Raw genomic sequence first — 40,407 nt, forward strand, 5'->3', positions numbered from 1 at the left:
GGCCGCTGATGCGGCCGCGCGATTGGCTTCGAGGCTGGCGGTGTTGGCTTCGACACGCTTTTCGTTGAGCGGGTAGAACACCAACAGGACGGCGGCAAGGGCCATCGGGACCGTCGGTAGCCAGCTCATCATCAGCACGATGCCCGACAGGGTTCGCTCGGACGGTTCGGTGTTGGCCTCGAATGCGAAGTAGGCCAGTGTCCAGCCGGCAACGGCACCGCCGATGGTCCAGCCGAACTTGAACCCGAAGCTGGCCGCGGAATAGACCAGGCCGGTGGGGCGGTGGCCGTGCTTGAGTTCGATCTCGTCGGCGACGTCGGCGAGCATGGCGTTTTTCAGGACGAACAGCGGTCCGGAGAACAGGCCGACGAGCGTCTGCAGAATCAGCGCGGCGAGGATGGCGTCTCGTCCCAGCGGGTAGTGCAGCGCGCCGATGAGCGCGCTGAACGCCAGCATGCCGACGAAGACGATGCGTTTGCCGAAGCGGGCGGAGAGCGGGGCCATGAGGGGCGTGCCGATGAGGCAGCCGACCGAGCCAAGCGCGAGGTAGATACCGGCGATGGATCCTTCGGAGAGGTCGAGGCCGAAGAAGTCGATGCTTTCGCCGCGTACGCCGAGGTAGTACTTGACGTAGTACACGGCCGACGCGCCGCGGATCGAGATAAACAGGCACATCATCATGAACACGCCGAGCAGGATCAGCCACGCCTTGGACGTGACCATGTGCTCGGCCTGGGTGAGGAGGGGCACCGGCGAGGCGCGTTTTTCTTCGACGACGCGTTCACGCATCACGAAGAACGCGAAGATCAGCGCGACCACCGCGATCCCGGAGTAGAGGAAGGTCGTGTACTGGAAGCCCGCTTGCTTGGCGGCGAGCACCTGGTCGTCGGTCATGCCCGTGTCGACGCCGCCGAGGGTTTCGACGAGTTTCAGCGTGAAGAGCTGCGCGAAGAGCGAGGCGACGAACGCGCCGAACATGTTCCACGACGCTAGCGAGGTGCGGACGATGGAATCGTTGGAGCTTACGCCGATCATCGCGCTGAGCGGGATGCCGACGGCGGTGTAGGTCAGGCCGAGGATGGAGTAGGTGACGTAGGCGTAAATGAGCTTGCCGGTATCGCCCAGCGGCGGGGTGGTGAAGGCGAGCACCCCCATGATTCCGAAAGGCACCGATGCCCAAAGCAACCACGGGCGGTATCGGCCCCAACGAGTCCGTGTCTTGTCGGCGAGAATGCCGACGATCGGGTCGTTGATCGCGTCCCAGAGCCGGGTGATCAGGAACATCGTGCCCGCTTGCTTCGCGCTGATTCCGAACACGTCGGTGTAGAAAAACAGCTGCAGCATCATGAAGAGCTGCCAGTAGGTGTTGATCGACAGTGCGGATACGGCATAGCCGGACCGCTCCATGAGCGGGGGCTTGGCGCTAAGCAGGGTTGAGGAGGGCTGGGACATGCGAGAAAGCTCGGTCAGAAATCAGCGCCGGACGCGCTCGTGTGGGAAGTGACTGGCGGCGGTTATCCACGCTCGCCGAACCAGCGTTGCTGCCGGTAGCGTTCGAGCACATCGGCGTAGGCGGGATCATCGGCGAGATTGTGCCAGTCGTGCGGGTCGGCCTTGCGGTCGTACAACTCTTCGTCGCCGTTGGCGTAGCGGATGTAACGGAAGTCCTCATCGATGATCGCTTCGTTCTCGACCGGCTCGTGGAACACACGGGCAACGCCGTCCCAGGGCTGATCCGGGTCATCGAAAAGCGGCGTGATGTCCCGGCCTTCGAGGCCCTCACGCTCGGGCAGATCGGCCATTGCGACGAGCGTGGGGTACAGGTCGATCAGGCTGACCGTGCGGTGGCTGACGCCCGGCTCAATGCCCGGCCCGATTACGATGAATGGCACACGCGTCGAGCGTTCCCAGAAGCTGAACTTGGTCCAGGCACCCTTCTCGCCGAGCTGGAAGCCGTGATCGCTGGTGACGATGAGATAGGTGTGATCCCGCGCCGGCGAGTTTTCGTAGGCGTCGAGGATCTGGCCGAAACAGGCGTCGGCGTACGTGGTCGAAGCGCGGTATGCCTCGACCGCATCATCCCACATGTTTTCGCGAACCAGCGACCGGTGCAGGTCCGTTTTGTTGGCCCACTTGAGTGCCGTCGGCGGCAAATCATCCGTGTCGTTTTCAAGATAGCCGGCGAGCGATTCGGTCGGCGTGTCGGGCAGGTCGTAGAGGTCGAAGTACTTTTGTGACGCGACGAACGGAACGTGCGGACGGAAGATGCCGCAGGCGAGGAACATCGGCTTGTCGGCGTGGGGTGATTCAAGGTGCTCGGCGATACGCGTGGCGTTCTTCCAGTCGCCGGTCTCGACGTCCTCGAAGTCCATGGCCTTCCACCAGAACGACTTGCCCCACCATGTGCGGACTTGACCCTTGTGCCAGTTGTTGGGCCGCGGCTGGGGCCAAGGCGTGCCGTGCCTGATTTGGGCGTATTGATCCCACGACGCCCGGCGGTCGAGGAAGCGGTTCTGATTGCTGTTGGGTCGCCAGCCGTGATGGAAGATCTTGCCCGCGCCCACGGTGTGGTAGCCGTTTTCTCGGAAATGTTGAGGCAGTGTCACCGCATCACGCAGATGCGGAACCTCCCGGAAGTAGGTGTTGTTGTCCTGAATACCGGTGGTCGGCGGAAGTTGGCCAAGCAGGAAACTGGTCCGCGAAGGGTTGCAGACCGGTGCGTTGGTGTGTGCATTGGTGAAAACCAGACCCATCTCCGCTAGGCGGTCGAAGTTGGGTGTCTCCACGTCGGCACCAGAAAAGCCCAAGTCGTGGTTTAGATCGTCGACAACGACGAGTACGACATTGGGGCGGATCGTGATCGGCTCCACGGGCTCGGCCAGGGCAGGGGCCGTGCCGCTCAATAGCAAGGCGGTGGCGAAGACGATCCTGCGGGCGAGACGGCAGAGCGAACGTGAATGATGCAGGGCATACTTCATGACGGGTTTGGTCCGGGGGTTACGCGAGAGGAGTCGACGTCAGTCCACCTTTTCAAGGCTGACATCGTCGAGGTAGTACGAGGTGGTTTTGTCGTTGATGCGGAAGCTGATATTGCCGACGGTGACGGTATCGTCGAACGGGATGTCGAACTCGGCTTCCACCTTGTTCCACTGCCCCGAGCCGACGTGGACCGGGTCGGACGAGTAGACGTTGCGACCGCCGGCGGTGGCGACGATCAGGTGGATGTTCGACCGGCCGGTCCCCTGCTCGAGGCGGACCCAGCCGGTCACGCGGTACTTGCCCGGGCCGTTGATGTTGAACACGTCGGGCACGCGCTGGGTGAAGCTATGCCAGCGCTGCTGGCGTTCGATGAGCTTGCCGGCCATCGCCCCGGAACGCTTTACGTCCGTCGAAGGCACGACCCGCACCCGCCCGCCGTCGCCGGTGTACCAGCCCTCGGCCCCCAACTCGAAGTCGGCGTTGTGCACCTCCCGCAGGATGTACGGCACCTCCTGCGGTCGATGCACCAACTCGTCCTCGCGGGGGTGTGAGAAGTACACGCCATCGGCCGGCGGCTGCTCGATCTGCAGCCGGAACGCGGCGGGCAACTTAGCACCGTCTCGAACGCGGATCACACCGTCTTCCAGCACCACTGGCCGCGCCTGTTGCGTCGACTCAAAAAACTGGTTCACGCCCAGGATCCCTATGCCCTCGACCTGCGTGCCGAGGTGGATCACCGCGTCGGCGTCGCGGATCACGCCCAGGATCTCGCCGGTGTATGGGTTCACGGCGGCGAGGGATTGCTCGTCGGCCACGGCGGTGGGACTCAGGTACACGCGGTTGTCGTAGTCCCAGAGCCGGTCCTCTACCGGCGTGACGTGCGAGTTTTCCCAGCCGGCGACAATGCGGATGAGCTTGAGGTCGTTGCTATAGGTGTGCGGGTTGCGGCGGAACTCCCGGGCGAACGTGCCGTAAGAGAAGAAGTTGCTGCCCCGCGTGGCGCACTCGCCGAAGATCACCAGCTGTACCGGAAAGCTGGGGTTCTTGGGGAACGCGTCGGCGGTGACGTTGCCCAGCAGGTTCAGCGGCCAGCCGTCGTCGGCCAGCTCTTTCTGGCTGAGGAATTCGAGCGTGGGCTTCTCGCCGACCATCGCGTCGCCGCGGATGCCGCCCAAAAGGTCGGACGTCACCGACGGGTGCCGGATGTCGGCGATGTGCTGGCCCCAATCCGACCACAGCGCCGCGGGCTCGTGCACGATCTTGATGTCGCGGTCGGGGAACTCGGCTTCGAGTTCGTTGTGCAGCCGGCCGAGGAAGTGGTACCACCCCTCCTGCAACGTGGCGTAGTCGTACGCCATGCCCGGCCGAGCCACCGCAGTGCGCTCCGTGTCCGGCGTGCCGGGCAGCTTGCGGTTCGACGACCAGTTGAACTCGTTCCAGATGTCGGGCACGTCGAAGGCCACGCCCTTGAATAGGTAGTTCTGCTCCGGCCGCTCCTGGGCCCGCACGTGCGCGACGATCGTCGCGACGTGGTCGTCGATCACCGCGTCCTGCTGGTAGTCCGGGCACGGCTCCCAGCGGTTGGGCACGCCGTCGCCCCAGGTCTGCAGCTGCGCCAGGTTGTGCGGGAACGGCCGGTCGGTGTTCGCCCAGGACTTGGTCGCCTCGAACTTGTCCTTGTAGGCTTCATAGACCCGCGGCGCCGCCTGCTCGAGCGCCCGGAACTCTCGCTCGTCGATCGCCCGCGGCAGCATCGGGTGCCGGCCCGTGATGTAGGGTGCCGCTTCCTTGGCCGCCGCCAACTCGGCGTCGCTGAACGCGCCGTCGACCAGGTGCTGGATGTGTTTGTGCGGGTCGTTGTAGTAGAAGAACAGGTCGGCCCGGTGTGGGCCTTCGTAGGTGTCGTGCTTCTGGCCGTGGTAGGCGTAGCGGTACCCCAGCCCGCGGGCCAGCCGAAGCTGCGGCCCCGGCTCGTCCTGCGGCCCGTCCCAGCCGATGCCGTGGATGTTCAGCCACCCCATCGGCCGTTCATCGGGTTGGGCCATCGCCGGGCATGTCACAGTCAAGGCCAAGCCCACCCCAAGCGCAAGACACTTGAGGCGGGCAACGGTGGCGTGTCGGTAGTGTGTGAGCATCGTTCTCGTTTCGTATTGGTCGCGTTGTTTTGGCGGCACTTCAGTCGATCTTGTCGAACGTCACGTCGTCGAGGAAGTAGGGCATCGTCGGGTGATCGATGCGGAAGCCGACACTCGCGGCGCCGGCGGTGCCGGTGAAGTTGATGTCCAACTCGGCCGAGACTTTGACCCACTCGCCGGGTTTGAGCCGGACGGGCGACGAGGAGAACGTGTTGGTGCCCTCGGCAGCGGTGCGGACCATGACGTGAATCGAACTGTCAACCTCGAAGTCCGAGCCTGCAGACTGCCGGACATAGCCGGTGATGCGGTAGGTGCCCGGGCCGTGGATGTTCAGCACGTCCGGGATACGTTGCGTGAAGCTGTGCCAGGCTTTGGTGCGTGCGATCAGCTTGCCCGAGAGTTCGCCGCTGCGGACGACATCGCTCTCGGCAACGACGCGGACGTCGCGGCCGTCGCCGGTGTACCAGCCTTCGGGGCCGAGCTCGAAGTCCGTGTTGTGTACTTCGCGGAGGATGTAGGGGACTTTCTGCGGCCGATGGACAAGCGCCTCGTGCTCGGGGTGGGAGAAGTACACGCCATCGGCGGCGGCCTGGTCGAGTTGCAGACGGAAGCCGAGCGGCAGCTTGACGCCGGGTTTGGGCTTGATCAGGCCGTCTTCGATCACGACCGGCGGTTCACCATCGACCGGCTCGAAGAATGCGTTGACACCACGCAGGTTGCCGGTCGGAGACACGCCGTCGGCCAGCTTGATCGCGGCGTCAGCCGAGCGGAGCGTGCCTTGGATCTCGCCGGTGTATGGGTTGACGGCGGCGAGGGATTGCTCGTCGGCGACGGCGGTGGGGCTGAGGTAGACGCGGTTTTCATAGTCCCACAGCCGAGCGTCTACGGGTGTGGCGTTCGAGTTCTCCCAGCCGGCGACGATGCGGAGCAGGTTGAGGTCGACGCCGTAGGTGTGCGGCAAACGCTCGAACTCCCGGGCGAACGTGCCGTAGGCGAAGAAGTTGCTGCCCCGTGCCGCGCACTCCCCGAAGACGACGAGTTGGAGCGTGAAGCTGGGGTTCTTCGGGAAAAGGTCGCCGGTGACGTTGCCCAGCAGGCTCACCGGCCAGCCGTCTTCGGCAAGTTCTTGCTGCGTGAGGAACTCGAGCGTCGGCTTTTCGCCGACCATCGCGTCACCACGGATGCCGTCCATCATCTCCTCGGTGACCGACTCGTAAGGGATGTCGGCGATGTATTGGCCCCAGTCCGCCCAGATCGCGGCGGGCTCGTGAACGATCTTGGTGTCGCGCTGCGGGAACTCGTCTTCGAGCGCATCGTGCAGGCGGTCGAGGAAGTGGTACCAACCTTCCTGCAACGTGGCGTAGTCGTACTCGACGCCGGGACGCGCGACTGCGGTGCGGGCTTCGTCGGGTGTGCCGGGCAGGCCACGGTGCGATGCCCAGTTGAACTCCTTCCAAATCTCCGGCACGTCGAAGACCACGCCCTTGAACAGGTAAGCGTCGGCGGGGCGTTCCTGAGCCTTGACGTGGGCGACGATGGCCGCGACGTGTTCGTCGATCACCTCGTCACGCTGGTAGTCCGGGCAGGGTTCCCAGCGGGTCGCGTCGCGGTCGCCCCAAATCTGCAGTTGCGCGAGGTTGTGGGGGAATGGCTGATCGGTGTTGGCCCAGGACTTGGTGGCTTCAAGCTTGTTCTTGTACGCCTCGTAGACCCGGGGGGCTGCTTTGGCCAGACGCTCGAACTCGGGCTCGTCGATCGCCCGAGGAATCATGGGGTGTAGCCGCATCGTGTACGGCGCCACTTCACGGGCAGCGGCCAACTCTTCCTCCGTGAAATCGTCCTCGACCGACGTTTGAATCTGTTTGTGCGGGTCGTTGTAATAGAAAAACAGGTCCGCGCGGTGTGGGCCTTCGTAGTGATCGTACTTCTCGCCGTGGTAGTTGTAGCGGTAGCCCAAGCCGCGGGCGAGGCGGAGGATCGGGCCTGGGTCGTCGTCCGGGCCGTCCCAGCCGACGCCATGGATGTTGAGCCAGGCGTTGGGGAGTGGATCCGGCGTCTCCGCGTCGGCTTGTCCGGTGACAGCAACAGCAAGAACGGCAGCGGCGACAAGGCCGGGCTTAAGTCGTGAAAATGGCATCGGTGGGTAGGGTTGGAACAGCTGCTGTTGGCGTGGAGGCGCAGCTCGACGCCATTTGGCACATCATGCACAAATGTTTGTGTTAGTCAAATTCGCTGATTTTCGGATGTGGCGATCGGGTAGCCATTGTGTATGCTTCCGCGCATGTGGAACCACAATCCTCGCTTCACGCACCGGCTGATCGGTGCGCTTCTTGCGTGCTCTCTCCTCGCAGTCGGCTCTCGCGTCGCCGAAGCAGGTACGTCGATCGGCAGCCCGTTCTCGGATCACATGGTGATACAGGCGGAGTTGCCCGTGCGGGTCTGGGGCGGGGACACGGCCGGCACGGAGGTGATCGTGACCTTCGCCGGTCACGAAGCGATCACAACGGCCGATGCCGACGGGTACTGGGAGGTCGAACTGCCCGCCGTCTCGGAAGTCGGGCCTTATGAGTTGGTCGTCGCCGGCTCGGACACCATCACGCTCACCGATGTCGTCGCCGGCGATGTGTGGCTTTGCTCGGGCCAATCGAACATGGCCTGGCCTGTGAAAAACAGCGACAGCGCCCGTTGGGCCGTCCGCGAGAAGGCCAACCCGAACATCCGTTTCCTCACGATGCCCAACAACTCGGTCGACGCACCGGCCGACGAGGTCGACGTGTCGTGGGAGCTCGCCGGGCCGGACACCGTGAAAGACTTCTCGGCGGTGGGGCACTTCTTTGGCCGGCGCTTGCACATGGAAACGGGCCGACCGATCGGGCTGATCGACGCCTCATGGGGAGGTTCCAAGATTCGAGCCTGGGTGCCCGAGGATTCGCTGCGCGGCCATCGTTTGCACGAGGTGCTCGCCCAACGCAGCGACGAACAGGTTGCCGACTTCGAGCGACGCCTGGCCGATTACCGCGCCAACGGTCAGAAGGGCCAGCGCCCACGCCCCAACGGCGGTGGACCTCAGCACAAGCTCTCGCACCTCTACAACGGGATGATTCACCCGCTGGGCAATCTCCCCATTCGTGGCGTCCTGTGGTACCAGGGCGAGTCCGACGCGTGGATGCCCGATGACTATGCCACGCTCTTCGACATGCTCGTCGCCGCGTGGCGGGATCAGTTCGGCGACGACGAGTTGCCGGTCTACTTCGTGCAACTGCCCAACTTCGACAACGGCAACGAAGACACTTGGCGTCGGTTCCGCGAAATGCAACGTCTCTACGTCGCCCGACCCGACGATGGCATCGACATGGTCGTGACCATCGACGTGGGTGACTCCAAGGACATCCACCCACGAAAGAAGAAGAAAGTCGGCGAACGCTTGGCTTTTCTCGCGTTGCGTGACGTGTACGGCCAGGACATCCAGGCAGGCAGCCCGTTGCCGGTCTCGGCCACGGTCGAGTCCGACGGGGCGGTTCGCGTGACGTTCGAGAATGTCGGTGACGGGCTCAAGGTTCGCGGCAACAAGGACATTCTCGCATTCGTTCTTGTCGACGATACCGGGAAGGGCCACATCGCCACCGCCGAGATCGCCGGCCCCGACACCGTCCTCGTTCGCGCCGAGGGTGTCGAGGCGCCCACCATCGTCCGCTACGCCTATCGCCCGGATCCGAAGGTGAACTTGGTCAATGCCGCCGACGAACCGGTCACGCCGTTCTCGATCGAGTTGGGCGAGTAACACGATGAACCAACAACGTGCCACGCTGTTCCCCGAGGGCCGATTGTCGCTCGGGGCCAACTACTGGGCCAGTCACGCCGGGACCGCGATGTGGTCGGACTGGCGCGAGCAGGTCGTCCGCGAGGATCTGCGCAAACTCGCGGCCGCAGGGATGGACGTGCTGCGTGTCTTCCCGCTCTGGCCGGACTTTCAGCCGATCCATCGTTTGTTCAAGCAAAACAACGTACCGGTCGGGTTCTCGTTTGCCGACGGCGTGCCGTTGCCCAATCGCGACGGGATCGACGAGGTCATGGTCGAGCGATTCCGCGCGCTGTGCCGGATCGCCGCCGAGTGCGAGATCAAGTTGGTCGTGGGCTTGGTGACGGGCTGGATGAGCGGCCGGTTGTTCGTGCCGCCCGGGCTCGTTGGGTTGGACCCGATCACCGACACGATCTCGGTGCGTTGGCAAGTGCGGCTCGCGCGAGGGTTGGTCGAGCGCCTCATCGACGAGCCGGGCATTGCCGCGTGGGACCTGGGCAACGAGTGCAACGAGATGGGCGCGGCCCGCAGTCGTGACGAGGCCTACGCCTGGACCGCCGCCGTGGCCGGTGCGATCCGGTCGGCCGATCCGGGGCGTCCGTTGGTCAGCGGCATGCACTCGCTCAAGGTCGCCGAGCCTGACGTTTGGCGTATTCAGGACCAGGGCGAGCTGACGGACGTGCTCACGACACACCCGTATCCGTTCTGGGTGCCGCACGTTGGGAACAACCCGACCGACACGGCCGGCCCGATCCTCCATGCCGCGGCCGAGACGACGCTGTACGCCGACCTTTCGGGCAAGCCCGCGTTCGCCGAGGAGATCGGCAGCATGGGCCCGACCGTGCTCGACGACGACCGCTCGGCCGACTTCTTCCGGGCGAGCACCTTCACGCTCTGGGCCCATGGCGGGCGGGCGTCGTTGTGGTGGTGTGCGTTCGATCAGGAGGCGCTCGTTCATCCGCCGTACGAGTGGGTGGCCGTCGAGCGTCGGCTCGGCATGGTCCGCCGCGACGGTTCGTCGAAGCCGGTGCTCGACGCGCTCGGCCAGGTTCGCATCAAGGTCGACGACATCCTCACGCGCCACGGCATCGACGCACTTCCGCCGCGCGTCGTCGACGCGGCGGTGCTGCTCACACCCGGCCAGGACAACTGGGCCGCGGCGTTCGGAGCGTTCGTGCTGGCCAAGCAGTCCGGGCTGGACGTGCGGTTCATGCACGCCGGGGCGGCGCTCCCGGAGGGACCGGAAGTGCTCCCCGATCCGGTCGAGGTGCCTGCTCTGATCGTGCCGTCAGTTGCCGGGCTGATGGCGATCACGGCGAGCTTGGCCGCGAAACTTCACGCCTACGTCGAGGCGGGCGGGCGGCTGTTGGTCACGCTCGACGATGCCCACGTGCCGGACCTCGACACGCTCTTCGGCCTGCACCTGCACCGCCGCTATCCGCGAACCGACGCGCAACCGTTGGCGAGTGACGTGCGGCTCGACCTTTCGGTGGAGTCCGCCGAGGTACATGCTGCCGAGCCTGACGGAAATCCGGTGCTGACGAGCAACCGTGTCGGGCGGGGCGAGGCATGGTTCCTGACCTGGCCGGCCGAGAAGCATCTCGCGACCACGCCGGACGGCATCGACGCCGGGTTGCCGTTCTACCAGCAGTTCGCCAACGGTCGGCAAACGCAAAAGCGTGCCTCGTGCATTTCGCTCGGCGTTCACATGACCGAGCACATCCTCGACGCGTCGCGTCGGTTGTTGCTGTTGGTGAACGTCACCCATGCGGCGGTCGAAGCCGGAATCATGCCGACGGACGGCTGGACGTCATCGGCGTCGTCGGTGACCGTGCCGCCGTTCGGGGTGGCCGATGCGTTGCTGACAGCCGCGCGGGCGTCGTCGGCGTGATCAGTCGGTGAATCGGCGGATGACGACCGCGTCGTTCTGGCCACCGAAGCCGAAGCCGGTGCTCATGGCGACGGGAACGTCGGCGGCACGGGCCTCGTTGGGCACGTAGTCGAGGTCGCACTCGGGATCGTCGGCGTCGAGGTTGGCCGTGGGCGGGAGCTTGCCGTCGCGCATCGCCAGGACACAGGTGATCAACTCGACCGCGCCGGCGGCGGCGATGAGGTGGCCCATCATGCTCTTGATGCTGCTGACCGGGATGTTGTACGCGTCGTCGCCGAAGACTTGCTTGATCGCACGGGTTTCGTTGCCGTCGTTCTCGCGGGTGCCGGTGCCATGGGCATTGATGTAGCGGACGTCGGTCGGCCGGAGGTCCGCGTCGGTGAGGGCCTCGCGCATGGCGATGACCGCGCCGGTGCCGTCGGGGTGCTGGTCGGTGATGCGGTAGGCGTCGGCGGTGCTGCCGTAGCCGACGACCTCGGCGAGGATCGTCGCGCCACGGGCCTGGGCGTGCTCGAGGGTTTCGAGAATGACCACGCCCGCGCCTTCGCCCAGCACGAAGCCGCCCCGGTCGGCGGAGAACGGTCGGCTCGCGGCCGGCGGGTTTTCGTTCTTCTCCGAGAGGGCGGTCAGCCGATTGAAGCCGGTCACGCCCAGCGGGTGGATCATGGAGTGAGCACCGCCCGAGATCATCACGTCGGCGTCTCCGCGGCGCAGGATTTCGGTCGCCTCGCCGATCGCTTGGGTCGAGGCGGCACAGGCAGTGAGGCAGTTGAACGCCGGACCGGACGCGCCGGTGAGCTTGGCCAGGTGTGCCAGCGGCAGGTTCGGTTCCTGCTCGATCTCGCGCATGGCGCTCATGGCCACAAACGCGACGTCGGCCCACTTGGCCATGTCGAGTTCCCGGGCTTCGGTGTCGTACCCGGTGAGCACGGCTGTCGAATAGGGGCCGAAATCGAGCGACCCTTCGCCGCTGGCGAAGTACATGCCCACGCGGTCGTTGTTCAGGTCGCCGTTAAAATTGGCTTGCGTCCACGCCTGCTTGCATGCGGCCAGTGCAAACCGCGTGTTTCGCCCGGCACCGGCGTGCTCGGCATGTTCGGGCAGATGGTCCGCGAGGTCGAAGTTCTTCACTTCGGCCGAGATCTGCGTCGGGAACGTGTCGGCTTCGAAGAGTGTCGTGCGCGCGATCCCCGACCCGCCCGAGAGCAACTGATGCCAGACACTCTCCAGATCGTGCCCGAGCGGCGTGATCCAGCCCATTCCGGTAATGACGACGCGATGCATGAGTTTCGAGGTTAGGGAGGATCGTTATGCCTTGCGGAACACCAGTGCCGCGTTCTGCCCGCCGAGGCTGGCGACGCTGGTGAGCGCGATCTTGGCGTCCATCGGGCGGGCGTCGTTGGACGTGTTCAGGCCGGCGCGGTCGCAGTTGATCGCGGGCGGGGCGGTTTGGTGGTGGAGCGCGAGAACGGCGGTGGCGGCGTCCTGGCCGCTACCGGCGGCGAGGGCGCCGGTTTGCCCTTTGATCGGACAAAACGCCGGCTTGCCGAGATCATCGCTGAACGCACGGCGGAGACCCGCCAACTCCGACGCGTCAGCCGGTGCGTAGCCGACACCGTGCGGAACGATCACGTCCACGTCGCCCGGGGCGGCTTCGGCTTCACGCAGCGCGTTGGCCACCGCGTTGCCGTACGCCCGTCCCTCCGGATCGGCGTCAACCAAGCCGGTCGCGTCCTGGCTCGCGCCGAAGCCGACGACTTCGGCGTAGATCGTCGCGCCACGCGTTTTGGCCGCTTCGAGTTCTTCAAGGATCAGCAAGCCACCGCCCTCGCCGTGGACACTGCCTTTGGCGTCCTGGGCGAACGGGCGCACGGCGTTGGCCGGATCATCGTTGCTCTCGGCGTTGAGCCGGCCGAGCAGGGTGTGTCGGGTCGTGCCCATCGGATTGACCTTCGACTCGGCACCGCCGCAGATGCAAACGTCCGCGTCGCCGCGTTGGATCGTGCGATATGCCTCGCCGATGGCGAGATGGCTGCTCGCGTCCGCGCAGGTGATCGTGTTGCTCGGCCCCATCAGCCCGTGGATGATCGTCACGTGGCACGCCAGCATGTTCGGCAGGTACTTGAGCAGCCAGAGCGGCGTGAGCTTGGTCATGCCGTCGGCGCCCCACTTGCTCAGGTCGAGCTTGTTCGGGTCGGCATCGGATCGGGCGGTGTCCATTGCGACCGCGAGTTCCTCGAGGTCGGCATTGATCAGGCCCGCGCCGATGTTGCAGCCGAAGCGTTCGGGGTTGATGGTGGGGTTGTCCGTGACGCCGCTGGTTTCGAGTCCCGCCGAACGCACCGCATCGTCGGCCGCGACCACGGCCAACTCGATGTCCCGCGCCATGACCTTCGCGGCCTTGCGGTAGTGTTTGGGCACGTACTGGTTGACCTTGAACGGCGGCGTCGTCGCGGCGAGCTGGCACGGAAAGCCGGAGGCATCGAAACGCTCATTCTTCGTGACGGCGATCGTGCCAGCGGTGAGGGCGGCCCAAAAGTCGCCAGCCCCAAGCCCGAGCGGCGAAGCCACACCAACCCCTGTCACCGCCACGCGTCGTTCGTTCGATGAAACAGCCATGCGGGCAGAGTCTATGGCGATCCCGGGGATCGTACACTGAGGCTGTTACCTTTGCTCGACGGCAGCGAGATAGTTGGTGCGTATCGGGCCATTGACTTTCTTCACCGAACCGACGGTTCTGCCGTGAGTGACTTGGCCAAACATGCCCGCTCGCGTCAGCGGCTCGCTGGGACCCTCGGCGGGTTATGATGGGCTCATGGCCAACGGTGAGATCGAGCGGCGGGTTTGGTTGACGTTTCCGGATCAGGCGGCGGTGGAGCGGCCGTTGATTTGGCGGATGAGCCGGGAGTTCTCCGACGTGGTTTTCGACATCCGCCAAGCGAGCGTGCAGGCACACATCGGCATCATGGCGATGCTGCTCAAGGGAGAGACGCAGCGCGTTGCCGGGGCGATCGAGTTTCTTCGGAGCGAAGGCGTGCAGGTTGACCCGATCGAGAAGACGGTGATCGAGGGGTAGGGGAAGGCGCTAGGCGCTGGTGGCTAGTCGCTAGCGCCTGTCAGCGATGTGCGTGGCAAGCCCTAGCGCCTAGTTCCTAACCCCTAGCGTCTACTCCGCTCCCCCCGCGATCGCGGGGACGATGCTGACTTCGTCGCTGTCCTTCACGGGTGTTTTGAGATCGTCCATGAAGCGGATGTCCTCGTCGTTGACGTAGATGTTGACGAAGCGGTTGAGCTGGCCTTCGGACTCGGCGGTGGGAACTTGCTTGAAGAGTCGGGTTTCGATGCCCGAGGCGTTGGAAGTGAGTGTGGTCAACACTTCGCCAACGGTGGTGCCGTTGATTTCGATGACATCGGCACCATCGGTGTACTGGCGCAGCGGAGAGGGGATGCGAACTTTGGGCATGGATCGGTGGGTTGATTACTTGAGTTGGAGGCCGCCGCCCTGGTTCATGGCAACGATCTCTTCGGCGACGATGCGTAGCTCTTCGTCGAGCTGAAACCGGTGAGGGACGAACTTGATGGCCCGGGCACCGTCGTCCCACTCGAGGCCGGTGAACACGCGGGGTCCTTTATGGCCGGCGGCATCGGCCATCATTTCGGCGACGGCCCGAACCTGTGCCGGCGGTGCGTCGATCGCCCAGCTACGCGCGTTGCTGATGATCTTGTCGACGACCGGTTTGGGATTGTGTCCCGCCTCGGCACGCTGGTAGGCATCCTGAAGCGCGGCCTGAATGGACTGCGGGCCGACCGGCAGCCGCTCGCGCAGGGCGTTGCGATAGCCGAAGATGACGTGATTGCCCGAAGTGCGTGTCTTGAGTTCCTGCTGCCATTGCGAGCGGATCCGTGGTAACTGGTTTTGCCTGGCACCCTGAAGGGCTTGCTGGAGACGCATCTGATCCTGCATTTCCATGCCCGGTTGGGGCTCGGGCAAGGGGGCGTTGTAGTACGCCTGCACCGCCGACGGGACGAGCTCGTCGGGGATGGTGTCGAGGCTCGCGACGAGTTCCCATTTGATATAGGCGTCGACCGACGGCTCGGTGTGAATCCGCTCGTTGAGCGCGAGCACGACGATCTCGGGGGTGAGGTGCCTGTCGTACTTCTTGCCGCTTGTCTTGAAGAAGTTGGCCCGTTCCGGTCCGAGTTCACCGGCGGTGCGGGCCTTGATGTAACGCTCCTGCAACTCGCCGACCGCTTCCTGAATCGCAGCCTTGGCCTCGTCGTCAATCGCGGGCGTCGCGGATGCGGCACCAGCGGACAGGGCAAGCATCAACATGACGGTTAGGACGTGTAAGCGCATGGTTCGGTATCTCCTCGGCTCGCCGACATCTTACACCCTCACACGGCCGTGAGAGCCTCTTGGGCGTTGGACACGCGGGCCGCGGTTTGGTTCAGCGAGTCGGGGCCGCCGTGCTCATCGACGTAAGCGTCAAAGGCGTCGAGCTTGGCTTCGATGGAGGCGGGGCGGTCGAGCTTGTCGGCGACGGCTTCGATGGTTTTGAGCCCGTTGCCGGTGACGCAGACGACGATGGACTCGTCCTTGTCGATGGTGCCGTTCTGGATGAGCTTGACGGCGGCGGCGAGGGTGGTGCCGCCGGCGGGTTCGGTGAAGATGCCTTCGGTCCGGCCCAGGAGTTTGATCGCGTCGACGATCTCGGCATCGGTCGCGTCCATGCCGGCGCCGCCGGAGTCTTTCACGGCGTGGTAGACGTAGTAGCCGTCGGCGGGGTTGCCGATGGCGATGGACTTGGCGAGCGTATGGGGCTTCTGCGGCTTGATGATGTCGTTGCCGGCGCGGAGCGAGGTGACGACCGGGTTGCAGCCGGCGGCTTGGGCCGAGTAAAACTTCGCGCCGCCTTCGGGGACGTCGACGAGGCCAAGCTTTTCGAGTTCGGCGTAGGCCTTGTGAACTTTGGGCAGGATCGTGCCGCCGGCGGTGGGGAGGATGGTGTGCTGCGGGAGCCGCCAGCCGAGCTGCTCGGCGATCTCGAAGCCGTGCGTCTTAGCGCCTTCGGTGTAGAACGGGCGCAGGTTGACGTTGACGATCGCCCAGCCGTATTTGTCGGCGATCTCGGTGCAAAGGCGGTTGACGTCGTCGTAGTTGCCCTTGATCGGCACGACCTTGGGACCGAAGACCAGCGACGCGACGACCTTCCCCTGCTCCAGGTCGTGGGGGATCATGACGTAGCAGTTAAGCCCGGCCTGGGCGGCGTGGGACGCGACGGAGTTGGCGAGGTTGCCGGTGGACGCGCAGCCGACGGTGTCGAAGCCGAACTCGACGGCCTTGGTGATCGCCACCGACACGACGCGCTCCTTGTACGAGTACGTCGGGTAGTTGCAGGAGTCGTCCTTGATGTACAACTCACGGCAGCCCAGCTCGGCCGCGAGACGGTCGGCCCGCTTGAGCGGTGTGAAACCCGAGTGGATGCCGCAACGCGGCTCGCCCTCGACCGGCAACAGCTGGCGATACCGCCAAAGCGACTGCGGCCCGGATTCGATGCTCTCGCGCGTGACCTGGCCACGCATTGCGTCGTAGTCGTACTCGACTTCGTAGGGGCCGAAGCATTGCGTGCAGACGTGAACGGGCGCGGCGGGGATCTGGTGACCGCACTCGCGGCACTTGAGACCTTTGACGAAGTGGGAGGGCGCTTGGCTCATGGCGTTTGATACGCCGCGGCGGTGCGAACGATCCGGATAAAAGAAAACCCTCGTCTTGTCGGACAAGGGGGTCGTTGGGCAAGGTCGGTCGAGCCGGGGCGGCTCGATCGTTTGCTCTGCGTCCCTTATCCACCCTGCTGGCCTCCCAGCAGGCGGGGCTTGGCACCCTTCCGGTCACGCGGTGCGTGGTCGGTGGTTGCCGTGGTTTCGACGGGCCCGCGCCCTCCACCACTCTCGATAAGTTCGCGCCGAAGCGGCTTGGTTGTGAGTACACGATAGCCGGGCCGGCGTTTCGATCAAGAAATCGGCGTCGAGGCGTGATTGGCCGCACTTTTGCAGATTCGCGGGCACCGTGACTCTGTTATCTTCACCACCCATGCAGCCCGTCGCCCCTGGCACGAAACGCCCACGCCTGCTGATCGCAGACGATGCCGTCGCGACACGCAACGGGCTGGCCGAGCTGATGCGGCGGCGGGGGTATCGCTCCCTCCAGGCCGCCAACGGCTCCGAGGCGATCGAGCTGCTCAAGCAAGAGTCGGTCGACGGTCTGGTGCTCGATCTGCAGATGCCAGGAACCGATGGGTTCGCTGTGTTGGACTACGTTGCCGAACATCGGCGCGGCCTACCGGTGGTGCTGCTCAGTGGATTGGCCGCCGACGAGATCCAAGACCGCATGGCCAACCTTGCCAGCCCCAACCTGCCGCCGCTGTTTCTCAAGCCCGTCGACGCCGATCAAATGCTCGACGTGATGGAGTTGCTGCTCAGCGGCGAGCTACCGACCGACCCGTCGGCGGTTTGAGACCGGCCTACGATCACCCCGTCACGGAGGTGTGGCAGAGTGGTTGAATGCAGCGGTCTTGAAAACCGCCGTGGCGCCCCGCGTCACCAAGGGTTCGAATCCCTTCGCCTCCGCTATCGGCCGTCGAGCCAGTCGAGCGTTTCGATTCCAACCGACTCTCCCTCGGGAACGTCGGCGATGCCCATGACAATGAGATAAGCACCGCCCGGCGCGATCGACATTGCGAGCACGTCATCGTTGACGGAGAACTGGCGGCTGGTCGGTTTCACGTCGTATCCGTTGTTGTTCGTCGAGGAAGGGTCGGCCTCGATTTGGTGAACGATGGCGGTGTCGGCCGTGCCGGGGAGCGAGATCTCCACGGGGGTTGCCATGTCGATACGTCGGCTAAGCACGAGAACCGCAAACTGATCCCCGTCACGCCAGCCGTACGCCGAGACGAGCGGTACGTTCTCGCGGCGGTCGATCTTGTTGCCGTGAAACTCGAAGCCGTTGAACGATTTGGTGTGGACCGTCGGCAGCGATTCGGGCACGACCGCGAGCATGACGGCATCATCGGTGATGGCGTGGTTGTTGACCATCTCCATCGCGAGCCAACTGACATGGGGGATCAGCGTGCCGTCGTCGGCTTGTCGGTGTGTGGACCAGTTCGGGCCGGTGCGGAGTTGGAAGAACGCCGACGGCCCGACGCCGTATGCCGCAGCGGCGCAGAACGCGTCGAGGTTCATCGTCGCGGCTGCGACCGATTTGCCGTACGCCTCCTGGATCGGGTTGAACGGTTTTTCCGCGCTCGGCAATGCGTATCCGGGCCCGCCTTCATAAATGGCCAGCTCGTATTCGACGCCGCGTCCGGCGAGGTCCGCGTGGGTCTGGGCGTGCTTCTCAAAGATCGGCAGCAACGAGCGGACGGGGAACTCCAGGGCTTCGCGGTACCCATCGGGGTTAACGGTATCGCCGCCGAGTTTGACCTTGGATTCCCATCCGCCGGCATAAGCGGTGATGCCGACGACGTCCGCCGCCGGGGCGGCTTTGACGGCAGCGGCGCCGTAGCCGTATTCGTTGGCCTGAATGAAAAAGCCACCGAGCGTGAACGTGATCTTGCCGTTGCCCGGATACGCCGGTGACCGGCGGGCCGTTTCAAACATATGCTGCGAGAACTGCCCGTACTTCTTCCCGTTGCCAATGAACGTCCACGGCCGGAACAGCGAGTTCCACGTCTCGTTGCCCATCTCAAGGTAAATCGTGTCGAACGCGTTGGTCCACGGTTCGGTTCGTCCGTGCTCGGCGCGGAGCTTGCCGTAGCCACGATCGGCCGGCCCGGCGAGATACTCCATCAGCCCGGACCATTCCGCCTCGGAAAACGACGGCGACACGACGAGCCACGGATCGGCACCGGTCTGCTCGCACAGCCGCAGCCCGGCCGGGAGGTTGACGGTGTGCCCGGCACTCGGCCCGTTGTCGGTCCCCCAGAGCCGCGGCACTTCGCGGTCATCGCTCAGCCAGCCGTCGAGGCTCGTGCCCCACTTGGTGTTCGTATGCCCCGACCAGATCCGCAGCGTGCCGGGCTTGAATGCGGTGATCTGCTCGACCAGGTCCGGCCGCAGCGCCATCGGTTCGTTGGATACGTCATAAAAAAGCAGGTTGTCCGCCCAGAGTGTGCCGGGGCCTTCGAAGAAGAGGTAATGCTCCGACACCGGCGAGGTCGGGTCGGCCGGCGGGGCGACGAAGTCGAAGCTGAACTTCTGCCACTGATCCGTGACGTCGGTCCAGGTGTGGTTGATGCCGCGGTATTCCTGGGTGTTGCGGTAACTGACTCGGCCGCCGGGGATGCCGGTCTGTTTGAGCCAGACCTCGACGCGGTAAGTCTTCCCGGCGGTGGGGGCGTTAAAGACCGTGTTGGGGTTGCCGAACGCGAACTGGGACACACCCGCCTGTCGCCGAAGGTCGGTCGTGATTTTCAGCGAGGATTGGCCGCCGAACTCGGGTGCGGCGGTGGTGTCGTCTCGGGTGACGGTGCCATGCCCGAACGGCTTCCAAGTGTCGCGGCTTGCCGGGGTGAGGTGCTTCATCCGCGGATGCAGCTTGTCCCATGGCGGGTTCGTCGCCGAGGTCGAAACAAAGTACAGGTCGCCTTTGCGGACGGGAGGCCCCGGTTCGGTGAAGACGATCGCCCGTTCGCCCGACTCGTCGGCGAGGTACTCGGCCACGGTCCCGGTGCGGACCAGCTCGCAGCCGGCATCGTCGGTGAATCGGTAGACGCGGACGTCGGCCCCGTCGAGGAAGCCGGTGCCGATCGTCTTCCAGACGGTGGTACTCGGACCCGCGTCGTTGATCAGGCGGGTTTCGTCGCCGCCAGTCGCGGTGCCGCTGTACCGAAGCACGGTCGGCTCGAATCCCGGATCGGCGGTGAGGTTGTTGAGCAGGGCGGCGGCCTGATTCCACGCCGCATATCCGCCCGGATCGACGTTCATGCCGAACCGCTGCGGTTCGGGGTTGACGATATCGGTCGTCAGGCGCAGGCGGACCGGTTCGGCGGGGTTGGCCGAGGCCGGCTGGAGTGCGAGCGCACTCCAGATGACCATCGGCACGGCGGCGAGGGGTAGGAGTCGGGACACCCCCGCCTTATCGACAACCCCGCCGATCGTCGCAACCGCTATTCCCGGCCGAGCTGCTTGCGTTCGGTTTCAGTGAAATTACGGATGCGCCATCGCCTCCCGGTGTCGCGGCTGCTACTCTATTCGCACGGCGGAGGAGAATCCGTCGGGACTCACGGCCGAGCGGCTGGCGTAGCGACATCGTTCGCAGCGAGATCCCGAACGCGAACCGCCAACATTTTCAGAACGGTCCCATTTGGGGTCGACGTACACGTTTGCCTAATCACTGGGCGAACGAGTGCTTATTTCATGCGCAGGATGCGCGCTCTCATGTGCCCGCTTTCTGGGCGAGCTTTGGTCAGATGCTACTCATCTGCGCGGCACTCCTCTCCGGGGATTGTGAGGATTTAATCAACCCGTGCCCGCCAAACCGGCATTTTGGTGTTCAATCGGCAGGCGAAGTGAAAAATGTGCGGCGGTTAACCGTTTTCTTTTCGCGTGGCACACGTATCGCTACTAGGCCGGCGTAAGTGAAACCACGGCGGAATGCTCAACAGTTGAGCGTCGCCAACTGCCAGCGGAAGACGGATCGAACGGCAGGGAGTAATCGAGGAGGCCATGACTCGGGGCGACCCGCTCCGCCAGCCATGACCACCGAAACAATCAAACGACTGTGCGTGCTCCTCGTGAGCCTTCTTATCGCAGGTTTTGTGCTTTGGAAAGGGCATTACGCGATTCCGCTCGGCTCCGCCGAGCAACCTGCGGAACGCGGATGGGAAATCTTGCCGGTGATGACATCGTTGTTCGCACTGATGCTCACACTCACCGGACTTTCCTTCTTCGCTCGCGACCCTGACTTCAGCGAGTAGAACGACAAGCGAACCTCCTCCGCAAAGCCGGGGTACCTCCTCCTCAGCCCCGGCTTTCTAAAATACGATCCCCTGCCGTTTGGGAAGGCGGTTGGGGCACCCGCGAGACCCGCGGGTGTTTTGAGAAATGTCTCCGAAGAGACCTCCTCCGCAAGGCGGCCGACTTCCTCCTCCTCGGTCGGCCGCCTTCCAAAAATCAGCCCGAAAGGGTGGCGGACCATCAGGTTGAAAGACCTCCTCCGCAAGGCCGGGGATACCTCCTCCTCAGTCTCCGGCCTTCTAAAACTCGAGCACCGCAAGGTGCCGCGGATTTCGGTTCAACGAACCTCCTCCGCAAAGCGGCCGGCTTCCTCCTCCTCGGCCGGCCGCTTTCCAAAACACAGGTGCCCGAGGGCGAGCACCATGGCGTGTCCATCCCGGACCTCCTCCGCAAGCGGGCGACCTACCTCCTCCTCAGGGTCGCCCGCTTCTTTTTTGCCCAAGCTTCTCGTCACCCACTCGACCGCCGGCGGCTCCGGCATAGACTCGCCGCACCCCGGGCCTGTAGCTCAATTGGGAGAGCACCGCCTTTGCAAGGCAGGGGTTGTCGGTTCGATCCCGATCAGGTCCACTTCGACGAATCCCGTTGGTGGAAGGGTTGCTGGTCTTTGAGACGGCGTCCTTTGCGGCGGGTAACGAAACGACGCTTTTCACTTCTCTCGTGAGACGCGCATCCAAAGCTCGGCGTCGGTGTCGTACAACCGGTTGCCGCGGGCGATGCGGTCGACGAGTTCGCCGAGGCGGGGATTGCGAGTGTCGCCGTGGTCCTTGGAGATGTCCTTGGTAACGCGGATGACCCAGTAGGGTGTGTCGTTCCACGCGCCCGGCACACGCTCGAGCCGAAGCTCGCCGTCCTCGATCCACGCGTCGTGGCTGACGAGATAGGGGACGTGTCCCTCAGCGCGGGTCACGAGCGTGCGTCGACTCGGCGCGCCCTTGGCGTGGTCGCCGCGAAAGTTGTTGAACAGCGTCGCGAAGATGCGTCCGGCCGGATAAGCCCGGCCCGTGGCGGTATCGACCTCGGTTTGGATCGACACCATGATCGGTTGATCGACCGGCTCGACACGACCGTCGGCGTGGCGGACTTCGACGCGGGCATTCGAACGTTTGAGGAAGTCGATGAACTGGTGCGACGCGAGCGCATCGAGTGCCGGGTTGATCAAGACCGTCAGCGCCGACGTCAGCCTGATACCGTTGCGGCCTTCCGAAAGCAAGAGCGTCGTGATATCGGGTTGGAGCGTGCGGCCGACGACGATGCCGCCCATGGAATGCCCGACGACGAACGCCTTGGACGATGAGTTGGCGTTGGTCGCGATGAGGATGCGGAAGAGCGTCTCGCGCATGTTCAACGACGCGACGCGCTCGGCGGTGCGGCGTCGGTCGAAGAACGTTGTCTGCTGCTGCAGCGGGATGCGCGAGGTCGCGCCGCGCCAGCCGAGGTACACGCCGATCACTCGGTCGGGTGAGTCTTTGTCGCCGGACGCGAGCAAATCAGCGATCGCGGCAAGTTCTTCACGGAAGTCGACGAGATCGCCTTCCTTCTGATTCGGATCGGCGTTGTTCTTCCAACCGTGTACGAACGGCAACACGAGGATGCCACGCTCGGTCTCGGCGTTACGGCGTTCGATCAGGTCCAGCGTGTCCTCGAGCTGGTCGAGCTTCCAGAACGTGCCCTGGTCATCGAACTCGATGATCGCAAGGTCGTACGCGATGTCTCCGCCGCCATCGAGCGACACGGTCTGGAGGTACTGCTCAGGCGTTGCGTTGTAGAGCTAGTGATTGACGCAGCCGGCGAGCATGGCCAGGCACAGGAGCAGTGCGAGTCGAGAAGTCATGACGGTTCATCTTTGAGTGGGTCGGCGCTGGTTTGTCCGATCTGCACGCCGACGAGGCGCGCGACGACGATGGCGAGGTAGATCTGGCCGGCGGCGGCTTGGAGGGTGGTCAGCGCGTCGGCGCGGGGCGAGGCGGGGGAGATGTTGCCGTAGCCAAGGGTGGTGAGCGTGACGAAGCTGAAGCCAAGGAAGCGATCGAACCGGTCGGGCTCGGCGGCACCGGCGGGGAAGCTGAACGAGCCGGGCACGACGCTCTCGAGCAGTGCGTAAGCCATCGCGCCGATTAGCCCGAGCAGCAGGTAGACCGACATCGCCTGGCAGATTGTGTCGGCAGTGACGCGTCGGCCGTCGAACATCGCGACCAACAGCAGCACGCCGACCACGAAGTAGAACGCCAACGTCACAAGCAGAAACACCCGCGCCGCGACATGGTTGGACGTCAACAGAAACAACCCCTGCGAAAGGGCCGACGCGACGCCGAGACCCGCGACGACGATCAAGTGCCAACACTTCCCCGCGACCGCGAACGCACCGGCGAGCAGCGTCCCGAACAGCAGCACGTCCGCCACGCCGACACCCAACACACTCGCCTCGATGAACGGCCGAACGAACGCGATCAGGATCAACGCCGCCAACAAATAAGCAAAGCGAAACCGCGTCACGCCGGCGTCCTTCGGAAGCGCTCGCTGGTGCCTTGCACGACGCGGTAGATCGCGGGGGTGAGGATTACGCCGAAGATCGTCGCGAGGATCAGGCCGAAGAACACGGCGGTGCCGAGCGCGGTGCGTGCGCCGGCGCCCGCGCCGGTTGCGATGACCAGCGGGGCGGTGCCGAGGATGAACGAGAACGCCGTCATCAGGATCGGCCGGAAGCGCAAGCGGGCCGCCTCGATCGCGGCATCCGCGGGCGACAGTCCCTCGCTGCGTTTCTCCCGCGCGAACTCGATGATCAGGATGGCGTTCTTGCTCACCAGCGCGATCAGCAACACCACGCCGATCTGCGTGTACGTGTTGTTGTCGTACCCGCGCACAAACGCACCGCCCGCCACGCCGAGCAGCCCCAGCGGCACCGCGAGCAACACGGCGACCGGCAACGTCCACGACTCGTACTGTGCTGCGAGCGTCAGGTACACCAGCAACATCGACAGCCCGAAGATCAGGAGCACACTGCCGCTGGCCTGCTTCTCCTGGAACGACAGTCCGGTCCACTCGTAGCCGATCGACGCGGGCAGCGTTTGGGCGGCGATGTCTTCCATCAGGTTCAGCGCCTGACCGGACGACACGCCCGGTGCGCCGCTGCCCGAGACCGACGCGGACGGATAGAGGTTGTACCGGCTGATGAACGACGGCCCGAACCGCTGCTCGACCGTCGCGACCGCCGACAGCGGCACCGGCTCGCCATCGTCGTTGCGAACGCGGAGCTTGAGGATGTCGTCGGGCGTGGAGCGGAAGCTCGCGTCGGCCTGCACCTGCACCTGGAACGTGCGGCCGAAGGTGTTGAAGTCGTTGGCGTAGCTGCCGCCGAGGTTCGTTTGGAGCGTGCCGTAGACGGTGTCGAGGTCGAGGCCGAGCTGTTGGACTTTCTCACGGTCGACGTCGACGAACAGCTGCGGCACGGTCGCGCGGAAGGATGTGGAGACGCCTTGCACGTTCGACTGCGAGCCGGCCGCTTCGACGAGGCCGGCGGTTGCGGACTGCAGCGCGTCGACGCCGACGCCGGTGCGATCCTGCACCTGCATGTCGAATCCGCCGGCGAGCCCAACGCCGGGAATCGGCGGCGTCCCGAACGCGAATGCGACGCCGTCCATTACGCCGAACAGCTTGCCCTGCAAACCGCCGAGGATCTCCGCCTGGGTTTGCGCACGGTCGTCCCAGTTCTCCAGCGCGATGATGTACGACGCGACGTTGGGGTTGGCGACGTTGTCGATGAGCGAGAAGCCGCCGATCTGGATGGCCGAGCGGACGCCGTCGGTGTCGGCGAGGAGTGCGTTGACCTGATCGGTGACGGCGCGGGTCCGTTCGCGCGACGCGGCGTCGGGCAGGACGACCTGCGCCATCAGGATGCCCTGATCCTCGTCCGGCACGAACCCGGTCGGCAGTCCCATGAAGCCGAAGACGCCCGCGACGCTCAGGCCGATGAATACGACCATCGCGATCGCGGCCTTGCGGACCGCCTGCGTGACGACCTTGGTGTAGCCCTTGGTCGAGCCTTCGATCGCGGCGTCGAAGGCGCGAAACAGCGGGTTCTTCTTGCCGGTGTACTTCCGCATGAGCACGCCGCAGAGCGCGGGGCTGAGCGTGAGGGCGTTGATGGAGCTGAAGACGGTCGCGGCCGCGATGGTCAGGCCGAACTGGTTGTACATCACGCCCGTCAGCCCGCCCATGAAGCTGGTCGGCACGAACACCGCCAGCAGCACCAGCGTCGTCGCGACGATCGGCCCGGTGACTTCCGCCATCGCCTTGGCCGCGGCTTCCTTGGGCAAGAGGTCGGTCTCGGCGAGGTTGCGGGCGACGTTCTCCACGACCACGATCGCGTCGTCGACGACGATGCCGATCGCGAGCACCAAGCCGAACAGCGTGAGCGTGTTGAGCGAGAAGCCCAGCAGCGCCATCACCGCGAACGTGCCAATGAGCGAGACCGGGATCGTCACCGCGGGGATGAGCGTCGCTCGGAAGTCCTGCAGGAACACCAGCACCGTGAGGATCACCAATGCCGCGGCGATGAACAGCGTCGTGACGATCTCGCTGATCGACGCCCGCACTTGGTCGGCCGCGTCGTAGGTGATCGCCACATCCACGCCCTCGGGAAACGTCGGGCTCAGCTCGTCGATCAACGCCTGGATGCCGTCGGAGATCTCGATCAGGTTCGCGCCGGGCAGCTGAAAGATCGCCAGCACCGCCGCGGGTTTCTGGTCGACTTTCGACTCCATCACGTAGTTGGCCGCGCCCAGTTCGAGGCGGGCGACATCGCGGACGAAGACCTGCCGGCCGTCGTCGGTGGTGCGGACGACGATGTTGCCGAACTCGGCCTCGTCGAGCAGCCGGCCTTGTGCGGTGACGGCGAACTGGAACGGCGTGCCGGCGTCGGCGGGCGGCTGGCCGATGGTGCCGGCGGCGACCTGCACGTTCTGCTCGCGGATCGCGCCCAGCACGTCGTTGGCCGTGATCCCGCGCGCCTGCAGCTTCTCGGGGTTGATCCACACCCGCATCGCGTAGTCGGCCGCGCCGAACACACTCACGCCGCCGACGCCGTTCACGCGCTGCAGTTGGTCGCGTAGCCGCAGCGTGGCGAAGTTGCTCAGGAAGATGTCGTCGAACTTCGGATCGTCCGAGGTCACGCTGACCATCTGGGCGAAGTCGGGCATCCGCTTCTCGGTCTTGATGCCCATCCGCCGCACTTCCTCAGGCAGCGACGACTCGGCGGCCGACACACGGTTCTGCACCTGAACCGCGGCGATGTCGAGATCGGTGCCGGTCTCGAAAGTGACGTTGAGCGTGTAGGTGCCGTCGCCCGAAGAGGTGCTCTTCATGTAGAGCATGCCCTCGACGCCGTTGACCTCCTGCTCGATGGGCGTGGCGACGGTGGTCGCGAGGGTCTGCGCGTCGGCACCGGGATAGATCGCCTTGACCGAGATCGTCTGCGGGGCCATGTCCGGGTACGCCGCGATGGGCAGCCCCATCAGCGAGGTCAGCCCGGCCACGATGATGACCAGCGACAACACCGTCGCGAAGATCGGTCGGTAGATGAAGAACTTCGACAGCATGCGGCTTGGCGAAAGTGGTGGGCGGGTTTACTCGGACTCGGCGGGGATGGGGGTGACCGGTGCGCCGGGGCGGGCACGCATCAGGCCGCTGACGACGATGCTGTCTTCGGCCGAGAGGCCGCTGCGGACCACGCGGTCAGCCCCGTCCACGCCGCCCAACTCCACGTCCCGCCGCTCGACCACGTTCCCCTCCCCCACGACCAGCACATACGGCCCGACCTGATCCCGTGCGATCGCAACCTGCGGCACGACGATCGCGCTCGGCAACGTCTCGACCGGCATGCGGACCCGCACGAACAAGCCGCCGACGAGTTGCCGGTCCGGGTTCTGGACGGTTGCCTCGACGCGGACGGTGCCGGTCTGTTCGTCGACGATCGGGTCGGCGTAGGTGATCCCGCCGGTGTACGGGTAGCCGTCGTCGATCTCGGTGCCGAGTTCGATGAGCGGCGGCCGGCGTGACTCGTCGCCGCCCGCGCGGCGGATGGCGGTGAGGTAGACGCGGTCTGGGACGGTGAAGGCGACGGTGATCTCGCTGTCGTCAAAGATGGTGCCGAGCAGGCCGCCGTCGCCGGAGGGCGCGACCAGATCACCGACGCCGAGGCCGGCCTTGCGAATGCGACCCTTGCGTGGGGCTTCGACGGTGGCGTAGTCGAGGTCGAGTTGCTTGATCGCCAGCTCCCGCTCGGCGACGGTGACGGCGGCGTTGGCGACCTCGGCTTCGGCGCGGGCCTCGATGGCTTGCAGTTGCGAAACCGCACCGTCGGCGGCCGACCGCTCGATCCGCTGGGCCTTGGCGTCGGCGAGGGCTTGCTTGGCCTTGGCCTGGTCGAGCTGCGCTTGGGCCGCATCGCGGGCGGCGGTGTAGCTCTCGGCGTTGATGACGAACAACAGATCGCCTTCCTCGACAGGTGCGCCGTCGTCAACGGGCACGTCGTCGATGATCCCGCCGACCTGCGCGCGGATGTCGACGCTGTCGGCGGCGGACGTGGTACCGGTGAAGGTGGCGTAGTCGATCACGCTGCGCTGCTGCGGCTGGCTCACGACCACCGGCGGGGGCGGCGGGGCCTGGAACTCGTTAGAGTTGTCACAACCCGCGGCAAGCCCGCCCGCGATCGCTATGGTCAACGCGAGCGCCGCCCGTCGATGTCTACTTTGGAAAGTCATATGCGTCGAACCCCAGAAGCCGCCGCCATCGTAACGATGCTCCTTGGACTCGCCACCGTGACCGGCTGCAAAGTCGGCCACGACTACGAAGGTCCGCCGGAGAATCCCGTCGGCGTTATGCCCGCGGAGTTCACCACCATCGATGACCCGGCTTTCATTCCTGGTGAAGCGGACCTGCGTGAATGGTGGACGGTGTTCAACGACCCGATGCTCACCGCGATCATCGCCGAGGTCGACCGGAACAACCGGGACCTGCGCGTCGCGATTGCGAAGGTCGCCGAGGCGAGAGCGCGGCTCGACATCGCCACGGCCGGTCGGCGGCCCAGCCTCTCGCTTGGCGGTGGCACTGCGGTGACCGGCGACACCGACACTGGCTTCTCTAGCGGCGTCACGTCGAACCTGAGCGCCGAGGCGAGCTGGGAGATCGACGTCTTCGGGCGGATCGCCCGGCAGGTCGAAGCCGCCGATGCGACCTTCGAGGCGACCGAGGCCGATCGCCGTGACGTGCAGGTGTCGCTCTTCGCGGAGGTCGCCGACCGGTACCTCTCGGTGCGTCGGCTCCAACAACAGCTCGCGGTCGAGGAGGCGAACCTCGCGACACAGCGTGAGATTCTCGAGCTTACCCGCATCCGCGAGCGTGACGGCCTCGCCTCCCGGCTCGACGTCGTCCGGGCCGAGCAACAGGTGGCCAGCGCCGAGGCGAAGCTGCCGCCGTTGCGGATCGACCTCAACCGCAACATCAACACAGTCGCGCTGCTCGTCGGGCAGGCCCCGCAGAATCTGCCGTTCGACTTGCAGGAGCCCGGACCGCTGCCGGTTCCGCCGGCGGAGATCGTGATCGGTATTCCCGCCGAACTGCTGCGTCAGCGGCCCGACATCCGCGCCGCCGAACGCCGACTCGCCGCCCAGGCCGCGCAAGTCGGCGTCGCCACGGCCAACCTCTATCCGCAGTTCTCCCTCGGCGGCAGCATCAGCTCCGACCTCGCCACCTCGCCGCTCGGTTTCTCGCTCGGCCCCAGCGTCCGCTGGACGATCTACGACGGAGGGGCGCTTCGGGCGCAGATCGACGTCGAGGATGCCGTGCTCGACCAAGCGGTGCTGCTGTACGAGCAAGCCGTGCTCCGCGCGATCGAGGAAGTCGAGTCGGCGATGACCGCGTTCATCGAGCAGCGCATCCTCCTAAGCGACGTCGAGAGGTCCGCCGCATCCGCGCAGGAGGCGTACGACCTCGCGCTCAGTCTCTACCGCGACGATCTGATCGACTTCCAGGATCTGCTCTCGGTCGAAATGGAGCTGTCCATCGCCAACAGCCAGGTCGCCGAGGCCAGCGGACTCGCGGTGCAGAACTTGGTGGCGTTGTACAAAGCCCTCGGCGGTGGCTGGGACCCGGATGAAGTCCAGACGGCTGGTCAAACCGCCGACTGACGCCGGCCGGTTGGAGTCGTCATGGAAGTCCCCAGCTTCATCGCCATCACGCCCGGGTCCGTTGCCCATAAGGCGATCATCGCTGCAAGGCTGAAGCTGCCGTTGTTCGCGTTCATCCTCTTGCCGCTGGTCACCGCATTCTTCTTCGTCGACCTGGCCAACGCGTTTCTGGTGTAGATGTTGACGTCAATCTGGCAGTGTTTGACCGCATCCTTCGACCGTCGTCCGGATCGCAGTTTGTTTGCCTTTGATCAGGATGACTGCAAGGTTTGGTAGGCCGCCGCGACGGCTATGTGTATGGCTGATGAGTCGAAACGTTGGTCCGATCTGCCGCCGCCCGACACGCCAGAGGCGTGTATGCGAAAGCGTGTTATCTGGACGCTGATTGGGGCAGGCGTTGGCGCGATGATTACGTTGCCGGCGTTTGTGGTCGCGGTCGCGGTGACGTACTCGCAGCCGGAGCCAACCGATCACCCTGTGGGGTACATGATCTTTCCGTACGTCTACTTCAATGTGGTGCCCAATTGGCTGATATGGCTGCAACTGCCGGTCTACGGGGCGGCGGTGGGAGCAGCAGCGTGGCTGCCGAGACGAACCAGCTGGTTCATTCTGGCCGGGCTCGCCTTGTCGCATCTGGCAGCAGTGGTCGCCATTCACTTTGGCTTCGGTGAGTGAGCGGCACGATTGGTGCGATCTTTAGGTATGTGCTCTACGAGACCCCTGAACCATCTGCTCGATAACGCGAGCGGAACGCCGGAGCAAAATCGGAGGACTAGCGGCGACGAATCACCGGACAAGACGACCACGCGGCCATCGCCGGCGTGGTGTCGTAAGGGGAAGAGTCAGAACTAAGGATGCCGGATTCAGAGCGCGGAAAACGAACCGTTGTAGCCACGCCGGATTCCTTAGGCCTGAATCCTCACTCCTCAACCTGCGGCAGGTCGCGGGTGGTGTTGAGGCCGAAGACTTCGAGGAAGCGTTTGGTGGTGCCATAGAGAATCGGCCGGCCCGGCTCTTCAGCACGGCCGGCGATCTTGACCAGGTGCTTTTCCATCAGCGAGCGGATGGTCTCGCCGCAGGCGACGCCGCGGATGGCTTCGATCTCGGCCCGCAGGACCGGCTGCTTGTACGCGATGATCGCCAGTGTCTCGAGCGCGGCTTTGGTCAGCTTCGCGTCCGCTTCCTTCTTCTGGAGCTTAGCGAGTTTGTCGCCAAACTCCGGCAGGGTCATCATCTGAAATCCGCCGGCAACGGACTCGATGCGGAAAGTGCGGCCGGTCTTTTCGTACTCGGCGTTGAGCTCGGTGACGGCGGGGCGGACGCCGTTGGTGCTGGGCAGTTCAAGGAGTTCGGCCAGCCGACCGGCGGTGAGGGGGCCGCGCGTGCTGAACAGAGCGGCTTCGAGCAACGCGAGATCGACCGGAATGTCGGGCACTTCCGGCGGCGGCTCGTTCTCGGTGACAATGGGTTCCGTCTCTTCGGCCACAGGCCGATTGGAACGGATTTGCCGCCATCTCGCAAAGCCGGTCGAATCCCCTACGCTGCTTGGCTTGCTGGACGGCCCGGACCAACCCGACACGACGCTGCATGTGCTCAGCCGGGTCGACTTTACCGCCGACCGGTTGGCCGGGCCGCGGCGGTTGTACGTGTCGGCGAATGTCGGTCGGCTTTGGCGTGCGATCCGTGGCTGGCCAGGGCCTGTGCAGGCGTGGGGATCGACCGCCACGCGGGTGGCGTGCTTTGCCAAGCCGAGCAAGGTCGTCGGGGTCGCGCCGCCAGCGGGGCCGAACGAATTTCTTCCGGTGCGTTGGCTCGAATGCCATACCGAACAGGCGGCCCGACGTGCGGCGGCGCTCGGCTACGCGCCGGGTGCGATCCGTCGCATGCGCCCCGTGTTGAACGTCCCAGAGTCGCGGCATCAGGCGTCCGACACACTTCGGGTGCTCATTGCGCCGATGCCGAGTTGGCGGGACAACTTGCGTTCGGCGGTACTCGCGGCGGCAGTGCTGCGGGTCACGGGGCGACCGATGACGCTCGTCAGCCACGGCCGTGGTCCCATGAGCACGGTCCTCGCCCGGCTGTCCTGCCAAATGGAGCAGCCCGACATTTGGCACACCACGGACGTTCCGTTCGAGGAGTGCGTCACGCGGTGTCACGCGTACCTGAACGTGGCTCGTGGCGTTACGGACCCGTTGCCGTGGCGGACGGCTCGGGCGGCGGGCTTGCCGGTGATTCACGCGGGTAGCATGCCGCAACGCCGAATCGCACAGCGGCTCGTACAGCTCTTCGAAGCCCGCGGTATCTCGCGTGTGCCCTGCTAGTCCAACTCGCTGATCGAGCCAACGGTGGGCAGTTCGCCGACCAGCGGCAGGGCGTAGTCGATGAAGGTCTGGCTCACGTTGTTATGACCTTCGATGAACGCGTCGGGCATGTGGCGGGTGAGGCGGGCGACGTTTTCGAGCGGCTCGAGGTGAACCTTCACGGCGTACTTGTCCCCCGCACGGTCGCACGTCATCACGACGCTGCCTTGTTTGTTGGCGTCATCGGCGGAGTACTCGACGGCCTTGTTGCCGACCATGCGGGCTTCGGCGGCGTCGACTTCGCTGACGTAGCCGGGGAAGCTGCGCTGCATGTATCCGAGCGTGTCGGCCCGGACGCGGAGTTTGCCGCCGTCCTTCGGCTTCACGCCAGCCTTGACCGCGTCTTGCAGGTAGTCGCCCAGCGCGCCCGAGCCGGCGAGCTGCACGTTGCCGTGGTCGTCCTTGGGCAGGTCTTCGTTCATCATCTCGGCGTACGTCTTGCCGTCCGGGTGCATCATGCCCTCAGACGCGACGACCAGACACCTGCCCAGGCGGTCGTAGACCTCCTGCACGTCGGCGATGAACTGCTCCTTGGTCACCGGCCGCTCGGGCATGTAGATCAGGTGCGGGCCGTCGTCTTCGTACTTGCGGCCCAGTGCGGCAGAGGCCGTGAGGAAGCCGGCATTGCGGCCCATGATGATGTTGATCTTCACGCCAGGGAGCGACTTGTTGTCGAAGTTGTCGCCGATGCAGGCGGAGGCGACGAACTTGGCCGCGCTGCCGTAGCCGGGCGTGTGATCGTGGACGCGCAGGTCATTATCGATCGTTTTGGGCACATGGAAGACGTGCAGCTCGTAACCGGCTTGCGCGGCGACTTCGTTGACGATCCGTGCAGTGTCGGCCGAGTCGTTGCCGCCGATGTAGAACATGTACTTCACGCCCTGGGCTTGCAGGTGCTGGAAGACTTTCTTGCAGTACTCCTCGTCGGGTTTGTCACGCGAGCTTCCCAGTCCGGCCGCCGGCGTCTGGGCGATGCGCTCGAGCAACTCGGCCGGCGCTGAGGAGAGGTCGATGAAATCGTCTTCGATCATGCCACGCACCCCGTGGCGGGCGCCGAGGATCTTATCGATGTGCCCGGCCTTCTGTGCGGCTTCGATCACGCCGACGAGGGATTGATTGATGACCGCGGTGGGACCGCCCGACTGTGCGACGACTGCATTGGCTGCCATGATGCGGGGATGGTAGGGATCGCGTGACAAGGTGCCAGCAGTGATTACCTTGCGATTCGATGGCCCACCCGACGGACCGTTTTCCGCTGAGCTGGTTTTGCCACGGGCACGAGGTGTATGGCGTCGGCACCGCCGCGTTCTCGCTCGCAGCGGAAATGCACCGACGTGGCTGGCCGGTCCAACTTCTGCACACGCACCCTGGCACGACCGCCGACCGATTCGCCGATGCGGGGATGCACACCCGGCTGCTCAAGCTTGACGCGGTCCCCGACACATACGGCGGATCGCTGCCGGCCAAGCTCTGGAAGTTCGCCCGCGGTCGCAAGGTCGATCGCAACACCGGCAATGCGTTGCGTTCGGCGATCCAGGATTTCGGCGGCAAGCACTTTCACGTGCTATGGCCGTTCCATGTTCGGGCCGCAGTCGAAGCAACCAAGCCCATCGCTACAAGGTGCTTTTGGGAGATGCCCAACTTCGTCAATGACCGCTACCCGTTCGAACTCAACAAACGGGTCTATCAACGGCTCTGTCGGGAGGGCAACGTGACGGTGCTTGCCGACAGCGCGGCGACGGGGCGGACACTCGCGGGGCGCGGCGTCGAGCCGATCACGTTCTACCACGCCTCACGGACGGATCACTTCGATCCGACGCGGGTGGAGCGTGACCGAGCCCGGCTCGGCCTGCCTGAATCGGCGGCGGTCTTCGTCATCGCGGCACGGCTCGTCGCGGACAAGGGCGGGATGCATCTGCTGCGGGCGGCGGCCGTGCACCCGACCACGCCGTCGGGCCGGCCGGTTCACGTGGCACTCGTCGGCGGGTCGAAGGACGACGCGTTCCCGAACGAACTCCGACGCGTTGCCGACGAACTCGGCGTGGCCGATCGCCTGCATCTGCCAGGTGAGTTGACCGACGTGCGTCCCTGGTACGCGGCCGCCGATGTCTCGTGCAACTTGCGGGTGGCCCCGGAGCCGTTCGGGCTGAGCGTGATCGAGTCGATGTTGATGGGTGTGCCCGTGCTCGTGCATGCCCACGGCGGACCGGCCGAGACGGTGCGGGACGGTGGCACCGGCTGGCACATCACCGGCATGGATCAGGAAAGCGTCAACGCCGGCATGGCCCGCGTGCTTGCCGACGAATCGCGTTGGCCCGCGTTCGGTGAGTCGGCCCGGATGCGGGGGTTGACCCACTTCTCCGACGTGGCCCTCGCGGATCACTACGAACGGCTTCTTGTCTCCGGTTAATCCGCAGCCACCGCCCAGCTTTCCAACTCGTGCGACATCATTTCGTACCGCGTCCGATAAATGGCGCTTGCAACCGACTCCGACATCCGTGATACTTCTTGCATCGCGACAGGCGATCGCCTATTCGCGGAAAGACGGATTTCTTCCAAAGTTGGTCATATCCACAAGGGAAGGGGAGACACCCCGCGGCAGAGTTGCCGGACAACGCAGACCAAACGCCGACTCACGTCGTGCCACTGGACTGCGTTCCCGTGCGACCCGTGGGGTGATCCTTTGCGCGCTCACAGATTGAGCGCGACGCGATTTGGTCTCGGGGGAGACGAGGGCGAGCACGGTTGAGGGATCGGGCTCGTCGGAAACGAGGTTGGGGGAACGAGGGCCGCGGATGGCGAATGAGGGTTCGCCGGACGTGGCCGGAAACGAGGCGGTGAGGGTTGAGGAACCTGAGCCGCAGAAACAAGGGCGTTGGCCGGGTGGCGATCGGTTGAGGGACCGTGACCCAGAGGACCGGCCGACATGCCGAGCGACACGAGGGTGTCGATCGGCGACATCGGAGCGACGCGGCGTTGAGGGACGACGCATCGCGGAAACGAGGACGGCCGTCGGTTGAGGGACCGACACCGTCGGAAACGAGGTCTGGGTTCGAGGAAACAGGCCCGGACGGAGACGAGGCCTGTTCGAGGGTTGGACAGGTCGCGAGGAAACGAGCGGGCCGACACGACGGCGTGCCGGTCAGCCAAGACAAGCCGCGACACCGAAAGGAGCGCTCGCGGAGGGTACAACCAGAGAGTTACACACCGGGGCCCAACCACAACCCCGGCCGGTGCGCCGTCACGACGGTGACGCCCGCACCACCAACTTTCCCCGCCCGGACGTCGACGGACGTCCGGGCGGGTTTTGTTTGCGCGTAACGTGCGGCCATGCCTGTCCGCACCGCGACCGTCGACGATGTCCCACACATGGCCCGCCTCGCCGGCGAAAAGCGTCGTGCGTATGAAGCGTACTCACCCGTCTTCTGGCGTGTCGCGCCCGACGACATCGCCATTCACGCCCGGCATCTGGAGAAGGTTCTCGGTGACGCCGACCGCATTTGCCTGATCGACGATGCGCTGCGTGGCTTTGTCATAGGCAGCGTCGTCGATCCGCCGCCGGTTTATGCACCGGGGGGTAAGGCGTTGATGGTCGACGACTTCGTGGTGGCCAACCCGGCGTGGTGGGAGACCGTGGGCAAAGCCCTGCGTAACGAACTCCATCGACGTGCCGCCGAGCGCGGCGTCGCGGTGTCCATCACCGTCTGCGGCCACCAGGACGAACCCAAACGCACGGCCCTCCGAAACGCCGGGGCGACCGTCGCGTCCGAGTGGTACGTTCAGCCGCTCGGCTGATCCGTGAACACGACGCCGACCGTCTGGAACCACGGCGGGTCGTTGATCGGGTTGCGATCGATCGTCATGCCGAGCTTGCGCATCACGGCCATGGACGCCACGTTATCGTGCTCGGTCGTGGCAACGACGCGGGCGGCGTGGAGTTGGCCGAAGACGAACCGCAACGCGGCGGCGGCCGCTTCGGTCGCGTAGCCACGCCGGCGGTGTTCGGGGTGGGTCGCCCAGAACAGCCCGAGCTCGGGCGTGTGATTGGCCGACGGGTCACCGCCTAGCGTCGGCAGCCGGCCGAAAGGGGCCAAGCTCGGCACCAGCCCGATGCTGCCCACGAGCCGCGCGCCGCACACCACCGCGTAGTCGCCGAACGGCGGCTGGTGCAGGGCTTCGAGCGCGACGTAGTTCCGCACCGTCCAGTCCAGCCAGCGCTCCCGTTCCTTCAACGGCTCATCGCCGAAACAGCCGTCGAGCAATTCCGCCACGCCGGCGAGGTCGTCGGGCGTGAAGCGCCGGATCGTAAGGCGTTCGGTGGTCAGGCCGTGCATCGCGGGAGTCTAACGACCCGCCGTCGCGGGGGCCGTGGCCGTTTGCTTCCGCAGCGACCGCTGGAACGCCAGCCAGCAAAGCCCGAACACGCCGGCCAGTCCGACCGCCGCCGCGATCGCGGGGAAGGGGTTCTCCAAACTGCTCTTGCTCCCCGCATACGTCGCGATCAGGACGTACGGCAACGTGCTCCCGATCCACGCCGTCAGGAAACGACCCAGCGGCATCCGCGTCACCCCCGCCAAACACGCCGTCACCTCCGGCATCATCGGCAACGCGCGCGACAGCAGGATCATCACCACGCCGTGTTTGGCGAAGGTGTCACGCATGTCCTGCCGTTCGGCCTCGTCGCGGATGATGAACCGTACCAGCCGATCGCCGAACGCCCGGCACAATCCGTAGCCCCCCAGCCCCGCCGAGAGCAGCCCGAGAAACCCCGAGATCGCCGCCGCCTCGAAGCCCATCAGGCTCCCCGCGATGAGCATGATCGTCAACGTCGGCACCGCGACGAACAGGTCCGCGAACATCAGCCCGATCACCACCAACCCCGCCCAGACCGGCGACGCGTTTCGCGCCGCCTCCAGCCACCCCTCGATCCGCTCGTTCGCCAGCACCCCGGTGAGCCGCAGGAGCAGCAGCATCCCGCCGAAGAACATCGCAAGCGGAATCATCACCTTGAGCAGCGCACGCATCGCCCAGCAGCGTAGGTCCGGCGATGGCGAGCGTTTCAGCGGCACAGCGCCGTTGATACGTGCTGCTGCAAATGTCTCGCGAGCATGTTTTTGTTACAATCGTTCCCGGCACTTCAACCGGAGCAACCTGTGCGACTTTCGACTCTTATCCTGTTCAGCTTGGCATTGTCCACCCTTGCCTGTACAGCGCCTGCCGCAGATCGAACCGTGAGGCCGACCGAAATCCCGGGCCAAATGTATCCCGGCTTCGACGGCTACGTCCGCATCGTCACGACCGATGACCCCGTCGCCCAAGCGTGGTTCGATCAGGGCATTCAGCTGCTCTACGGCTTCAACCATGACGAGGCAATCCGCTCTTTCCAACAGGCTGCGGCGCTCGATCCCGACTGTGCAATGGCCCACTGGGGCGAGGCTTATGCTCGCGGGCTGCACATCAACAACCCCGTGATGGGCCGCGAACAATCGGAACTTGCGCACGTTGCGGCCAAGCGTGCTGTCGCTGCACTTGATGACGAAACGCCCGTCGAACACGCATTGGTTCACGCTGTCGCCCAGCGCTACGTACTGCCGGTTCCCGACGATCGCACACATCTTGATGAGGCTTACGCCGCGGCGATGCAGCTTGTCTGGGAAGCCCATCCCGATGACCCGGACGTAGGACCGTTGTACGCCGAGTCGATGATGAATCTCCAGCCGTGGGACCTTTGGACGCCCGATGGTGAGCCCAAGGGCAGGACCGAAGAGATCCTGGCGGTGTTGGAGCAGTCGATGACGAACGTGCCGGACCATCCAGGGGCGAACCACTTTTACATCCATGCGATCGAAGCGTCGCCATGGCCGGAGAAGGGCACTACGGCAGCCGAGCGATTGGTCGATCTGGTGCCGGGATCGGGGCATCTCGTGCACATGCCGGCGCACATCTTCATCCGTACGGGGCGTTACGCCGACGCTGCCGATGCCAATGTTCGCGCCCTCGCTGCCGATGATCGCTACCTCGACCTGGCACCTCAGCCAACTTTCTACTGGGTGTACTACATGCACAACGCCCACTTTCTGGCGTATGCGGCGATGATGGAAGGGCGTTATGAAACAGCACTCGTCGCGGCTCGCAAGATTAAACGCGACGTACCGATTGAGTTTGTTGAGGCGCTGCCGGAGGTCGCCGACGGGCTTACACCCGTCGCGTATCACGTTTTGCTTCGCTTCGGGAAATGGGAGCAGGTACTCGCTGAGCCAGAGCCGCAGGACTGGCGGTGGTCGAGTCGAGCGACACGGCATTACGCACGGGCCGTCGCGCTGGCGAACCTTGGTCGACTCGACGAAGCCCACGCCGAACTTGCCGCACTCGATTCGGTTGCCGAGATGTTCGACGATTCGTGGTACGTCGGTGTGAACCAAGCGGCTGACGTTTTTGCAACCGCTCGCAAAACCGCCGAAGGCGAGATGGCCTACCACGCGGGTGATCCCGATCGCGCATTCGCACTGCTCGACGAAGCAGTGGCGATGGAGGAGGCGTTGGCATATGACGAGCCGCCGGGCTGGATGCAACCGGTGCGGCACGCGCTGGGCGCGTTGCTCCTGGCCGAAGGCAAGGCCGAGCGTGCCGAGGCGGTCTATCGAGCGGACCTGAAGCGTCATCCGAACAATGGCTGGTCGCTTCGCGGTTTGCACGATGCGCTAGCGATGCAGGGGCGTGGCGAAGATGCCGACGCGATCAAGCCAAAGCTGGCCGCCGCCTTTGTTCGGGCCGACGTCGAGCCGATTGCAAGCTGCTACTGCCATCCGGATGCCGATTGAGTTCGCGCGGTTGTGCGGAGCTTCTGCATCGTGTAGCTCAACCTAGTGTTACTTGGTCAATGAGCGTATTACCCAAGTGCATCATCGTTACGGGTCGGCCGGGGTCGGGGAAGACGACGCTCGCGCGGCGTCTGGCCGAGGCCGCGTACCTGCCGCTGATCAGCCGGGATGCGATCAAGGAAGGCTTCGTTCACACGCACGGCGTTCGGCACGATCAGTTGCCCGGCGATCCGCAGGCCCGCGTGTTCGAGGCGTTCTTCGGCCTGGCCGTCGCGCAGTTGCGTGAGCAAGTCACGACGGTGCTTGAGGCGGCGTTTCAGCACAAGGTTTGGGCGGGTCAGTTGCCGAAGTTGCAGGCGGTCGCGGAGGTGCGGGTGATCGTGTGCGACGTGCCGGCCGACGTTGCCGCACGGCGCCATTTGCAACGCGGGCTTGATGATCCGCGCCGGGAGTATTTTCACGGCGACGCACGGGTCGCGGAGTACCGCGCCACCGGAAAGATGGGTCCGCCCGCACCGTACGAAACGCCGGAGCTCGGCGTGCCGACGTTGCATGTCGACACGACCGATGACTACGCACCGTCGCTCGATGACATCCTCGAGTTTGCAACGAACTAATAGCCGCGTTGCTCCGCAACGCCGGGCGCCCGCACTTGCGAAACACCAGCGTTGCGAAGCAACGCGGCTCACTGACCTGTCCAAGCGGCGTTACTGCCAGAGCACGACCATCGAGTAGGGCGGCAGGGTGACCCAGCCTTCGACTTCGCGGAGCGGCTCGGTGCCGGCGGTGTCGGCGTTGACGACTTGGGTCCACTTGCCCGGCGGGAGTTCGACGCCGTGCTCGGTCGGGTCGCCGGTGTAGGCGACGACGATCGTGCCCCACGGGTCACCGACGGCGGCACCGTTCAGGGCGAACGCGACGGCCGGGCCTTGGGCGATCACGCGCAGGTTGCGGCGGACCTGCGTCGCGTCGTGCATGCGGAAGGCCGGGTGGGCCTTGCGGATCTCGATCAGGCCGGCGACGTAGTCGAACACGTCGCGGTACTCGCCCTTGCGGGCCCAGTCGAACTTGTTGACCGCGTCGCCCTTGTTGTAGGAGTTGTGCTCGCCGTACTTGGTGCGGGCGAAGTCGCTGCCGCCGTGGAGGAACGGCATGCCCTGGCTGGTCAGCACCACGCCCAGCGCGAGCTTTTGCATCGAGCGGTGTGTTGCTTCGTCCGCGTCCGGGGCGGTCTTGATGATCTTGTCCCAGAGCGTGAGGTTGTCGTGGGCACTGGCGTAGGCGACGGACTCGATCGGGTGGTCGGCGAAGTCGTCGATCGCACCGCGGACGCCGGCGAGGATCGCGCCGCGGTCGCCGCCGGGGCCGGTGGCGAAGCCGATAGCGGTGCCGTCGAGGTCGCCGCGGATGGCGTTGCGGAGGTGGTCGTTGAACACGGCCATCTCGCTGCCACGCTGCGCACCCTTGCCGTAGTAGATCGGCCCGCCGCCGGTCCACGGCTCGCCGTAGATCGTCAGGTCCTCACGCACCGACTCGAGTGCGGCGAGGATGGCCGAGACAGTCTCGGGCTGGTGCGTGCCGAGCAGGTCGAAGCGGTAGCCGTCGATTCGGTACTCGTTGGTCCAGTAGACGAGTGAGTCGACGATGTACTTGCGGACCATCGCGCGCTCGTCGGCGATGGAGTTACCGGTGCCGGCGTCGTTGCGGTACTCGCCGTCGTCGGTGGTGCGGAAGTAGTACTTGGGCACCGCCGCGTCGAAGGCACGCTGTCCGACGGGCGTGGAGGTGTGGTTGTAAACCACGTCCATTATCACGCGAATGTCGTTGGCGTGGAGCGTGTGGATCGTCTGCTTGAGTTCGGTGATCGGCGCGATGGGGTCGGTCTGGTTCGTCGCGTAGTCGGCCTCGGCGACGTTGAACAGCGCGGTCCAGTAGCCCCAGTTGTAGTCGGAGCGCTCGTTGGTGAAGTCCTGAATCGGCAGCAGGTGCACCGCCGTGACGCCAAGCTCCTTGAGGTGCGAAAGGCCCGTCATTACAGGCGATTCGTTCTCGTGGATCAGGCCAAGGTAGGTGCCGCGGATGTCTTCGGGCGCGCTCTCGTCAGCGACGGAATAGTCGCGGACGTGGATCTCGTAGACGATCTCGTCGGTCTTCGGATCAACAACCGGCGTCGCGATGCTGCCCCAGCCGTCGGGGTCGGTGCGGTCCAGGTCGATGACGAC

Annotated in this window: 32 protein-coding genes, 2 tRNA genes and 1 riboswitch; of the genes, 15 read left to right on the forward strand and 19 right to left on the reverse strand. The window is 65.1% G+C overall.

All coding sequences use genetic code 11. The features are described from left to right. The 4 genes from AAGD32_10325 to AAGD32_10340 all read right to left on the reverse strand — a co-directional run. The coding region (locus tag AAGD32_10325) for an MFS transporter (protein MEM8874643.1) at positions 1-1,452 on the reverse strand (1,452 nt) is incomplete at its 3' end. 62 nt (positions 1,453-1,514) lie between these two features. After that, positions 1,515-2,978, reverse strand: coding sequence for a sulfatase (locus AAGD32_10330; GenBank protein MEM8874644.1), 1,464 nt, complete (start codon positions 2,976-2,978; stop codon positions 1,515-1,517). A gap of 39 nt (positions 2,979-3,017) precedes the next feature. After that, entirely contained in the window at positions 3,018-5,024 is a 2,007-nt protein-coding gene (locus AAGD32_10335; protein MEM8874645.1) for a carbohydrate binding domain-containing protein, read from the reverse strand. Between the two features lie 130 nt (positions 5,025-5,154). After that, entirely contained in the window at positions 5,155-7,251 is a 2,097-nt protein-coding gene (locus tag AAGD32_10340) for a carbohydrate binding domain-containing protein (protein MEM8874646.1), read from the reverse strand. A gap of 132 nt (positions 7,252-7,383) precedes the next feature. Between AAGD32_10340 and AAGD32_10345 the strand changes: the two genes are divergently transcribed. Both AAGD32_10345 and AAGD32_10350 read left to right on the forward strand, forming a co-directional pair. Further along, the gene (locus tag AAGD32_10345; GenBank protein MEM8874647.1) at positions 7,384-8,895 is read left to right on the forward strand and encodes a sialate O-acetylesterase; all 1,512 of its coding nucleotides are present in this window, start codon (positions 7,384-7,386) and stop codon (positions 8,893-8,895) included. A gap of 4 nt (positions 8,896-8,899) precedes the next feature. Then, complete coding sequence (locus tag AAGD32_10350; protein MEM8874648.1) at positions 8,900-10,804, forward strand: hypothetical protein; 1,905 nt, start codon at positions 8,900-8,902, stop codon at positions 10,802-10,804. On the opposite strand, the gene AAGD32_10355 is transcribed toward AAGD32_10350, so the two are convergent. Both AAGD32_10355 and AAGD32_10360 read right to left on the reverse strand, forming a co-directional pair. Further along, the gene (locus tag AAGD32_10355; protein MEM8874649.1) at positions 10,805-12,088 is read right to left on the reverse strand and encodes a beta-ketoacyl-[acyl-carrier-protein] synthase family protein; all 1,284 of its coding nucleotides are present in this window, start codon (positions 12,086-12,088) and stop codon (positions 10,805-10,807) included. 24 nt (positions 12,089-12,112) lie between these two features. Beyond that, on the reverse strand, positions 12,113-13,423 hold the full coding sequence (locus AAGD32_10360) for a beta-ketoacyl-[acyl-carrier-protein] synthase family protein (protein MEM8874650.1): 1,311 nt from the start codon (positions 13,421-13,423) through the stop codon (positions 12,113-12,115). Between the two features lie 196 nt (positions 13,424-13,619). On the opposite strand from AAGD32_10360, the gene AAGD32_10365 reads away from it, so the two are divergent. Beyond that, the gene (locus AAGD32_10365) at positions 13,620-13,880 is read left to right on the forward strand and encodes an NIL domain-containing protein (protein MEM8874651.1); all 261 of its coding nucleotides are present in this window, start codon (positions 13,620-13,622) and stop codon (positions 13,878-13,880) included. A gap of 90 nt (positions 13,881-13,970) precedes the next feature. Here AAGD32_10365 and AAGD32_10370 read toward each other — a convergent pair whose 3' ends face one another. Genes AAGD32_10370 through thrC form a run of 3 tightly spaced genes read right to left on the reverse strand, consistent with a single transcriptional unit; the run spans position 13,971 to position 16,519 of the window. Next, complete coding sequence (locus tag AAGD32_10370; GenBank protein MEM8874652.1) at positions 13,971-14,267, reverse strand: MoaD/ThiS family protein; 297 nt, start codon at positions 14,265-14,267, stop codon at positions 13,971-13,973. A gap of 15 nt (positions 14,268-14,282) precedes the next feature. Further along, a complete protein-coding gene (locus AAGD32_10375; protein MEM8874653.1) occupies positions 14,283-15,161 on the reverse strand; it encodes a hypothetical protein in 879 nt (292 codons plus the stop codon). A gap of 38 nt (positions 15,162-15,199) precedes the next feature. Beyond that, on the reverse strand, positions 15,200-16,519 hold the full coding sequence (gene thrC, locus AAGD32_10380) for a threonine synthase (protein ID MEM8874654.1): 1,320 nt from the start codon (positions 16,517-16,519) through the stop codon (positions 15,200-15,202). Between the two features lie 122 nt (positions 16,520-16,641). Continuing rightward, a riboswitch (SAM riboswitch) is annotated at positions 16,642-16,763 on the reverse strand. 132 nt (positions 16,764-16,895) lie between these two features. On the opposite strand from thrC, the gene AAGD32_10385 reads away from it, so the two are divergent. Continuing rightward, positions 16,896-17,318: a response regulator gene (locus AAGD32_10385; protein MEM8874655.1), complete on the forward strand. Its 423-nt coding sequence runs from the start codon at positions 16,896-16,898 to the stop codon at positions 17,316-17,318. Between the two features lie 25 nt (positions 17,319-17,343). After that, positions 17,344-17,431 (forward strand) — tRNA-Ser (locus AAGD32_10390). Here AAGD32_10390 and AAGD32_10395 read toward each other — a convergent pair. After that, entirely contained in the window at positions 17,432-19,930 is a 2,499-nt protein-coding gene (locus AAGD32_10395) for a hypothetical protein (GenBank protein ID MEM8874656.1), read from the reverse strand. A gap of 626 nt (positions 19,931-20,556) precedes the next feature. On the opposite strand from AAGD32_10395, the gene AAGD32_10400 reads away from it, so the two are divergent. Beyond that, positions 20,557-20,778 carry a hypothetical protein gene (locus AAGD32_10400; protein MEM8874657.1) on the forward strand — a complete coding sequence of 74 codons (222 nt, stop codon included), beginning with the start codon at positions 20,557-20,559 and terminating at the stop codon, positions 20,776-20,778. Positions 20,779-21,315: 537 nt separating this feature from the next. After that, positions 21,316-21,388 (forward strand) — tRNA-Ala (locus AAGD32_10405). A 79-nt stretch (positions 21,389-21,467) separates the two neighbouring features. Here AAGD32_10405 and AAGD32_10410 read toward each other — a convergent pair. From AAGD32_10410 to AAGD32_10425, 4 genes are all read right to left on the reverse strand, one after another. After that, positions 21,468-22,553 (reverse strand): hypothetical protein, encoded by a 1,086-nt coding sequence (locus AAGD32_10410; GenBank protein MEM8874658.1) that lies wholly within the window; start codon positions 22,551-22,553, stop codon positions 21,468-21,470. A 95-nt stretch (positions 22,554-22,648) separates the two neighbouring features. Then, positions 22,649-23,314, reverse strand: a complete 666-nt coding sequence (locus AAGD32_10415) for an ion channel (protein ID MEM8874659.1) — start codon at positions 23,312-23,314, stop codon at positions 22,649-22,651. Further along, positions 23,311-26,415 (reverse strand): multidrug efflux RND transporter permease subunit, encoded by a 3,105-nt coding sequence (locus tag AAGD32_10420; GenBank protein MEM8874660.1) that lies wholly within the window; start codon positions 26,413-26,415, stop codon positions 23,311-23,313. Before AAGD32_10420 ends, AAGD32_10415 begins: the two co-directional genes overlap by 4 nt. Before the next feature lie 27 nt (positions 26,416-26,442). Continuing rightward, complete coding sequence (locus AAGD32_10425) at positions 26,443-27,540, reverse strand: efflux RND transporter periplasmic adaptor subunit (protein ID MEM8874661.1); 1,098 nt, start codon at positions 27,538-27,540, stop codon at positions 26,443-26,445. A 39-nt stretch (positions 27,541-27,579) separates the two neighbouring features. Here AAGD32_10425 and AAGD32_10430 point away from each other — a divergent pair, with 39 nt between their 5' ends. From AAGD32_10430 to AAGD32_10440, 3 genes are all read left to right on the forward strand, one after another. After that, positions 27,580-29,004 (forward strand): efflux transporter outer membrane subunit, encoded by a 1,425-nt coding sequence (locus tag AAGD32_10430; protein MEM8874662.1) that lies wholly within the window; start codon positions 27,580-27,582, stop codon positions 29,002-29,004. 21 nt (positions 29,005-29,025) lie between these two features. Beyond that, positions 29,026-29,181, forward strand: a complete 156-nt coding sequence (locus AAGD32_10435; GenBank protein ID MEM8874663.1) for a hypothetical protein — start codon at positions 29,026-29,028, stop codon at positions 29,179-29,181. 120 nt (positions 29,182-29,301) lie between these two features. Continuing rightward, on the forward strand, positions 29,302-29,679 hold the full coding sequence (locus AAGD32_10440; GenBank protein MEM8874664.1) for a hypothetical protein: 378 nt from the start codon (positions 29,302-29,304) through the stop codon (positions 29,677-29,679). 244 nt (positions 29,680-29,923) lie between these two features. On the opposite strand, the gene scpB is transcribed toward AAGD32_10440, so the two are convergent. Then, the gene (scpB, locus tag AAGD32_10445; GenBank protein ID MEM8874665.1) at positions 29,924-30,490 is read right to left on the reverse strand and encodes an SMC-Scp complex subunit ScpB; all 567 of its coding nucleotides are present in this window, start codon (positions 30,488-30,490) and stop codon (positions 29,924-29,926) included. A 64-nt stretch (positions 30,491-30,554) separates the two neighbouring features. Between scpB and AAGD32_10450 the strand changes: the two genes are divergently transcribed. Further along, positions 30,555-31,325 (forward strand): hypothetical protein, encoded by a 771-nt coding sequence (locus AAGD32_10450; protein ID MEM8874666.1) that lies wholly within the window; start codon positions 30,555-30,557, stop codon positions 31,323-31,325. On the opposite strand, the gene AAGD32_10455 is transcribed toward AAGD32_10450, so the two are convergent. Continuing rightward, a complete protein-coding gene (locus tag AAGD32_10455) occupies positions 31,322-32,533 on the reverse strand; it encodes a 6-phosphofructokinase (protein MEM8874667.1) in 1,212 nt (403 codons plus the stop codon). The genes AAGD32_10450 and AAGD32_10455 overlap by 4 nt on opposite strands. Positions 32,534-32,592: 59 nt before the next feature. Here AAGD32_10455 and AAGD32_10460 point away from each other — a divergent pair, with 59 nt between their 5' ends. Further along, the gene (locus AAGD32_10460; GenBank protein ID MEM8874668.1) at positions 32,593-33,774 is read left to right on the forward strand and encodes a glycosyltransferase family 4 protein; all 1,182 of its coding nucleotides are present in this window, start codon (positions 32,593-32,595) and stop codon (positions 33,772-33,774) included. A 920-nt stretch (positions 33,775-34,694) separates the two neighbouring features. After that, a complete protein-coding gene (locus AAGD32_10465) occupies positions 34,695-35,159 on the forward strand; it encodes a hypothetical protein (GenBank protein ID MEM8874669.1) in 465 nt (154 codons plus the stop codon). Here AAGD32_10465 and AAGD32_10470 read toward each other — a convergent pair. Both AAGD32_10470 and AAGD32_10475 read right to left on the reverse strand, forming a co-directional pair. Further along, the gene (locus AAGD32_10470; GenBank protein ID MEM8874670.1) at positions 35,144-35,698 is read right to left on the reverse strand and encodes a GNAT family N-acetyltransferase; all 555 of its coding nucleotides are present in this window, start codon (positions 35,696-35,698) and stop codon (positions 35,144-35,146) included. The two genes, AAGD32_10465 and AAGD32_10470, sit on opposite strands and share 16 nt — an antisense overlap. A gap of 9 nt (positions 35,699-35,707) precedes the next feature. Beyond that, a complete protein-coding gene (locus tag AAGD32_10475) occupies positions 35,708-36,388 on the reverse strand; it encodes a VTT domain-containing protein (GenBank protein MEM8874671.1) in 681 nt (226 codons plus the stop codon). 207 nt (positions 36,389-36,595) lie between these two features. Between AAGD32_10475 and AAGD32_10480 the strand changes: the two genes are divergently transcribed. Next, positions 36,596-38,185, forward strand: coding sequence for a hypothetical protein (locus AAGD32_10480; GenBank protein MEM8874672.1), 1,590 nt, complete (start codon positions 36,596-36,598; stop codon positions 38,183-38,185). 59 nt (positions 38,186-38,244) lie between these two features. After that, positions 38,245-38,802, forward strand: coding sequence for an AAA family ATPase (locus AAGD32_10485; GenBank protein ID MEM8874673.1), 558 nt, complete (start codon positions 38,245-38,247; stop codon positions 38,800-38,802). 90 nt (positions 38,803-38,892) lie between these two features. Here the strand turns inward: AAGD32_10485 and pulA are convergent. Beyond that, a partial coding sequence (gene pulA, locus AAGD32_10490; protein MEM8874674.1) for a type I pullulanase occupies positions 38,893-40,407 on the reverse strand: 1,515 nt, incomplete at its 5' end.

It is taken from the genome of Planctomycetota bacterium, assembly GCA_039182125.1.
GTDB lineage: Bacteria > Planctomycetota > Phycisphaerae > Tepidisphaerales > Tepidisphaeraceae > JBCDCH01.

Excerpts from the sequence above, each read along its gene's own strand:
- AAGD32_10330 (MEM8874644.1), bottom strand. The coding sequence starts at position 2,978 with ATGAAGTATGCCCTGCATCATTCACGTTCGCTCTGCCGTCTCGCCCGC.
- AAGD32_10335 (MEM8874645.1), bottom strand. The coding sequence starts at position 5,024 with ATGGCCCAACCCGATGAACGGCCGATGGGGTGGCTGAACATCCACGGC.
- AAGD32_10340 (MEM8874646.1), bottom strand. The coding sequence starts at position 7,251 with ATGCCATTTTCACGACTTAAGCCCGGCCTTGTCGCCGCTGCCGTTCTT.
- AAGD32_10345 (MEM8874647.1), top strand. The coding sequence starts at position 7,384 with ATGCTTCCGCGCATGTGGAACCACAATCCTCGCTTCACGCACCGGCTG.
- AAGD32_10350 (MEM8874648.1), top strand. The coding sequence starts at position 8,900 with ATGAACCAACAACGTGCCACGCTGTTCCCCGAGGGCCGATTGTCGCTC.
- AAGD32_10355 (MEM8874649.1), bottom strand. The coding sequence starts at position 12,088 with ATGCATCGCGTCGTCATTACCGGAATGGGCTGGATCACGCCGCTCGGG.
- AAGD32_10360 (MEM8874650.1), bottom strand. The coding sequence starts at position 13,423 with ATGGCTGTTTCATCGAACGAACGACGCGTGGCGGTGACAGGGGTTGGT.
- AAGD32_10365 (MEM8874651.1), top strand. The coding sequence starts at position 13,620 with ATGGCCAACGGTGAGATCGAGCGGCGGGTTTGGTTGACGTTTCCGGAT.
- AAGD32_10370 (MEM8874652.1), bottom strand. The coding sequence starts at position 14,267 with ATGCCCAAAGTTCGCATCCCCTCTCCGCTGCGCCAGTACACCGATGGT.
- AAGD32_10375 (MEM8874653.1), bottom strand. The coding sequence starts at position 15,161 with ATGCGCTTACACGTCCTAACCGTCATGTTGATGCTTGCCCTGTCCGCT.
- thrC (MEM8874654.1), bottom strand. The coding sequence starts at position 16,519 with ATGAGCCAAGCGCCCTCCCACTTCGTCAAAGGTCTCAAGTGCCGCGAG.
- AAGD32_10385 (MEM8874655.1), top strand. The coding sequence starts at position 16,896 with ATGCAGCCCGTCGCCCCTGGCACGAAACGCCCACGCCTGCTGATCGCA.
- AAGD32_10400 (MEM8874657.1), top strand. The coding sequence starts at position 20,557 with ATGACCACCGAAACAATCAAACGACTGTGCGTGCTCCTCGTGAGCCTT.
- AAGD32_10420 (MEM8874660.1), bottom strand. The coding sequence starts at position 26,415 with ATGCTGTCGAAGTTCTTCATCTACCGACCGATCTTCGCGACGGTGTTG.
- AAGD32_10430 (MEM8874662.1), top strand. The coding sequence starts at position 27,580 with ATGCGTCGAACCCCAGAAGCCGCCGCCATCGTAACGATGCTCCTTGGA.
- AAGD32_10435 (MEM8874663.1), top strand. The coding sequence starts at position 29,026 with ATGGAAGTCCCCAGCTTCATCGCCATCACGCCCGGGTCCGTTGCCCAT.
- AAGD32_10440 (MEM8874664.1), top strand. The coding sequence starts at position 29,302 with ATGGCTGATGAGTCGAAACGTTGGTCCGATCTGCCGCCGCCCGACACG.
- AAGD32_10455 (MEM8874667.1), bottom strand. The coding sequence starts at position 32,533 with ATGGCAGCCAATGCAGTCGTCGCACAGTCGGGCGGTCCCACCGCGGTC.
- AAGD32_10460 (MEM8874668.1), top strand. The coding sequence starts at position 32,593 with ATGGCCCACCCGACGGACCGTTTTCCGCTGAGCTGGTTTTGCCACGGG.
- AAGD32_10465 (MEM8874669.1), top strand. The coding sequence starts at position 34,695 with ATGCCTGTCCGCACCGCGACCGTCGACGATGTCCCACACATGGCCCGC.
- AAGD32_10470 (MEM8874670.1), bottom strand. The coding sequence starts at position 35,698 with ATGCACGGCCTGACCACCGAACGCCTTACGATCCGGCGCTTCACGCCC.
- AAGD32_10475 (MEM8874671.1), bottom strand. The coding sequence starts at position 36,388 with ATGCGTGCGCTGCTCAAGGTGATGATTCCGCTTGCGATGTTCTTCGGC.
- AAGD32_10485 (MEM8874673.1), top strand. The coding sequence starts at position 38,245 with ATGAGCGTATTACCCAAGTGCATCATCGTTACGGGTCGGCCGGGGTCG.